62 protein-coding genes and 1 riboswitch (1 of these 63 only partly in view) are annotated in these 53,583 nt (G+C 65.4%); of the genes, 38 read left to right on the top strand and 24 right to left on the bottom strand.

What is annotated here, in order from left to right; genetic code table 11:
* Window positions 1-453, bottom strand: partial view of a homoserine O-acetyltransferase gene (locus tag ACDA63_RS14335; protein ID WP_373663952.1) — the start only. The gene continues 675 nt to the left of window position 1, outside the view; the window shows 453 of its 1,128 coding nt (coding positions 1-453); the start codon lies at window positions 451-453; its stop codon lies beyond the left edge, outside the window.
* Window positions 454-508: 55 nt separating this feature from the next.
* Window positions 509-661, bottom strand: coding sequence for a hypothetical protein (locus tag ACDA63_RS14330; RefSeq protein ID WP_373663951.1), 153 nt, complete (start codon window positions 659-661; stop codon window positions 509-511).
* Here ACDA63_RS14330 and ACDA63_RS14325 point away from each other — a divergent pair.
* The gene (locus ACDA63_RS14325) at window positions 660-1,148 is read left to right on the top strand and encodes a GNAT family N-acetyltransferase (RefSeq protein ID WP_373663950.1); all 489 of its coding nucleotides are present in this window, start codon (window positions 660-662) and stop codon (window positions 1,146-1,148) included. The two genes, ACDA63_RS14330 and ACDA63_RS14325, sit on opposite strands and share 2 nt — an antisense overlap.
* Window positions 1,149-1,262: 114 nt before the next feature.
* A complete protein-coding gene (locus ACDA63_RS14320) occupies window positions 1,263-1,646 on the top strand; it encodes a DoxX family protein (protein WP_373663949.1) in 384 nt (127 codons plus the stop codon).
* 73 nt (window positions 1,647-1,719) lie between these two features.
* Here ACDA63_RS14320 and ACDA63_RS14315 read toward each other — a convergent pair whose 3' ends face one another.
* The 8 genes from ACDA63_RS14315 to gshA all read right to left on the bottom strand — a co-directional run bounded on the left by ACDA63_RS14315 (window position 1,720) and on the right by gshA (window position 9,315).
* A complete protein-coding gene (locus tag ACDA63_RS14315) occupies window positions 1,720-2,445 on the bottom strand; it encodes an N-acetylmuramoyl-L-alanine amidase (protein ID WP_373663948.1) in 726 nt (241 codons plus the stop codon).
* Window positions 2,446-2,465: 20 nt separating this feature from the next.
* The gene (locus ACDA63_RS14310) at window positions 2,466-2,867 is read right to left on the bottom strand and encodes a lysozyme inhibitor LprI family protein (protein ID WP_373663947.1); all 402 of its coding nucleotides are present in this window, start codon (window positions 2,865-2,867) and stop codon (window positions 2,466-2,468) included.
* Between the two features lie 202 nt (window positions 2,868-3,069).
* On the bottom strand, window positions 3,070-4,803 hold the full coding sequence (gene ptsP / locus ACDA63_RS14305) for a phosphoenolpyruvate--protein phosphotransferase (protein ID WP_373663946.1): 1,734 nt from the start codon (window positions 4,801-4,803) through the stop codon (window positions 3,070-3,072).
* 153 nt (window positions 4,804-4,956) lie between these two features.
* Window positions 4,957-5,226, bottom strand: coding sequence for an HPr family phosphocarrier protein (locus ACDA63_RS14300; RefSeq protein ID WP_373663945.1), 270 nt, complete (start codon window positions 5,224-5,226; stop codon window positions 4,957-4,959).
* A complete protein-coding gene (locus ACDA63_RS14295; protein WP_373663944.1) occupies window positions 5,226-5,624 on the bottom strand; it encodes a PTS sugar transporter subunit IIA in 399 nt (132 codons plus the stop codon). Before ACDA63_RS14295 ends, ACDA63_RS14300 begins: the two co-directional genes overlap by 1 nt.
* Window positions 5,625-5,786: 162 nt before the next feature.
* Complete coding sequence (locus ACDA63_RS14290) at window positions 5,787-6,776, bottom strand: M48 family metallopeptidase (protein WP_373663943.1); 990 nt, start codon at window positions 6,774-6,776, stop codon at window positions 5,787-5,789.
* Window positions 6,777-7,075: 299 nt separating this feature from the next.
* Window positions 7,076-8,014, bottom strand: a complete 939-nt coding sequence (gene gshB, locus ACDA63_RS14285; protein ID WP_373663942.1) for a glutathione synthase — start codon at window positions 8,012-8,014, stop codon at window positions 7,076-7,078.
* A complete protein-coding gene (gene gshA / locus ACDA63_RS14280) occupies window positions 8,011-9,315 on the bottom strand; it encodes a glutamate--cysteine ligase (protein ID WP_373663941.1) in 1,305 nt (434 codons plus the stop codon). The genes gshB and gshA overlap by 4 nt, the downstream gene beginning before the upstream one ends.
* 286 nt (window positions 9,316-9,601) lie before the next feature.
* On the opposite strand from gshA, the gene ACDA63_RS14275 reads away from it, so the two are divergent.
* Genes ACDA63_RS14275 through ACDA63_RS14245 form a run of 7 tightly spaced genes read left to right on the top strand, consistent with a single transcriptional unit; the run spans window position 9,602 to window position 14,341 of the window.
* On the top strand, window positions 9,602-10,216 hold the full coding sequence (locus ACDA63_RS14275) for a riboflavin synthase (RefSeq protein WP_373663940.1): 615 nt from the start codon (window positions 9,602-9,604) through the stop codon (window positions 10,214-10,216).
* The gene (gene ribBA, locus ACDA63_RS14270) at window positions 10,213-11,322 is read left to right on the top strand and encodes a bifunctional 3,4-dihydroxy-2-butanone-4-phosphate synthase/GTP cyclohydrolase II (RefSeq protein ID WP_373663939.1); all 1,110 of its coding nucleotides are present in this window, start codon (window positions 10,213-10,215) and stop codon (window positions 11,320-11,322) included. The genes ACDA63_RS14275 and ribBA overlap by 4 nt, the downstream gene beginning before the upstream one ends.
* A gap of 26 nt (window positions 11,323-11,348) precedes the next feature.
* Window positions 11,349-11,819 (top strand): 6,7-dimethyl-8-ribityllumazine synthase, encoded by a 471-nt coding sequence (gene ribH / locus ACDA63_RS14265; RefSeq protein ID WP_373663938.1) that lies wholly within the window; start codon window positions 11,349-11,351, stop codon window positions 11,817-11,819.
* Window positions 11,819-12,292, top strand: a complete 474-nt coding sequence (nusB, locus tag ACDA63_RS14260; RefSeq protein ID WP_373663937.1) for a transcription antitermination factor NusB — start codon at window positions 11,819-11,821, stop codon at window positions 12,290-12,292. The genes ribH and nusB overlap by 1 nt, the downstream gene beginning before the upstream one ends.
* 9 nt (window positions 12,293-12,301) lie before the next feature.
* Window positions 12,302-13,261 carry a thiamine-phosphate kinase gene (gene thiL / locus ACDA63_RS14255; RefSeq protein WP_373663936.1) on the top strand — a complete coding sequence of 320 codons (960 nt, stop codon included), beginning with the start codon at window positions 12,302-12,304 and terminating at the stop codon, window positions 13,259-13,261.
* A gap of 31 nt (window positions 13,262-13,292) precedes the next feature.
* The gene (locus ACDA63_RS14250) at window positions 13,293-13,772 is read left to right on the top strand and encodes a phosphatidylglycerophosphatase A (RefSeq protein WP_373663975.1); all 480 of its coding nucleotides are present in this window, start codon (window positions 13,293-13,295) and stop codon (window positions 13,770-13,772) included.
* Window positions 13,769-14,341 carry an HD domain-containing protein gene (locus ACDA63_RS14245; protein WP_373663935.1) on the top strand — a complete coding sequence of 191 codons (573 nt, stop codon included), beginning with the start codon at window positions 13,769-13,771 and terminating at the stop codon, window positions 14,339-14,341. The genes ACDA63_RS14250 and ACDA63_RS14245 overlap by 4 nt, the downstream gene beginning before the upstream one ends.
* Before the next feature lie 1,121 nt (window positions 14,342-15,462).
* On the opposite strand, the gene ACDA63_RS14240 is transcribed toward ACDA63_RS14245, so the two are convergent.
* From ACDA63_RS14240 to ACDA63_RS14230, 3 genes are read right to left on the bottom strand one after another with little or no spacing between them, the layout of a single operon-like run.
* The gene (locus tag ACDA63_RS14240) at window positions 15,463-16,182 is read right to left on the bottom strand and encodes an anaerobic ribonucleoside-triphosphate reductase activating protein (protein WP_373663934.1); all 720 of its coding nucleotides are present in this window, start codon (window positions 16,180-16,182) and stop codon (window positions 15,463-15,465) included.
* Window positions 16,183-16,194: 12 nt separating this feature from the next.
* Entirely contained in the window at window positions 16,195-16,386 is a 192-nt protein-coding gene (nrdD, locus tag ACDA63_RS14235) for an anaerobic ribonucleoside-triphosphate reductase (protein ID WP_373663933.1), read from the bottom strand.
* Window positions 16,383-18,449 carry a ribonucleoside triphosphate reductase gene (locus ACDA63_RS14230; protein ID WP_373663932.1) on the bottom strand — a complete coding sequence of 689 codons (2,067 nt, stop codon included), beginning with the start codon at window positions 18,447-18,449 and terminating at the stop codon, window positions 16,383-16,385. Before ACDA63_RS14230 ends, nrdD begins: the two co-directional genes overlap by 4 nt.
* A gap of 209 nt (window positions 18,450-18,658) precedes the next feature.
* Between ACDA63_RS14230 and ACDA63_RS14225 the strand changes: the two genes are divergently transcribed.
* Window positions 18,659-19,156 (top strand): CinA family protein, encoded by a 498-nt coding sequence (locus ACDA63_RS14225; RefSeq protein WP_373663931.1) that lies wholly within the window; start codon window positions 18,659-18,661, stop codon window positions 19,154-19,156.
* A 16-nt stretch (window positions 19,157-19,172) separates the two neighbouring features.
* Here ACDA63_RS14225 and ACDA63_RS14220 read toward each other — a convergent pair whose 3' ends face one another.
* From ACDA63_RS14220 to ACDA63_RS14210, 3 genes are all read right to left on the bottom strand, one after another.
* Complete coding sequence (locus ACDA63_RS14220) at window positions 19,173-20,150, bottom strand: Gfo/Idh/MocA family protein (protein WP_373663930.1); 978 nt, start codon at window positions 20,148-20,150, stop codon at window positions 19,173-19,175.
* A gap of 96 nt (window positions 20,151-20,246) precedes the next feature.
* Window positions 20,247-21,308, bottom strand: a complete 1,062-nt coding sequence (locus ACDA63_RS14215) for an NAD(P)-dependent alcohol dehydrogenase (protein ID WP_373663929.1) — start codon at window positions 21,306-21,308, stop codon at window positions 20,247-20,249.
* Window positions 21,309-21,422: 114 nt separating this feature from the next.
* The gene (locus ACDA63_RS14210) at window positions 21,423-23,108 is read right to left on the bottom strand and encodes a 7TM diverse intracellular signaling domain-containing protein (RefSeq protein WP_373663928.1); all 1,686 of its coding nucleotides are present in this window, start codon (window positions 23,106-23,108) and stop codon (window positions 21,423-21,425) included.
* Between the two features lie 207 nt (window positions 23,109-23,315).
* Here ACDA63_RS14210 and ACDA63_RS14205 point away from each other — a divergent pair, with 207 nt between their 5' ends.
* The 3 genes from ACDA63_RS14205 to ACDA63_RS14195 all read left to right on the top strand — a co-directional run bounded on the left by ACDA63_RS14205 (window position 23,316) and on the right by ACDA63_RS14195 (window position 26,118).
* A complete protein-coding gene (locus ACDA63_RS14205) occupies window positions 23,316-24,011 on the top strand; it encodes a hypothetical protein (RefSeq protein ID WP_373663927.1) in 696 nt (231 codons plus the stop codon).
* 117 nt (window positions 24,012-24,128) lie between these two features.
* Entirely contained in the window at window positions 24,129-25,022 is an 894-nt protein-coding gene (locus ACDA63_RS14200; RefSeq protein ID WP_373663926.1) for a flagellin, read from the top strand.
* Window positions 25,023-25,224: 202 nt separating this feature from the next.
* Window positions 25,225-26,118: a hypothetical protein gene (locus ACDA63_RS14195; RefSeq protein WP_373663925.1), complete on the top strand. Its 894-nt coding sequence runs from the start codon at window positions 25,225-25,227 to the stop codon at window positions 26,116-26,118.
* On the opposite strand, the gene ACDA63_RS14190 is transcribed toward ACDA63_RS14195, so the two are convergent.
* The 7 genes from ACDA63_RS14190 to ACDA63_RS14160 are packed head-to-tail and all read right to left on the bottom strand — an operon-like array spanning window position 26,099 to window position 32,387.
* Window positions 26,099-28,192 (bottom strand): flagellar biosynthesis protein FlhA, encoded by a 2,094-nt coding sequence (locus ACDA63_RS14190; RefSeq protein WP_373663924.1) that lies wholly within the window; start codon window positions 28,190-28,192, stop codon window positions 26,099-26,101. The genes ACDA63_RS14195 and ACDA63_RS14190 overlap by 20 nt on opposite strands.
* Window positions 28,189-29,340 carry a flagellar type III secretion system protein FlhB gene (gene flhB / locus ACDA63_RS14185; RefSeq protein WP_373663923.1) on the bottom strand — a complete coding sequence of 384 codons (1,152 nt, stop codon included), beginning with the start codon at window positions 29,338-29,340 and terminating at the stop codon, window positions 28,189-28,191. The genes ACDA63_RS14190 and flhB overlap by 4 nt, the downstream gene beginning before the upstream one ends.
* Window positions 29,341-29,350: 10 nt before the next feature.
* The gene (fliR, locus tag ACDA63_RS14180) at window positions 29,351-30,124 is read right to left on the bottom strand and encodes a flagellar biosynthetic protein FliR (RefSeq protein ID WP_373663922.1); all 774 of its coding nucleotides are present in this window, start codon (window positions 30,122-30,124) and stop codon (window positions 29,351-29,353) included.
* 7 nt (window positions 30,125-30,131) lie between these two features.
* Window positions 30,132-30,404: a flagellar biosynthesis protein FliQ gene (gene fliQ / locus ACDA63_RS14175; protein ID WP_373663921.1), complete on the bottom strand. Its 273-nt coding sequence runs from the start codon at window positions 30,402-30,404 to the stop codon at window positions 30,132-30,134.
* Entirely contained in the window at window positions 30,404-31,162 is a 759-nt protein-coding gene (fliP, locus tag ACDA63_RS14170) for a flagellar type III secretion system pore protein FliP (protein ID WP_373663920.1), read from the bottom strand. The genes fliQ and fliP overlap by 1 nt, the downstream gene beginning before the upstream one ends.
* Window positions 31,159-31,515: a flagellar motor switch protein FliN gene (fliN, locus tag ACDA63_RS14165; protein WP_373663919.1), complete on the bottom strand. Its 357-nt coding sequence runs from the start codon at window positions 31,513-31,515 to the stop codon at window positions 31,159-31,161. The genes fliP and fliN overlap by 4 nt, the downstream gene beginning before the upstream one ends.
* 5 nt (window positions 31,516-31,520) lie before the next feature.
* Window positions 31,521-32,387 (bottom strand): FliM/FliN family flagellar motor switch protein, encoded by an 867-nt coding sequence (locus tag ACDA63_RS14160; protein WP_373663918.1) that lies wholly within the window; start codon window positions 32,385-32,387, stop codon window positions 31,521-31,523.
* Between the two features lie 384 nt (window positions 32,388-32,771).
* A riboswitch (cyclic di-GMP riboswitch) is annotated at window positions 32,772-32,859 on the top strand.
* Window positions 32,860-33,314: 455 nt separating this feature from the next.
* Here ACDA63_RS14160 and ACDA63_RS14155 point away from each other — a divergent pair.
* From ACDA63_RS14155 to ACDA63_RS14075, 17 genes are all read left to right on the top strand, one after another.
* Window positions 33,315-33,653 (top strand): flagellar hook-basal body complex protein FliE, encoded by a 339-nt coding sequence (locus tag ACDA63_RS14155; protein WP_373663917.1) that lies wholly within the window; start codon window positions 33,315-33,317, stop codon window positions 33,651-33,653.
* A gap of 19 nt (window positions 33,654-33,672) precedes the next feature.
* Window positions 33,673-35,367, top strand: a complete 1,695-nt coding sequence (gene fliF, locus ACDA63_RS14150) for a flagellar basal-body MS-ring/collar protein FliF (RefSeq protein ID WP_373663916.1) — start codon at window positions 33,673-33,675, stop codon at window positions 35,365-35,367.
* Window positions 35,364-36,389: a flagellar motor switch protein FliG gene (locus ACDA63_RS14145; RefSeq protein WP_373663915.1), complete on the top strand. Its 1,026-nt coding sequence runs from the start codon at window positions 35,364-35,366 to the stop codon at window positions 36,387-36,389. The genes fliF and ACDA63_RS14145 overlap by 4 nt, the downstream gene beginning before the upstream one ends.
* Entirely contained in the window at window positions 36,386-37,063 is a 678-nt protein-coding gene (fliH, locus tag ACDA63_RS14140; protein WP_373663914.1) for a flagellar assembly protein FliH, read from the top strand. The genes ACDA63_RS14145 and fliH overlap by 4 nt, the downstream gene beginning before the upstream one ends.
* The gene (gene fliI / locus ACDA63_RS14135) at window positions 37,060-38,370 is read left to right on the top strand and encodes a flagellar protein export ATPase FliI (protein ID WP_373663913.1); all 1,311 of its coding nucleotides are present in this window, start codon (window positions 37,060-37,062) and stop codon (window positions 38,368-38,370) included. Before fliH ends, fliI begins: the two co-directional genes overlap by 4 nt.
* A complete protein-coding gene (gene fliJ / locus ACDA63_RS14130; RefSeq protein WP_373663912.1) occupies window positions 38,367-38,813 on the top strand; it encodes a flagellar export protein FliJ in 447 nt (148 codons plus the stop codon). The genes fliI and fliJ overlap by 4 nt, the downstream gene beginning before the upstream one ends.
* Before the next feature lie 84 nt (window positions 38,814-38,897).
* On the top strand, window positions 38,898-40,256 hold the full coding sequence (gene fliD, locus ACDA63_RS14125) for a flagellar filament capping protein FliD (RefSeq protein WP_373663911.1): 1,359 nt from the start codon (window positions 38,898-38,900) through the stop codon (window positions 40,254-40,256).
* A gap of 26 nt (window positions 40,257-40,282) precedes the next feature.
* The gene (gene fliS, locus ACDA63_RS14120) at window positions 40,283-40,669 is read left to right on the top strand and encodes a flagellar export chaperone FliS (RefSeq protein ID WP_373663910.1); all 387 of its coding nucleotides are present in this window, start codon (window positions 40,283-40,285) and stop codon (window positions 40,667-40,669) included.
* Window positions 40,662-40,976 (top strand): hypothetical protein, encoded by a 315-nt coding sequence (locus tag ACDA63_RS14115; protein WP_373663909.1) that lies wholly within the window; start codon window positions 40,662-40,664, stop codon window positions 40,974-40,976. The genes fliS and ACDA63_RS14115 overlap by 8 nt, the downstream gene beginning before the upstream one ends.
* Window positions 40,973-41,995 (top strand): flagellar hook-length control protein FliK, encoded by a 1,023-nt coding sequence (locus ACDA63_RS14110; RefSeq protein WP_373663908.1) that lies wholly within the window; start codon window positions 40,973-40,975, stop codon window positions 41,993-41,995. Before ACDA63_RS14115 ends, ACDA63_RS14110 begins: the two co-directional genes overlap by 4 nt.
* On the top strand, window positions 41,992-42,453 hold the full coding sequence (locus ACDA63_RS14105; RefSeq protein ID WP_373663907.1) for a flagellar basal body-associated FliL family protein: 462 nt from the start codon (window positions 41,992-41,994) through the stop codon (window positions 42,451-42,453). Before ACDA63_RS14110 ends, ACDA63_RS14105 begins: the two co-directional genes overlap by 4 nt.
* Before the next feature lie 4 nt (window positions 42,454-42,457).
* Window positions 42,458-43,153: a FliA/WhiG family RNA polymerase sigma factor gene (locus ACDA63_RS14100; RefSeq protein WP_373663906.1), complete on the top strand. Its 696-nt coding sequence runs from the start codon at window positions 42,458-42,460 to the stop codon at window positions 43,151-43,153.
* Window positions 43,154-43,173: 20 nt separating this feature from the next.
* Window positions 43,174-44,070 carry a flagellar motor stator protein MotA gene (gene motA, locus ACDA63_RS14095; RefSeq protein WP_373663905.1) on the top strand — a complete coding sequence of 299 codons (897 nt, stop codon included), beginning with the start codon at window positions 43,174-43,176 and terminating at the stop codon, window positions 44,068-44,070.
* A 33-nt stretch (window positions 44,071-44,103) separates the two neighbouring features.
* Entirely contained in the window at window positions 44,104-45,090 is a 987-nt protein-coding gene (locus tag ACDA63_RS14090) for a flagellar motor protein MotB (protein WP_373663904.1), read from the top strand.
* 28 nt (window positions 45,091-45,118) lie between these two features.
* Window positions 45,119-45,403, top strand: coding sequence for a flagellar biosynthesis anti-sigma factor FlgM (gene flgM, locus ACDA63_RS14085; protein ID WP_373663903.1), 285 nt, complete (start codon window positions 45,119-45,121; stop codon window positions 45,401-45,403).
* Window positions 45,400-45,831 (top strand): flagellar export chaperone FlgN, encoded by a 432-nt coding sequence (gene flgN, locus ACDA63_RS14080; protein WP_373663902.1) that lies wholly within the window; start codon window positions 45,400-45,402, stop codon window positions 45,829-45,831. Before flgM ends, flgN begins: the two co-directional genes overlap by 4 nt.
* Window positions 45,818-46,549 carry a glycoside hydrolase family 73 protein gene (locus ACDA63_RS14075; protein WP_373663901.1) on the top strand — a complete coding sequence of 244 codons (732 nt, stop codon included), beginning with the start codon at window positions 45,818-45,820 and terminating at the stop codon, window positions 46,547-46,549. The genes flgN and ACDA63_RS14075 overlap by 14 nt, the downstream gene beginning before the upstream one ends.
* Here ACDA63_RS14075 and flgA read toward each other — a convergent pair.
* A complete protein-coding gene (flgA, locus tag ACDA63_RS14070; protein WP_373663900.1) occupies window positions 46,546-47,280 on the bottom strand; it encodes a flagellar basal body P-ring formation chaperone FlgA in 735 nt (244 codons plus the stop codon). The two genes, ACDA63_RS14075 and flgA, sit on opposite strands and share 4 nt — an antisense overlap.
* Here flgA and flgB point away from each other — a divergent pair.
* From flgB to ACDA63_RS14030, 8 genes are read left to right on the top strand one after another with little or no spacing between them, the layout of a single operon-like run.
* The gene (gene flgB, locus ACDA63_RS14065) at window positions 47,279-47,641 is read left to right on the top strand and encodes a flagellar basal body rod protein FlgB (RefSeq protein WP_373663899.1); all 363 of its coding nucleotides are present in this window, start codon (window positions 47,279-47,281) and stop codon (window positions 47,639-47,641) included. The two genes, flgA and flgB, sit on opposite strands and share 2 nt — an antisense overlap.
* 5 nt (window positions 47,642-47,646) lie before the next feature.
* Window positions 47,647-48,066: a flagellar basal body rod protein FlgC gene (flgC, locus tag ACDA63_RS14060; RefSeq protein WP_373663898.1), complete on the top strand. Its 420-nt coding sequence runs from the start codon at window positions 47,647-47,649 to the stop codon at window positions 48,064-48,066.
* Window positions 48,067-48,068: 2 nt separating this feature from the next.
* Window positions 48,069-48,722 (top strand): flagellar hook capping FlgD N-terminal domain-containing protein, encoded by a 654-nt coding sequence (locus ACDA63_RS14055; protein ID WP_373663897.1) that lies wholly within the window; start codon window positions 48,069-48,071, stop codon window positions 48,720-48,722.
* 37 nt (window positions 48,723-48,759) lie between these two features.
* A complete protein-coding gene (locus tag ACDA63_RS14050; protein WP_373663896.1) occupies window positions 48,760-49,947 on the top strand; it encodes a flagellar hook protein FlgE in 1,188 nt (395 codons plus the stop codon).
* On the top strand, window positions 49,947-50,672 hold the full coding sequence (locus ACDA63_RS14045) for a flagellar basal body rod protein FlgF (RefSeq protein ID WP_373663895.1): 726 nt from the start codon (window positions 49,947-49,949) through the stop codon (window positions 50,670-50,672). The genes ACDA63_RS14050 and ACDA63_RS14045 overlap by 1 nt, the downstream gene beginning before the upstream one ends.
* A gap of 29 nt (window positions 50,673-50,701) precedes the next feature.
* On the top strand, window positions 50,702-51,490 hold the full coding sequence (gene flgG / locus ACDA63_RS14040; protein WP_373663894.1) for a flagellar basal-body rod protein FlgG: 789 nt from the start codon (window positions 50,702-50,704) through the stop codon (window positions 51,488-51,490).
* Window position 51,491: 1 nt separating this feature from the next.
* Window positions 51,492-52,181, top strand: coding sequence for a flagellar basal body L-ring protein FlgH (gene flgH / locus ACDA63_RS14035; protein WP_373663893.1), 690 nt, complete (start codon window positions 51,492-51,494; stop codon window positions 52,179-52,181).
* Between the two features lie 11 nt (window positions 52,182-52,192).
* Window positions 52,193-53,299: a flagellar basal body P-ring protein FlgI gene (locus tag ACDA63_RS14030; RefSeq protein WP_373663892.1), complete on the top strand. Its 1,107-nt coding sequence runs from the start codon at window positions 52,193-52,195 to the stop codon at window positions 53,297-53,299.
* Window positions 53,300-53,583: the final 284 nt, after the last annotated feature.

Raw genomic sequence — 53,583 nt, 5'->3', positions numbered from 1 at the left:
GAGGACAGCGGCGAAGCTGTCGATGCCGAGCAGGTCGGCGAGGCGCGCCTGCGAATCGACCCAGTCTTCGACGGTGACGAAGGGGAACTGCGAACCCCAGGGCTTGCCCGTCGCCGGGTTGATGGACATCGGACCTGTGCTGCCGTAGCAGCCGCCGAGATTGTTGACGCCGATGACAAAGAACTTGTCGGTATCCAGCGGTTTGCCGGGGCCGACGAGGTTGTCCCACCAGCCGCGGCTCTTCGGGTCGTCGCCGTAGGTGCCCGCGACGTGATGCGAGCCGGACAGCGCGTGGCAGACGAGTATCGCGTTGGTCTTGGCGGCGTTGAGGCTGCCGTAGGTCTCGTACACGAGATCGTAGGCGGGCAGTACGCCGCCGCTCTTGAGTGCGAGCGCCTCGGAGAAGTGCGCGCGACTCGGCGTGACGTTGCCGATGTTCGTGGGTGATGACATGTTCGCTCGGTACAAAAAGCAGAAAGCCCAGCCGGGCCGGATCAGCGCGACTGGGCTAACAGGAATCGCCCACCCGCTTTAGCCGTATTTGTATGGCGCCCGCAAGCTGAGTCAAATCGGCGCTGAACGCGATTATCGCCCCTGCGCGGCCATTGTCAAAGCGGCTTTGTGAGACCATCTCTTCTTTGTCGATGTCGTCACGATTCATGTCTTCGCTCGTTGTCACCCCGGTCGACCTGTCACACAAGTCGCACGCGCAGGCGCTCATCGCTCTTCTCGATCACTATGCGTCCGGCGAAATGGGCGGGGGCACGCCCCTGTCCGCACACGCGCGCGACGAACTCCCGGCCCGCCTGCTCGCGTGGCCGACGTACGTAGGCTTCATCGCGTGGGACGGCGATGAAGCCGTCGGCCTCATCAATGGTTTCCTCGGCATGTCCACCTTTGCGGCTCGCCCCCTGCTGAACGTGCATGACGTGGTGGTCCGCGAGGACTACCGTGGCCGTGGTGTCGGCAAGGCGTTGCTGGCGGCGGCCGAAGATGCCGCTCGGGCGCGCGATTGCTGCAAGCTGACGCTGGAGGTGTTGCAGAACAACGCCTCCGCCTATGGCCTTTACAGCGCCGTGGGCTATCGGCCGTACGAGCTCGATCCAGCCATGGGGCAGGCGATGTTCATGGAGAAAAAGCTCTATTGAACGTTCCGTCGTTGGAACAATCAATCCCGTTTGGGCGGGTTTATCCCGTTTTCTCTCCCGCGTAGAGTGCGAAGCGTTCGATCCGCGTCGCGGACACAAACTCGGGAGAGAGAAATGAACAACGCAGCCTCGCTCGTCGGACGCATCGGTCTGGCGCTCATTTTCGTGCTGTCCGGTTGGGGCAAGCTGATGAACCCGGCCGCCACCGCCGGCTACATGGAAGCCATGCACGTGCCCACACTGCTGCTGTGGCCGACCATTGCGCTTGAACTGCTGGGCGGCATCGCGTTGATCGTCGGTTTCCAGACGCGCGCCGTTGCATGGTTGCTGGCGATATTTAGCGTACTGGCGGCTGTGCTGTTCCACGCGAACCTGGCGGACCAGGGGCAGCAGATCAACTTCCTGAAGAATCTGGCGATGGCCGGTGGCTTCCTGGTGCTGGCCACTGCGCCGATCAGCGCGTGGTCGCTGGATGCGCGTCGTGCCAGCGCCAAGTAAATCGAGCAGGTGTCTGTGGTGAAGAGCGGGCGGGAGGATACTCCCGCCCGTTTTTCTTTTGGTGAAGTGTCCGTCAGCGCGGCGCCGCCGCGTAGCGCTTGACCGCCGCGACGATGGCCTGCGTGATCCGCGCCTGGTTTTCCGGCGCACTTACATAGGCTTCGTCGTCGGCGTCGACGATGACGCCAACTTCCAGCAACACGGCCGGCATGTCGGTCTTCTTGAGCACCACGAGATCATCGAAGCGATAGATGCCTCGTGCGCGATCGAGCAGTTCGCGGTTTTCGCCCGCGATCGGTTCGGCGTGATGAAGCGCCGGGGCTCGTCCAAGCTTTAGCATTTCGTCGCCCAGCATCCTGGCGAAAGTGCTGGCGCGGTCGAACTGCGGATTCAGTTGCGACACGAAGATCGAATAACCACCCATGGGCTGAATCGTGCGATAGGCGAGCTGTGCGCCCACGCTGGTTTTCTCCAGGTACTTCGGTTGCGCTGAATCGTGGTGGATCGAAAGGAACAGCGCCGCGTGCGCGTCGTTCGCCCTCTGCGCCCGCTCGGTGAGACCGATGCTCTGCCCCGGCGAGCGGGTCATGCGCACGTCGAACCCTTCGGCGCGGAGCGCATCCTGCACCTGCCGGGCCAGCGTGTCGTTGTAACGCACCTCATAGACGCCCCGGGCGCCGAGCGCGCCACCCTGCGCATCCGTATGACCTGGATCGAGCACGATGCGCAACGGCTCGGCAGCGGCGACGTTGCCGAGCATGAACAAAAGGCCCGCCGCCAGCGACAGTGCAACTCGCATCGCGGCGATCGGCCTGCCGATCATTTCCAGGACTTTGCCCCGATCATGTCGTTGCGGCAGGTGCCGGCTTTGCATTCGCGCACGCGATCGCGCAGGTATTCGGCGCGGTCCCGATTGACGCGGTAGTTGCAGTCGACGTCGATGGCCCCTCGTTCCTCGCACGACGCATTACGGTACTTGATCCATTCGAGCTGGGTGCTCTTGAGTTGATCGCGCACCGGGTCCTTGATGAGTCCGCGCAGCTCGTTGTAGGCGCTGTTGAGTTCCTTGTCCGACTCGAGGAACAGCTTCGCAAAGCAGTACGTCTTGTCGTAGCTGGTCTTGTACTTGTCGCATTCGTTCGCGGCACGGGCGGCGAACGATGCGCCCGCCAGAAGGGCGACGGTCAGAACGGGAAGGATGGCGCGCATGAGTTTTTTCACGGAGTGACTCCACTTCGATCGGAATGAACTGACCCGCTGATTAAAGGATGCTTACGCAAGCGCTGCTTGCGGGTGAGGGACGCGCAGTACGCCCGCCGATGCGGCGGGGGGCATCCGGCTACATTGTGTCCGCGCTATCCACGGCGCTCCCTGTCGCCGATCATGTCGCCCGCGCGTTGCCGGCGTGGCGCCGACAACGGTCTCACAGGCGTTCGATCGCTTCGCGGATACGCTCGGGCTCGTCCTGGCGCAGGATGCGCGTCACCTTGGCGGCCACTTCGGCGGCGTCCGCGCGCAGGATCTCCTGCTTGACGTCGAGGATCTGCGACGACTGCATCGAGAACTGCCGCAGCCCCATGCCCAGGAGCAGTCGTGTGTAGGCCGGGTTGCCCGCCATTTCGCCGCACACCGACACCGGCAGTCCGGCGCGCGTGCCAGTCTGGATGGTCTGCGCGATGAGCCGCAGCACCGCCGGGTGCAGCGGATCGAACAGGTGGGCGACGGCTTCATCCGCGCGATCGATGGCCAGCGTGTATTGGATCAGATCGTTGGTGCCGATCGACAGGTACTGCAGGCGCTTGACGAACATTCCAAGCGCCAGCGCGGCAGCGGGCACTTCGATCATGCCGCCGACGGGGATTTTGTCGTCGAACTTGATCTTCTCGGTCTTGAGTTGCGTCTTGGCTACCGCCAGCGCGGCCAGTGCGGATTGGATCTCCTGCGCGTGCGCCAACATCGGAAACAGAATCTGCACCTTGCCATAGGCCGATGCGCGCAAGAGCGCCCGCAACTGCGTCAGGAACATCTGCGGTTCGGACAGGCTGTAGCGGATCGCGCGCAACCCGAGTGCCGGGTTGATCTCGGTACGCGGGCCGCCGCTGTTGAGCGTCTTGTCCGCGCCGATGTCGAGCGTGCGGATCGTCACCGGCTTGCCCGCCATGGCCTTGGCGACCGCGCGGTAGGCTTCGAACTGTTCGTCTTCGTCGGGCAGCTCGTCCCGGTTCATGAACAGGAATTCGGTGCGGAAAAGCCCGACACCGTCGGCTTCGACCTCGCGCGCCTGTGTCACGTCGCGCGGCAACTCGATGTTGGCGTAGAGCGAGACCGCTTCGCCATCGAGCGTGGCGGCGCGCATGGTGCGCAGTCGCTTGAGCTTGGAGCGTTCCAGCTCGCGCTCGCTGCGGCGCAGGCGATATTCCTCCAGCACCCGCTCGTCCGGGTCGACGATCACCACGCCGCGCGCACCGTCGATGATGATGACGTCATCTTCGCGAATGACCGCACGCACGTGGCGAAGGCCGACCACGGCCGGGATACCGAGGCTGCGCGCCACGATGGCGGTGTGCGAAGTCGCCCCGCCGACATCTGTCACGAAGCCGGCGATCTGGTTGTCCTTGAAGTGGATCGTGTCGGCCGGCGACAGATCGTGGGCGACCACGATGGTGCCCAGATCGGTTTCCTTCTTGTCCTTTTCCTTGCGCTTGGGAACTTGGCCGGGATGGCCGAGCAGCACCTTGAGGATGCGCTCCACCACCTGGATCACGTCGGCCTTGCGCTCGCGCAGGTAGGCGTCTTCGATGACGTCGAACTCTTCGAGCAGATGCTCCATCTGCTGCACCAGCGCCCATTCGGCGTTGCAGCGGCGCTCGGCGATCAGCTTGCCGGCGGCTTCGATCAGCAACGGGTCGTCCAGCAGCATGGTGTGCAGGTCGACGAACGCGCTGACCTCGGATTGCGCCGTGGTGGGCGTGGCGCGCAGGGCGCGCAGCTCGGTGCGGACTGCCGCGGCGGCGTCCTTCAGGCGAGCGATTTCGCCTTCCACATGGCGCGGCGCGACGAGGAAATGATTGACTTCAAGAAGCGCGTGCGAGACCAGGTGCGCCTGGCCGATGGCGATTCCTTGAGAAACGGGCAGCCCGTGTATGACGAATGGCATTCTTGCCCCTGAGTGCGGCTGCGGACATGGCAGGGCTCGCCTCTGACGGCCTTGCCGGTTTGTATTGCATCACCCGCGCCTGTGGCGCGGGTTGAAAGATTCTCGCCTGGGTGGGGGCCGCTGGAGCGGCCGCCGGGCGGGCGCAGTCGCGCGCTATTCGCGTTCGCCGAACTTGCTGGCGATGAGTTCCACGATGGCTTTGAGCGCCTCTTCGGCGTCGTCGCCTTCGGTCTCGACGGTCAGGCGGGTGCCCTGCGCCGCAGCCAGCATCATGACGCCCATGATGCTTTTGGCATTGACGCGGCGGCCTTGCCGCTCGAGCCATACATCGCTCTGGAATTGCGTGGCCAGTTGTGTGAGCTTGGCCGATGGCCGTGCGTGCAGGCCCAGTCTATTGGCGATTTCAGCTTCCGCGCGCGGCATTACAGACTTCCCCCCTTCATGTGGAGCACGCCATCGCAGCCTCCGGCGATGGCTTTCTGGATCACGGTTTCAATATCGTGCTTGTCACGATAGGTCAATATGCGAAGCAGCATCGGCAGATTGGCCCCGGCGATGCCTTCCACCCGACCCGGCTGGATCAGCTTCATGGCGATGTTCGATGGGGTAGCGCCGAAGATGTCGGTCAGGACGATCACGCCCTTGCCGCCATCCACCTGCGCCAGCCAGTCACGCGCCGTTGGCAGCAGGTCGAGCGGGTCGTCCTGCGCCGAGACCCCGAGTTGCGCAAGCTGCCGCGGTCGCCTGTTCAACACATGGCAAGCGCACTGGATGAGTGATTCACCCAGCGTTCCATGAGTCAATAGGAAGATGCCAATCATCTTTGCTCTCGAGCTTGCGACGGATCACAAGTGGATTGGTTTCATGCGTGCCCTTCGAGGCATGCAAGGCAGGCTGATTAATGTACCACTTCGCAGGCTATGCCCGGGCGAGGGCTCGACACGTGCTTGTTGCAGAATGCAACCGTCGCGTGCGATTGGCCGTCATTTGCCGCTGAGCGCGGCAATGCGTTCGTTGAAATATTGCTCGGGCCTTTCCATCGGCGGCAGGTAGCCGGGTTTGGGCGGCTGGCGGGACAGCTTCTGCAGGGCGCCGCGCAAGGCGGCGGGATCGATGTCGTTGGCGGCCAGCATGTCCAGCGCGAAACCATCCGCCGCCAGCTCGAACGACAACGGACAATCCGCCTGGAGCAGCCCACGCGCCAGCGCTGCCGCACCCGCATCGAAGTCGGAAAAATAATTGGCGACCGTGCTGGCGATCGGCGTGTGACGCACCGCGCGCTTGAGCGCGTGTCGGTAATACAGATGCCCCAACTCGTGCGAGAGCATTGCCAGGATCTGGCGATCGTCGCCGAGCAGGCTTACCAGTTCGTCGGTCACGATGACCTCGCCACCCGGCAAGGACATCACGGCGGCTCCCGCATCCCCGCCATGGCGAAACAGCAGACGATACGGAGGCGCGCCGGTGGACGATGCGCGTAGACCCGCGAACAGGGTGGTGAGCGTAGCCTGGCGTTCGGGGGCGAGCAGCGACGGACGCAAGGTCTCGGTGTCCAGCATCGCCAGGGTGCGGTCGGAGGCCGAGCGAATCCAGCTTGCCGGAATGCGTTCGGCCACGGCATCGGCGATCGCCGGTATTCCCCAGCGCCAGCCGATTGCGCACAGCAACAGCGCCAGCACGATGAGCGCGGCCGAGACGATCGGCCCCATCCGCCTGACCTTGCGATCCTCGCGGCGTGCGCGCGCCAGCACCTCATCGAAGGCAGTGACGTCATCGACCTCGCACACACTGCCGTCGGGCAAGTGCAGCAGACGCGGAGCGCCCGTGGTTCGATCGCTCAGCCCGATCTGGTCGAGCTCGAGTGCCTCGGCCCGCGTGTCATGCAGCAGCAGCGCGCCATCGACAGCCTCGATGCGCACGGCGCGCGGCGGCCGGCCGCCGCCGTCAAAACGGCGTGCGGCAACGGCCGACATGGTCGGGCTCCTTGGCTGCGCAATCGGGCGACATGATATTTGGGTATGAACCTGAGTGACGTGGCTGTAGCTAAATTAAGCGCGAGCCCCGCGGGGCAGCCTCGAAATGGCCCTTTGGTCTGTACCGATCCACATGATGTGACGATTGCCGCAGCGCACTGCGTCACGAACGGTCTTGACCCTACTGGCAACCCCGTTTTTCGAATGTCAGGAAGGTGCCTTGGCGGAGGGGCGAACTCTTGTGGGAAGCGAGCGGAGCAGGGCGCGCGCCAGGCGCGGCCCACTCCAATGGCATGAAGTCAGCCCTGCTTTTCCAGCGCCTCGATGACGCGTGCGGCGATGTCGAAGCCGGTCTGCTGCGCGATCTCGACCATGCAGGTCGGGCTGGTGACATTGATCTCGGTGAGCCGCCCGCCAATCATGTCGAGGCCGACGATCAGCAAGCCGCGCGCCCATAGCGTCGGCGCCAAGGCTTCGGCCACGGCGCGTTCGGCATCGGTCAGCGGCATCGCAACGCCGCGGCCGCCGGCGGCGAGGTTGCCGCGCGTCTCGCCGGCCATCGGAATGCGCGCCAGCGAATACGGCATGACTTCACCGCCGATCAGCAACACGCGCTTGTCGCCTTCGCTGATGGCAGGCAGATACTGCTGCGCCATGATGGTACGCGTGCCAAAGGCCGTGAGCGTTTCGATGATGGCGTTGCGATTGGGGTCGTCCGCGCGCACGCGGAAGATGCCCGAGCCGCCCATGCCGTCAAGCGGCTTGAGGATGGTGTCGCCCAACTCATCGATGAAAGCCTGGATGTCGCCGGCATGCCGCGCCACCAGTGTGGTCGGCGTGTGCTGCGGGAACTCGACGATCGAGACTTTCTCCGAATGGTCGCGAATGGCGCGCGGATCGTTGTAGACCCGAGCCCCCTGGCGCGAGGCGCGTTCCAGCAGCCAGGTGGCCGCCACGTATTCGGCATCGAAGGGTGGATCCTGACGCATGAGGATCGCGTCGAAGGCGGTCAGGTCGTACTGCTCCGCCGGCCCGGCACGATGCCAGTCATGGTCGTCGTGGGTGATCTGCAGCGCGACCGCGCTGGCGAAGATGCGCCCGTCGCGCGCACCGAGGCTTTCGCGCCCGATGGCAAAGACCTCATGCCCGCGCGCCACCGCGGCACGCATCATCGCGACGGACGAATCCTTGTAGGCCTTGAGGCGGTGCAGCGGATCAACGATGAAGGCGATCTTCACGCGGTGGCTCCTGCTTCCTGCACCTGCGCGGGGGCGGTCTGCTCGATCTCCACCGATGCGGCCAGCAGTGCCAGGCGACCTATCACGCCGTAGGCATAGAAGCGGTTCGGCGGCGAATCCGGCGGCTGCTTGCAGTCCGGCATCGAGCAGGGCGACTGGAAGGCCAGCGGCTCGAAGTGCATGCCCGGCGCGTTGAGGTTCTCATCGCGGCCGCGATCGCTGTTCACACGATAGAAGCCACCCACCACGTAGTGATCGATCATGTAGACCACCGGCTCGGCCACGCCACCACTGACGGTTTCGACCGTGGAGACGCCTTCCTGGATGATCACTTCACTGACCTGCAGGCCTTCTTTGATGACGCTCATCTTGTTGCGCTGGCGTCGGTTCAGGCCGACCACGTCGGCGGCGTCATGCACGGTCATCACGCCCATGCCGTAAGTGCCGGCGTCGGCTTTGACGATCACGAACGGCTTCTCATCCACGCCGTATTCGGCGTACTTCTTGCGGATGCGCGTGAGCAGTCCGTCGACCTGGCTGGCCAGGCATTCCTCGCCGGTGCGTTCGTGGAAATTGATCTCCCCGCAAGTCGCAAAGTACGGGTTGATCAGCCACGGATCGATGCCCAGCATGTCGGCGAACTTGCCGGCCACGAAGTCATAGGCCGCAAAATGCTGCGACTTGCGGCGCGTTGCCCAGCCGGCATGCAGCGGCGGAATCACCCACTGGCCTTCCAGGCCCTTGAGGATTTCCGGCACGCCGGCCGACAGGTCATTGTTGAGCAGAATGGCGCACGGATCGGCGCCCTCCACCCCCAGCCGCTTGCCACGGCGAACCAGCGGTTCGAGCAGCAACGAATCGCCATTGGGCAATTCGATAGGCGTGGGTTCGGTGATCTCCGGCAGCAGCGACCCGATGCGCACGCGCAGGCCGGTGTGGCCCAGGATGCTCGCCAGCCGCGCCACGTTCTGCAGATAGAACATGTTGCGCGTATGGTTTTCGGGAATCAGCAGGATGCTCGCCGCGTTCGGACAGATGCGTTCGATGGCGCTCTGCGCGGCCTGCACACAAAGCGGCAGGAAATCGGCGTTCAGGTTATTGAAGCCACCAGGGAACAGGTTGGTATCGACCGGCGCCAGCTTGTAGCCGCTGTTGCGCAGGTCAACCGATCCGTAGAACGGCGGGACATGCTCGCGCCACTGTGCGCGGAACCACTGCTCGATGGTGGTGGAATTGTCGAGAAAACGCTTTTCCAGGTCCTGCAGCGGGCCCGTCAGCGCGGTCTTAAGATGCGGCACCATGAGCCTACCTCGTGCGGATGTCGACAACGATGCGTCGGGTTTGCGATGTTACACCATGCCGCCGGGCGACCCCTCGCAGGGGGCTGTTGCCAGACCCGCAACGGGCGTGCGCGCGACGGTTCGTGCCCGATGCAAGGCGCGCAAGACTGATTCCCGCGCGCCTGGCCGCGCCGGATGTCGATGACGCGGCCCGCAATGGGCGCGAGAACAGGCCCAAGGGCAGGGCGAGCCGCTTTGTCGTAAAATCACCCGGTTTCCCCCTCATTCCAAGCATTTGACTCTCCACATGTTTTCCGGAATCGTCGCGACCGTCGGTCGCATTGAAACGGTCTCGCCCCTGCAGGACGGCGTCCATCTGACCGTCGACACTGGCGCCTGGGATCTGGCCGATGTCGCCCTGGGCGACTCCGTCGCCTGCAACGGCGTGTGCCTGACGGTCGTGTCCATCGACGGCGCCCGACTCAGCTTCGACGTCTCGCACGAGACGCTCGCGTGCACCGTCGGCCTGACTGCCCCTGGCGAGATCAACCTCGAAAAAGCGCTGCGCCTGGCCGACCGCCTGGGCGGGCACCTGGTCAGCGGGCATGTCGACGGCACGGGTGAAGTCCTGTCCTTCACGCCGGTGGCCGAGAGTCACGAACTCGTCATCCGCGCGCCGCGCGAGCTGGCTCCGTACATCGCGCGCAAAGGGTCGATCACCGTCAACGGCGTGAGCTTGACCGTCAATTGGGTACGGGGTTCCGATTTTTCAATCAACCTCATTCCGCATACCGTCGCCGTCACCACGCTCAAGCATCTGGTGGCCGGTGCGCGCGTCAACCTGGAGGTCGATCTGATCGCCCGCCATGTCGAGCGCATGCTCGAATGGCAGAGAGAATCACAAGAGGAGTCCGCTCGATGAGCGCTTGCACACTCGCCCCCATCCACGAAATCGTCGAGGACATCCGTGCCGGGCGCATGGTCATCCTGATCGACGACGAGGATCGCGAAAACGAAGGCGACGTGGTGGTGGCCGCCGACCACATCACGCCCGAGATGATCAACTTCATGGTCACGCACTGTCGCGGCCTCGTCTGCCTGACGCTCACCGAAGAGCGCTGCCGCCAGCTCGGCCTCGTGCAGATGGCGCGCGACAACCGTAGCCCGTTCTCGACGGCCTTCACGGTATCCATCGAAGCCGCCGAGGGCGTGACCACCGGCATCTCCGCACAGGACCGCGCGCGTACCGTTAAAGCTGCCGTTGCCCGCGGCGCGCGCCCCGCCGACATCGTGCAGCCGGGCCACATCTTCCCGATCACCGCCAAGCCGGGCGGTGTGCTGGTGCGCGCCGGCCACACCGAAGCAGGCTGCGATCTCGCGCGCCTGGCCGGCCTGGAGCCCGCTGCCGTGATCTGCGAAATCCTCAAGGAAGACGGCACCATGGCGCGCCTGCCGGACCTGGTGGAGTTCGCCAAGCTGCACGGCCTCAAGATCGGCGCCATCCGCGACCTCATCCACTACCGCAGCGCGTCCGAATCGCTGGTCGAGCGCGTCGCCGAAAAGACCGTGGCGACCGCGCACGGCGACTTCACGCTTAGCGCATTCGCCGACCGCAGTTCGGGCGAAATCCACCTGGCGCTGTCGCGCGGCGACATCCGACCCGAATCCGAAGCCTTGGTGCGGGTGCACGAGCCGGTCTCGGTGCTCGATTTCCTCGACCCGGACGCTGGCCGCCACACCTTCAGCATCAACGAATCGCTGCGCCGCATCGCCGCGCATGGCAACGGCGCGATCGTGCTGTTGCGCCGGCCCGAAGCGGCCAACGAAATCCTCGCCTCGCTCGGCGTCGAGACCGATCCGGAGCGCCCCGCCAAAAAGTGGGATCCGCGCATCTTCGGTATCGGCGCACAGATCCTGCGCAACCTCGGCGTCGGCAAGATGCGCGTGCTGTCCACGCCGCGCCGCATGCCGAGCATGACGGGCTTCGGGCTGGAAGTGACCGGCTACGACGCCCCCGACAACGAATGACCCTCGATTCGAAGAACTGAACAAACATGAGCCACTTTGCAAACATCGCCGAATTCGAACCCGACCTGAACGGCGCCGGCCTGCGTATCGGCATCGTCGTCGCGCGCTTCAACAGCAACATCGGCGAAGGCCTGCTGTCGGGGGCCGTGGCCGAACTGGCCGAGCGCGGCGTGGTCGATGGCGACATCCGCATTGCCACCGTGCCGGGCGCGCTGGAAATCCCCTTGGTACTGCAAGCCATGGCCAGGAGCGGCAAGTACGACGCGCTGGTCGCGCTCGGCGCCGTCATCCGGGGCGAGACGTACCACTTTGAAATCGTCTCCAACGAAATGGCCGCCGGCATCACCCGCGTGCAACTCGATACCGGCGTGCCGCTGGCCAACGGTGTGCTCACCACCGAAGACGACGACCAGGCCCTCGCGCGCATGAACGTCAAAGGGCGCGAATGCGCCGCCTGTGCCATCGAGATGGCCAACCTGCTCAAGGTACTGCGCTGATGAACGACACCACTCACAAGGACAACAAGAAGTCCTCGCGCCGCATCGCGCGCGAACTGGCGATGCAGGGCCTCTACCAATGGCGCATGAGCGGCAACTCGGTGCCGGTGATCGAAGACCACCTCGCCGCCGAATCCGACGACTGGGCGCGCGCCGATCGTCCGCTGCTCATCACGCTGCTGCGTGGCGCGTCCGACGACGCCGAAGCGCTGGAGGCGGAGTTCCTGCCTTTCCTTGACCGGCCGATCGACGAAATCTCGCCGATCGAGCGCGCCATACTGCTGCTGGCCACCTACGAGTTCGCCCATCGCCTGGAGACGCCGTATCGCGTCGTCATGAACGAAGCGATCGAACTGGCCAAGGAATTTGGCGGCACCGACGGCCATCGCTTCGTCAACGGCGTGCTCGACAAGCTCGCGGCCAAGCTGCGCCGCGTCGAAGTCGAACACGCAGCCAAGCAGCGGGGCCGATAAGCCGCCTTCATGCCCGGCGAATTCGATCTGATCCGGCGGCGCTTCACGCGCAGCGTCACGCATACCGATCTGGGCGTGGGTGACGACGGAGCGCTGTTCACGCCGCGCGCCGGCATGCAGATGGTGGTGTCGACCGACATGCTCGTGTCGGGCACGCACTTCTTCGCCGACGTCGCGCCCGAACTGCTCGGCTGGAAAGCCGCCGCGGTGAATATCTCCGACATGGCTGCGATGGGCGCCGAGCCGCGCTGGATGCTGCTGGCGCTGTCGCTGCCGCACCTGCGCGACGAATGGGTCGCCGCCATGGCCAGCGGGTTTCACGGATGCTGCGCCGGCTTCGGCGTCGACTGGGTTGGCGGCGACACTACGCGCGGCCCGCTCAACCTGTGCCCCACGATCATCGGCGAAGTCCCGCACGGGCAAGCGATCGTGCGCTCCGGCGCGCGGGCCGGCGACGACATATGGGTCTCCGGGGTGCCGGGCCTCGCCGCACTCGGGCTGCGCGCCCTGCGCGACGATCTGCCGCTGGCCGACGACTGGCGCGAGCGCTGTGTCGGCGCGTTGCACAAGCCCACGCCGCGCGTGGCGCTGGGCGTGGGACTGCGCGGGCTGGCGACGGCGGCGTTGGACGTTTCCGACGGTCTGTGCGGCGACCTCATGCACATTCTCGAGCGCTCGAACGTCGCCGCCGTGCTGTCCGATGTCGAATGGCCGCTGCAACCGCTCATCGCGGCGTGTGGCGACGCATTGCTGGCGCGACGAACGTTCCTCGCCGGCGGCGACGATTACGAACTACTCTTTACTGCGCCCGCCCATCGTCGCGCCGAAGTCGAAGCCTTGTCCCTGCGCCTCGCACTGCCGCTGGCACGCATCGGCGCCATCGAAGCCGGCTCGCCCCACATCGAACTGCTGCTGGACGATGGCTCTCGCCTGCCGATGAACACGCGCGGCTTCGACCACTTCTCCTGACACCATGGCCTTCACTACAAAAACCGGCGCCGTGCGGCCCACCGTGCGGCTGGCGCTCTCGCACCCGGCGCATTTCCTCGCGCTCGGCCTGGGCAGCGGTCTGTCGCCCGTCGCGCCCGGCACGATCGCATCCTTCGTCGCCTGGGGCGTGTTCTGCCTGATCGCGCCGCGCTTCACCGATCTTTCCTTCGCGATCTTCCTCGCCGTGTGTTTCTTCGCTGGCGGGTTGATCTGCGACCGCACCGGGCGCGCGCTGGGCGTGGTCGACCACGGGGCCATCGTGTGGGACGAATTCGTCGCCGTGTGGTTGGTGTTGTGGCTGGTGCCCGCGACCTGGCTGTGGCAATTCGCAGGCGTGGTGGTGTTCCGCTTCTTCGACATCGTCAAGCCCTGGCCGATCCGGCAGGCCGACGCACGCTTCAAGAACGGCATGGGCGTCATGCTCGACGATCTGCTCGCCGCCGGTTATTCGCTGGTCGTCCTGGCCATCGCGTGGCGGGTGCTGATGTGAGCGCGCTGCTCGACTTTGTCCTGACGCTCGATCGGCTCAAGAGCGTCGATCGTCGCAACAGCGTGGCCGGCGGGGCGCGTTTCGAAAACACCGCCGAACATAGCTGGCACGCGGCGACGATGGCGCTGGTGTTGCGCGAAGCCTGCGCTTTCCCCGTCGACGCCCACCGCGCCTCGCGCATGCTCCTCCTGCATGACGTGCCGGAGATCGAATGCGGCGACACGTTCCTGTACGACGCGGCACGGGCCGACGCATCGCAATCCGAGGCGCTGGCGCTCGATCGGTTGCTGACCGGTCTGCCGGCCGACGCCGCTGCCGAGATGAAGGCGCTGTGGCACGAATTCACCGACGCAGTCACGCCCGAGGCGCGCTATGCGTATGCCATCGACCGCCTCATGCCGGTGTTGCTCAATATCGCCAACGATGGCGATGTATGGCGTCGGCATGGCGTTTCGCGCGATCGCGTCTTGGCGATGAATCAGCCGGTGGCGGAGGTGTTTCCGTCGTTGTGGCCGATGGTGCGGGCGCGCATTGAGGCGATTTTTGATCGCATCGATGGTGGCGCGTGAAATAGCGGGAAGGGGTTTGTGGCGTACGATATGCGGAGACGCCCTTACGCTCTAGCAGCTACCGTTGCTTTCCTTGGATGAAAGAACCTCTCTCGCTTGGTTCTTTGTAGTTGGAGCTTAGTCCCGACTGCTCAATTGCGTTGGCCGGGAGTCTGCTCGTCTGCTGAGCACGCGTATTCCTGCGTGGGGTTTCGTCTATCAGCGGTGGTCTCGACTGCTCAGGCTGCTGTCCGCTCCAGTAGGCTGGTGATTGTGGCTTCAGAGCTTTTCTTGCTAAGTGCCTCGCCGTTCTTAGGTAGTCCCGACTGTAGATGCCCGACGGCCGGGAGTTCGCCCCGGCGGGCGAGTAACTTCGTGACGTGTTGTGCGTGTACCGCAAAGCGCATGCGACACGCGCAGCGAGGTTTCAGATGTTGCGAGTAGTGCGTAGAGAGGAAAAGTGGAGCGCCATCCGCCTATTCGAACGGGTACGTTGTTCGATCGGCAACGACGTTTGATTGGCGAGAGCGCCAGCACAAACACAAGCACTTAGAAACAGGGGCTTTGGCCTTCCCCCAGAACAACCATGTTGCGTGGTGTGGGCACCCCATTCAGCGTCGCCGAGCAGCACAGGGCGAGAAGGTTGCGGCGTAGCCGTCGGCGAGGACTGTCTGAGCCGACGCAGGAGGCGAGTTCCGCAGCCGCCTTCTCGACCGCGCAGCGCAGGGGATCGGCCGCAGGCCGACGATGCTGTGGGGCCGCTTCTTTGGTGACTTTCTTGTCGGGGACAAGAAAGTTACTCGCCCGCCGGGGCGAACTCCCGGCCAACGTACCCAAGCAGCCGTGACCACGCCAGGACAACCAAGCAGCAAGGAAGAAAGGGCTCTTATCGCTGCCCGCGCAGGTCGCCCATGGCGGATGACGCTTCGCTCTTCCGCCCTACCTCCCTACCGCGACAACAGTTTCTGTCGAGCAACAGGCGACAAAAGCGAACTCCCTGGGCAACGTAATCAACAGTCGAAACCCAACTCGAACAACCAGGCACCAAGCGCTTTTCCCGCCAGCGAACGCCGGCAGCCGAGTCCCACGCGAAACAACGGCGAGCGCCGCGCAGCCTCGCCAAGAGGGCTTCCGCCAACGTCCTAACTCGACGTCCGCAACTCAATCCCAGGCAGGATGCCACGCAACTCTTCGAGCAATGCAGCCGGCATTGACACATGAGTGGTCAACCCCGCCGCATCAGGGTTGGGCGTCGGGCGAAACTCCTGGATCACGAACCTCTCGCAACCCAAGGTCTTCGCACATCGCACCAACAATCGCGCGGTGTCATCGGACACCACCTGTGGGTGATACGTGAGCCGGCATTCGTAGGGCACGCCCGAGCGCGCCACCAGCGTGGCACTGTGATAAGCGTTGTTGCCGCTGCCGGGGGCGCCCGTGAGTGCCGCGTATTCTTCCGGCGAAGTCTTCAGATCCAGCCCCACCCAATCGAGCATGCCGAGCAGGCGCGCGAGGCGATCCGGGTAGGCGCCGCCCGTGTGCAGCCCCACGCGAAAGCCCATCTCCTTCACCCGCGCGATGGCCTCCGGCAGTGCGCGGTCGACGGTGGGTTCGCCGCCCGAGAACACCACGCCGTCCAGCCAGCCGATGCGCTTGGCGAGCTTTGCTTCCACCGCGCTCCAGTGGATCGACGGCGGTACGCTGCGTTCCTGCAGTTCCGGGTTATGGCAATACGTGCAGCGCCACGGACAGCCCTGCAGGAAGACGACGGCCGCGATGGTGCCCGGCCAGTCGACGGTCGAGAAAGGCTGGAAGCCGGCCACGCGCAGACGGTTTTGCCACGGCTGTGCGTGATCGCCCATCTGTTGCCTTCCTCAGGCCTTGCCGCAGCGGCCGGTCTCGCTGAAGTACTGGCGTTCGTAGAACTCGCCCTGCTTGCCGCGATTGAACGACGTCACCGGACGGTGGTAGCCCATCACGCGCGTCCAGATTTCGCAGGGCTGGCGTTCTTCGTCCTTGAGGACGGGGTGCGGCGCGAACCGGGCCGCGCGGCTTTCGTGGATCATGGTGTCTCCTTCGCGATGGCTGCATCGTGTTCGGCCTGCTTCTTCGCCAGCAGTTCGGCGTCGCACTTGGGGCAGAACGGATGTTCGCCGGCGATGTAACCGTGCTTCGGGCAGATCGAGAACGTCGGCGTGATGGTGATGTACGGCACGCGGAATCGCGTGAGCGCACGGCGCACCAGTTCCTTGCACGCTTTCGACGTGGATACCCGCTCGCCCAGATACAGATGCAGCACGGTGCCGCCGGTGTACTTGCTTTGCAGCGCCTCCTGCTGGTCCAGCGCCTCGAACGGGTCCGCCGTGAAGCCGACCGGCAACTGCGTCGAATTGGTGTAGTACGGATACTCGGGCGTGCCGGCCTGGATGATATCGGGCCAGCGCTTCTTGTCCTCGCGCGCAAAGCGGTACGTCGTGCCTTCGGCGGGCGTGGCTTCGAGGTTGTACAGGTGGCCGGTTTCTTCCTGGAATTCGGTCATGCGGCCGCGCACGTGTTCCAGCAGGCGCAGCGCGAAGGCGTGGCCTTCTTCGTCGGTGATGTCGCCGGCATCCAGCGTGAAGTTGCGGATCATCTCGTTGACGCCGTTGATGCCAATGGTCGAGAAGTGATTGCGCAGCGTGCCGAGGTAGCGGCGGGTGTAGGGGAACAGTCCGTCGTCGATCAGACGCTGGATGACCTTGCGCTTGATCTCCAGGCTGTTGCGGGCCAGCTCCAGCAATTCGTCGAGCCGCGCCATCAGGCCCGGTTCATCCCCGCGATACAGATAACCCAGTCGCGCGCAGTTGATCGTCACCACGCCCAGCGATCCGGTCTGCTCGGCGGAGCCAAACAGACCATTGCCGCGCTTGAGCAGTTCGCGCAGATCGAGCTGCAGGCGGCAGCACATCGAGCGCACCATGTTGGGCGACAGCTCGCTGTTGATGAAATTCTGGAAGTACGGCAGCCCGTACTTGGCGGTCATCTCGAAGAGCAGCTCGCAGTTGGGCTGGTCCCAGTCGAAATCCGTCGTGATGTTGTACGTCGGGATCGGGAACGTAAACGCGCGCCCCTTGGCGTCGCCCGTCATCATCACTTCCAGGAAGGCGCGATTGACGAGGTTCATCTCGGCCTGCAGCTCGCCGTAAGTGAACGGCATCTCCTCGCCCGCGATGTACGGCACCTGGTCGCGCAGGTCTTCCGGGCACACCCAATCGAAAGTCAGGTTGGTGAAGGGCGTCTGCGTGCCCCAGCGCGACGGCACGTTCAGGTTGTAGACCAGCTCCTGCATGCATTGGCGCACGCTGGCGTAGTCCATGTTGTCGCGCCGTACGAAGGGCGCCAGATAGGTATCGAACGAACTGAACGCCTGCGCGCCGGCCCATTCGTTCTGCAGCGTGCCGAGGAAGTTCACCATCTGCCCGACGGCGCTGCGCAGATGCTTGGGCGGCGCCGCTTCGACCTTGCCCGGCACGCCGTTGAAGCCTTCGTGCAGCAGCGTGCGCAGCGACCAGCCGGCACAGTAGCCGGAGAGCATGTCCAGATCGTGGATGTGCACGTCGCCGTGCTTGTGCGCTTCACCGACCTCGGGCGGGTAGATGTGGTTGAGCCAGTAGTTGGCCACCACCTTGCCCGAGATGTTGAGGATCATGCCGCCCAGCGAATAACCCTGGTTGGCATTGGCACGCACGCGCCAGTCGCTCTGCGAGAGGTATTCCGAAATCGAACCGATGGCGTCGACCATGGCGCGGGTGTCGCCGCGCAGCTTGGCGTGCTGTTCGCGATAGACGATGTAGGCCCGCGCGGTGCGGAAGAAATCCGCCGCCACCAATGTCTGTTCCACCACGTCCTGGATGCGCTCAATGGGCGGCGCACCGTCGTGGTAGCGGTAGTTGAGCACCCGGCACACCGTATCGGTGAGTGCCGCGGCCTGATCCGGGTCGAACTCGCCGGTGGCGTTGCCGGCCCGGGCGATGGCGGCCTCGATCTTGTTGCGATCAAAGGGCAGGATGCGGCCGTCCCGCTTGCGCACCGAAAGGGGCGACGAAGGGATCGGATCGAACGACGGATATTCAGCCTGGGTACTATTCATGGGGTGCGGGGCCCTTGAGGCGACTAGATGTAGTAGGCCGCCGCAGATGGTCGCGCGCAGGAGAGGTGAATAGTTTGAGTTGGGTCAACTTCTGAGGGCGCGTCGGAATGTGCCGAGCCTGTACGGAAGGGCGGCACCGCGCGCCGTGCAAGACGTGTACAGGCGGTAAGATGCCCCTTCGCGCGTCACGCCAGATACCGGAGAGCCCCATGGAATCCATCCCGCTGGACCGTCTGATCGAGCAGGCTGCCGAGGCCGGCGCCATGTTGCGCGCCCGGGGCTGGCGGATGGCGTCGGCCGAATCGTGCACCGGCGGGCTGGTCAGCGCGCTGATCACCGAAATAGCCGGATCGAGCGACTGGTTCGAGCGCGGCTTCGTCACCTATTCGAACGAAGCCAAGATCGAAATGCTCGACGTGCGCCCGGACACGCTCGCCAAGCACGGCGCGGTCAGCGAGGCGACGGTGCTGGAAATGGTCGCCGGCGCGCTGGCGCGCTCGCGCGCCGACGTGGCGGTGGCGATCTCGGGCATAGCCGGCCCGAGCGGCGGCACGGCGCAGAAACCGGTCGGCACCGTGTGCCTGGCCTGGGGCTCGCGCAGCGCGCCGGGCGTGGCGGTCACTCATCACTACGCGGGCGACCGTCAGGCGGTACGGCGACAGGCCGCCCGCAACGCGCTGCTGGGTCTGTGCGCGCGGGCCGAGTGACCGGCGCGCGCACCGCTCAACGGTAGTAGTCCCCGAGCAACAGATCCATCACGCGCGAAGTACGCGCCGCGCTCTCGCCAGTGCTGGGGCACAGCCCCTGGCCATTGAGCTGGTCGACGATGGTCTGGATCAGCGGCTGGTGGACATGGGCCGGATAGGGGATGACGAATTCCTCCGTGCCGGCTTCGGTGGTCAATAGCACGGGACTGTCGTCGAAGGTCGCATAGCGCAGGCTGCCGCGCGTGCCCACGATCGTCGTCTCGTCGCGCCGGCCGAAACTGTCGAAGCACCACACGCCGCTACCCTGTACGCCGGACTCGAACACGAAGCTGCCCGTCACGATGTCCTCGGCCTTGTACAGACCTGCCTGGTTGCCCCCTTGGCCCGAAGCGTGGGCGATGGGGCCCAGCGCATGGTCGAGGAAGTCGAGCATGTGCGACGCGAGATCGAGAAAATACCCGCCGCCGGCAACGGCCGGATCGATGCGCCAGTTCTGTGCCGGGTCGCGATCGGATTCGGACGCGGGCCGGTGATAGACCACGTTCACAAAGCGCGGCGCGCCGATGGCGCCACCGTCGATCAGCTCCTTGATCTTCACGAAGCGCGCCAGCGCACGGCGATAGTACGCAACGAACAGCGGCACACCCGCGCGACGGCACGCGTCGACCATGTCCACGCACTCGGCGTGGTTCATGGCCATCGGCTTTTCAACGTAGACCGGCTTGCCCACGGCAGCGCACATCAAGGTGTAGTCCTTGTGCGGCGCCGGCGGCGTGGCGACGTAGACGGCATCGACCTCGGGATCGGCGATGAGCGCTTCGGCGTTGTCGTACCAGCGCGGCACGCCATGGCGCCGCGCGTAGTCGGCAGCCAGCTCGCCATTGCGGCGCATGACGGCCACCAGCGAGGAATGCTCCGCCTTCTGGAAGCCTGGGCCACTCTTTACTTCGGTGACGTCCCCGCAACCGATGATGCCCCAGCGGATCGTCTTCATGGCCTGGTCCTCGTACAAAAAAGAAGGGCGACAGTATCGCAGACGCGGGCTGCCTGGGCATGACTGCCACACGCAGCCCGATGGGCGGAAAGCTGCCTACGCCGCCTTGCGAAGCGAGGCGATGTCGATCACGAAGCGGTACTTCACATCGCTACGCAGCATCCGTTCGTAGGCGCCGTTGATGTCCTGGATATCGATCATCTCGATGTCGCAACCGATGCCGTGTTCTGCGCAGAAGTCGAGCATCTCCTGCGTCTCGGCGATGCCGCCGATGGCCGACCCGCTGACCGTGCGCCGCCCGCCGATGACGTACGCTGCGTTGGCCGGCGGATTGAGGGGACCGAGCAGCCCCACCAGCACCAGCGCACCGTCGCGTCGCAGCGTCAGCAGGTACGGGTTGATGTCGTGTTCGTGCGGTACGGTATCGAGGATGAAATCGAAGTGGCTCGCCACCGCCTTCATCTGCGCATCGTCCGTCGACAGCACCACGTGGTCGGCACCCAGCCGGCGCGCGTCGGCCTCCTTGCCGGGGGAGCGCGTGAACAGCGTCACTTCGGCGCCGAGCGCCTTGGCGAACTTGATGCCCATATGCCCGAGTCCGCCCAGGCCGACCACGGCCACGCGGCTGCCCGCGCCGACCTTCCAATGACGCAGCGGCGACCACGTCGTGATGCCGGCGCACAGCAGGGGCGCGGCAGTCTTCAGATCGACGCCGTCCGGCATGCGCAGCACGAACTTGTCGGACACCACGATGCGTTCCGAATAGCCGCCGAAGGTCGGCAGGCCGTCGTGACGATCGGTGTCGTTGTAGGTCCACGTGGCGTGCTCTTCGCAATATTGTTCGAGCCCTTCCGCGCACGACGCGCAGTGCTGGCATGAATCGACCATGCAGCCCACGCCGACGAAATCGCCCGCCTTGAAAGTGCTGACCTTGCTGCCGACGCGCGCCACGCGGCCGACGATCTCATGGCCCGGCACCATCGGGTACAGGCTGTTGTGCCATTCGTTGCGCGCCTGGTGGATGTCGGAGTGACATACGCCGCAGTAGAGGATTTCGATCTCCACGTCATTGGCGCGCATGTCGCGGCGGTTGAAAGAGTAAGGCGCCAGGGCCGAGGTGGCCGATGCGGCGGCATAGCCGCGAACGTTCAGGGGCATGCGAATCTCCTTGGATTGAGGTGCTTTCCGAAGCCACGCCATTGTCCGGCAGCGCCGCTTGGCGCGCGTGCCTGTTCCTGCACAAGACTTGCCTGATCCTGTCGGATTGTCTGTTCAGGCAGAGCGCGCGCGCGCCTGCCGGCGTTCGCCCTTGCGCAAGTACATGCGCGTATCGGCCAGCGTCATCAGCACGCCGGTCGTGGCGGCTTCGCCCGCGCGCGCAAAGCCGTAGCTCAAGCCGGCTTGCGGGCAGGTGCGCTGCACGATTTCGCGTTCGGCCTCGACCAGGGCCGCTTCGATGCTGGCGACATGCGCCTGCCGCGTCAGCACGGCGAATTCGTCGCCGCCCAGGCGGAAAACCCTGCCAAGCGGCGCCACGCGCTCGTTCAGGAACTGCGCCAGGTTGCGCAGCAACCGGTCGCCCACCGTGTGGCCGAAGTGATCGTTGACGTGCTTGAGGCCGTCCATGTCGATCAGTGCCATCACGTGCTCCTCTTCGCCGGCTTCCTGGCCGAGCACGACATGGTGGCGCAGGTAGTCGTCGAACGCGTGGCGGTTGCCCACTCCTGTCAGCCCGTCGGTCGTCGCCAGCCTCAGTGCCGCGTCGAGCCGCGCGACGTATTCATCCTTCTGGCGCGCCAGCAGCCGGTATCGATCGGCCAGCGCGAAAGCCAGCAGCACCCCGTCGGCGGTGCCGCCGATGAGAGTCATCAGTTCGTTGTCCACCAGCTCGGGCGCCAGCCCCAGGTTGGCGGGCAGGATCAGCAACGCCGGCACGATCAGCGCGACGAAAGCGAGGACGAAATACCGCGCCGGCAGATAGCCCGCCCGCAGACACGCGATCCCGCTGGCCAGCGCCAGCGCCAGCCATATCGAAATGACGATCGTAGCGAGCGTGTGCGCGTACGACAGCGCCACGAAGCAACTGGGCAGCAGCACCAGCGGCAGCACCAGATTGATGCGGCTCCAGCGGGCCAGTCGTGGCGAATACTCGGCCAGATTCAGGAAGCGCAGGTAGAACAGCGTGTTCAGCACCGGCAGCAGGAAGAACGGCACATAGATCCAGTGCAGCCCCTGCGTGCCGAATACGTCGCGCGGCACGTTGAAGACGAACGCCCAGCCTGCGGCATAGGCGAGCAGGTAGGCGGCGTAGTACAACTGCGCGCGGTCGCGCATCGCCAAGAACACGAACAGATTGAACACGGCGAGTGCCAGCAGCGCGCCGAAGCAGCCCAGCGCGATCACGTTGCGCAGCAGGACGTGTTCGCCGTAAGTGGCCTGCGGCCACAACTTGAACGACGGATAAGCGCGGAAGTAGGGGCTGTCGAAATTCACCAGCACGCGATAGGCGCCGGCTTGCGCAAAGGCCACGGGCTGGCCGTAATGCAACGTGTACGTGCGCGGCGCGTCGTAGCCGGTGTGAATCGTCTGCACCTTGCCGTCCGGCCCGAACACCCAGGCATCGATGGAAGCCACCAGCGTGTTGCCGACGTCGAAAACCCAGTCATGCTGTTCGCCCGCCACGTAGACATCCGTGTACAACCAGTAGCGTCCGCCGAGCATGCTTGGCCGTGCGACGGGCCTCGCCTGCCGAAGCCAGGCATCGATGTCCCCGGCTTTTGCCGGAGGTGGCGCTTCGGACACGAAATAATGGCCGCGCAGGCCGATGTCCACGGGTCCGGCGCCCGACAGTTGTGCTGCCGCGTGGGCGCGAGCCGTTGTGGCCAGAACGAGCGCAAGGCAGGTCAGCGCGATGCACGCGCCGTTGCGCAGGTATTCAGCAAAAGTGATACGACGCATGCCATCCGGGGCCGAAGCCCTCGTCCTCCGATCATTGCGTGCTCTGTCCCCGGCGGTTTGTTCCGCTCTCCAGGGTTTTTGCGGCGCCGTGGCGCCTGAACCTGCCGCCGCCATTCTGCCCGTGTCCTGCGGGGCAGACCAGCGCACCTCCGGGCTGGGAGCGCAGCTTGCTGGGACTGGCATAAAACGTCTGACGGGAGCCCTGTCGTGAACGTACTGGTGGTCGACATCGGAGGCAGTTTCGTCAAGGTCTGCCACATGCCCAGCGGCGAGGTCCGCCGCTTCGAGTCCGGCCCGCATCTGACGCCGCAGGCGCTCATGGCGGGCGTGGCCGAATGCCGTGCGGGCTGGGACTATGACGTCGTCTCGATCGGCTATCCGGGGCGCGTCGGGCCGGGCGGTCCGTGCGACGAGCCCGGCAATCTGTCCGGTGGCTGGGTCGGCTTCGACTTCGAGGCCGCCTTCGAGCGCCCGGTCAAGGTCGCCAACGATGCCGTACTGCAAGCGCTGGGCGGCTACGAAGGCGGCAAGATGCTGTTCCTCGGACTGGGCACAGGGCTTGGCGCCGCGCTGGTCGACGACGGCCTGGTGCTGCCGCTCGAACTGGGCGAGCTGCCCTGCGACGGCGACATCCTGTTCAACCGCATCGGCCAGGCCGCGCTCGACGAAAACGGGCGCGACGCATGGCTGCACCTTGTGCGGCGTTGGGTGGAGTGCTTCCGGCTGGCCCTCCTCGCCGACTATGTTCTGCTCGGCGGCGGCAATGCCGCACTCGTCGATCCGTTGCCTGACAGGACCCGCCGCGGCGGCAACGAAGACGCCTTCGCCGGCGGCGTGCGCCTGTGGGAGGAAGGCGTGGCCCATCGCGCGATGTCCACCTCGCGTCTCTGGTCGGTGCTCTAGCCGAACCGCATTTCCCCAGCGAAAGATTTAAGTGCCCCCGGCATGGTGTCGCCCTGTGCAGTAGAGGGCGCTGAAACCGGTGCTCCGACTGTCCGAATTCCAATCAGGAGTATTGTCATGCTGAGTCTTCACACCAATGCCGCAGCGCTGACCTCGCAGAACGCGGTCGGCTCTGTCCAGAAGCAACTGTCCACCTCGATGACCCGCCTGGGCACGGGCTATCGCATCAACTCGGCGATGGACGACGCCGCCGGCCTGCAGATCGCCACCCGCCTGAACTCGCAAACGCGCGGCATGGCCGTTGCAATGCGCAACACGCAGAACGGCATCTCGATGATGCAGACCGCTGAAGGCGCCTTCAACGAAGTCTCCGACATCCTGCTGCGCATGAAGGATCTGGCGACCGAAGCCGCGTCCGATTCCTCCAGCTCGGACGACAAGAAATCCATGCAATCGGAATACGATGCGCTGGGCGAAGAACTGGCCAACATCGTCAAGAACACCTCCTTCGGCGGCGCCAACCTGTTCTCCGACGGCACCAAGGTTGACGGCACGGGCGGCAAGCTGTCCGCAGCCATGACGTTCCAGATCGGCGCGGCCAAGTCCGAAACCATGTCGGTGGACGTGAACGCCGCCCTGGCAACGCTGGCCGGCACCAAGCTGAGCGGCCTGAGCACGCACTATGCGGCCGCCGCGGTGACCACGGTCGGTACCGAAATCACCACCACCACGAGTGCCAACACCAAGATCGACGACATCTCCAAGGCACTGGACGACGTCGGTTCGCTGCGCGCTTCGCTGGGTGCTGCGTCCAACCGTCTGGACCATGTCTACAACAACCTGTCGAACATGAGCACCAACACCACCCAGGCACGTAGCCGCATCATGGACGTGGATTACGCGTCCGAGACGGCCAACATGACCTCCAAGCAACTGCTCATGCAAGCCAGCACCTCGATGCTCAAGCAAAGCAGCAGCATGTCGCAGCTCGTGCTGTCGCTGATGCAGTAATGCACTCAGCATGAACGGCGCTTCGCCCTTGCGGGCGGGGCGTTTGTCGACCGGGCCAGCCGCTGCATGGGCTGGCCTTTCTTTTGCGTAGGGCGCGGGCGGGAAGACGGGGGAGCGTATGGCGCTGGACAGGGTTTCGGCGGTGGTGCACATGCCACCCGCGCAGTCGCGCGCGCAGCGGGCGCAATCGCACGGATTATCCGTGGGAGAAACCCTGCGGCTGGCGCTGACCGAAGCCGACGGCGCCGATCTGCTGGTCTCCGCCGACAACGGCCGCGCGCTGCGTCTCACCGGGCTCGCCCAGTACGGCGAAGGGCTCAAGGAAGGAGACGTACTGCTGGTGCGCGTACTCGCCACCGATCCGCTCGAACTCGAACTCTTTGGTACCACGCGCACGCAAGTCGCCGCGGCCGCTACGAGCCGACGCATGCCGCTCACCGATCAGGACGCCATGCGACTCGACCAGACCGCGCTGCGTCGCATCACATGGCGCGAACCCAGCGCCGCGGCATTGGCCGCCACGTGGCGCGCGCTGGTGCATGGTCGCTGGCGCAGCGACGCCGTGGGCCTGTCGCCGGACGGGCCTGCTTATGGCGCACGCATGCTGAGCCCCGTGAGCGAGCCGGGCGTGGCCCTGCCCGACGATATCGAGCGCTGGTCATTCCCGCTCTACGCATGGGGCGGGCAGCCCATGCTGTTGCGTCTGGTGCAATCCGATCCCGAAGACGACGGCCGACCGGCTGCGCGCCGTGCGCGCATGCTGGCGATCCGCGCCGAATGTAGGCTGCCGGGCGTGGGCTCCGTCATGCTCCACGTACAGTGGGTGAGCGGCGGCATCCAGTTGAGCATCGCCGCCGAACGCGCCGATGCCGTCGCCGTCGTGCGAGAACGGCTCTCGCACATTGCCGCCGCCCTGGCGCGCATCGATCTGCGGCTGTTCCGCTGCAGCATCGCGCAGGGGCAATTGCCCGCGCCGACGGCGCCGCGCTTTGCACTCATGCCGCGCAGCGCACCGGCAGCCGTGGCGCCCGCGCTCTACCGCGCGGCGGCCGAAGTGCTGCTCGTGCTGGCTGATCTCAACCCAGCGAGCCGATGATGCTCACTTCGCGCTGCTCGGGGATCTCGTTGTACGAGAGCACCGCGAGACCCGGCGCGAAGAGTCGCGCGTAGCGCGCCAGCAGCGGGCGGATTTGCGGCATCACCACCAGCAGCGGCGCAGCACCTTGCTGCTTCATCTGCTCGCGCACCAGCGGCATGTGCGATTGCAGTTGCGACAGCAGGTTGGGATCAATGGGGTAGTTGTCGAGCGCCGTCTTGCCGCCTTGTCGCGCCTGGTTGAGCGCGCCCAGCAGCATGTTCTCCAGTTCGCCGCTCAGATTGAACGCACGCATGTCGCCCGTCTGCCCGACCAGCGCGGCGACAATCTGCCGCCGCACCGTGCAGCGCACTTCGGCCGCCAGCAGGATCGGGTCCTTGGTGTTCTCGGCGCTGTCGAGCAGAGTGGTCGCAATCGGCACGATATCGCGTAGCGACACCTGCTCGGTGAGCAATGCGCGAAACACCTTCAGCAACTGGCTCGACGTGAGCGCTTTTTCCAGCGCCGCCGACAACTTGGGCGCCTGCGCGGCCAGCCGTTCGAGCAGCGCGGGTACGTCTTCGTGGCGGATGAGTTCGGGCAGGTTGTCGCGCACGAGCTTCGACACGTGGGTGGCGACCACGCTGGGCGCGTCCACCACTTGATACCCCATGCCCAGGGCATGCCCTTTCTGGTCCGGCGCGATCCAGGTCACCGGCATGCCATAAGCCGGCTCCACGCCGGGAATGCCATCCAGTTCGCCGTAGACCTGCGGCGAGGGAATCGCCATCAGGTGGTCAGCAAACACCTCGGCCTGCGCGATGATCGTGCCCGACAGCAACACTGAATACTGCGAAGGTTTGAGCCCCAGATCGTCACGCACGCCGATGGCCGGCAGTACCAGCCCCATGCTCTCGCTCAGACTCTGGCGGATGCCCTTGATGCGCCGCGTGAGCGGTGCGCCCTGTGCCGGGTCGATCAGACCGACGAGCTTGTAGCCCAGCGTTACCGACAGCGGTTCGACGAATGGAAGACTGCGCCATTCGAGGTCCGGCACTTCTTCGGTGAGCAGCGCGGCGGGGACGGCCGCGAGGTCGGCGTCCTCCGGTGCGGCCGCCTGTCGTTGCGCCATGCGCCAGCCGACGAACGCCACCACGGCTGCAAAACCGAGGAAGGTGAACCACGGCATGCCGGGGATCGCGGCCAGCACTGTCATCAGTGCGGCCACGCCGTACAGCACGCTCGGCGAGGCGAGCAGTTGCGTGCCGACTTGCTGTTCGAAGTCCTTCGACTCGCTGCCTACGCGCGTGACGATGATGGCGGCGGAGGCCGACAGCAGCAGTGCGGGGATCTGCGCGACCAGTCCGTCGCCAATGGTCAGCAAGGCATAAAGGCGGAACGACTCGGCCAGGGACAGGTCGTGCATCAGCGCGCCAATGGCCACGCCGCCCACCATGTTGATGATGAGAATCAGGATGCCGGCGACGGCGTCGCCCCGGACAAACTTCGATGCACCATCCATGGCGCCGTAGAAGTCGGCCTCGGCGGCGACTTCACGGCGCCGCAGTTGCGCGCGCTCCTGATTGATGAGGCCGGCGTTCAGGTCGGCGTCGATGGCCATCTGCTTGCCCGGCAGCGCGTCGAGCGTGAAGCGCGCCGACACCTCCGAGATCCGCTCCGCTCCCTTGGTCACCACGATGAAGTTGATGATCATGAGGATCACGAACACCACCAGGCCGACCACGAAGTTGCCGCCGATCACCACGTGGCCGAAGGCTTCGATCACGCGGCCGGCCGCACTGGTGCCCTCATGCCCGTGCAGCAGCACCACGCGTGTGGACGCCACGTTGAGCGTCAGGCGCATCAGCGTCGTGGCGAGGATCACGGTCGGGAACACCGAGAAGTCCAGCGGACGTTTGCTGTTCACGCTCACCAGGATCACCAGCAGCGCCAGCACGATGTTGAACGTGAACAACATGTCCAGCAGCACGGGCGGCAACGGCAGGATCACCATCGCGAGGATGGCCATCACGAACAGGGGCGCGGCCACGCGGTGGCGGCGCAATTCATCGATCAGTCGGCGCAGGGCATTCATGATTCTTGTCGGGCGTGGGCGTCGAGAAAGGCGCGCGGAATCGGCAGCGCGTCCGGCAGCAGCGGCGCACGTTCGCGGCGGCCGCCACGGAACGCCTGCAACTGCAATACATAGCCCAGTACCAGCGCAACGGCGCGATACAGGGCGGCGGGGATCTTCTGGTTCACCTGGCTGGTGTTGTAGATGGCGCGTGCCAGCGGCGGCAGCGGCACGACTTCGACATTCGATTCGCGTGCGACTTCGCGGATGTAGAGCGCCATCTCATCGACACCTTTGGCGATGACGAACGGTGCGTCGGCGCGGTCGGCGTCGTACTTGAGCGCCACGGCGTAGTGCTCGGGGTTGACGATCACCACATCGGCGCCGGGCACCGTCTTGCGTACGCCCCGGCGGGCCATCTGCAACTGCAACTGGCGGATGCGCTGGCGCACTTCGGGGCGGCCTTCGGTGCTCTTGTATTCCTCTTTCATCTCGCGCTTGGTCATGCGTTGTTCGCGCAGGTAGATGAAGCGCTGCACCGGCAGATCGATGAGCGCGAAGATCACGAACACCGTGCAGAGCGCGAGGATGCCGTCGAGCATCAAGCCCGCGCCATACATGATGGCCTGGTCGAGCGGCTGCGCCTGCAGGGCGATGAAATCCGGCAACGTGCTGCTGGACACATGCCACAGCACGAGCCCCAACGCGACCGCCTTGGCGATCGACGCCGCCACGCTCGCCACGTGCTTCGGTTGCGTGAGGCGCTGCACGTAGGCCAGCGGATTCATGCGCGAGAACTTCGGCATCAGGTGCGATCCTGCAAACACCCAGCCGCCGGGATAGAGCGCGCCCAGCGAGATGGCCAGCGGCACCACGAACAGCGGCAGCATCATCTTTGCCATCAACAGCATGGCGGTGGTGAAAGCGCTCGACCACAGATTCTCGGGCGTCCCGTCACCGTCGAGTGCCGCAAAGCCAGCGCCGAACAGTTCGCGAAAGTCCTCCAGGTAACCCGGCATGAGCAGCACGATCAGCTTGATGCAGACGAGAATGCCGATCGCCGTGGCGACATCGCGCGAACGAGGCACCTGCCCCTGCTCGCGTGACTTGCGCAGTTTCTGCGCCGAGGGCTTTTCGGTCTTGTCTTCGCTACTGCTGTGCTCGGCCATGGCTTACACGTCAGATGCCAAAGTCGCGCCGCAGCATGTCGAGCACGCGCGCCGTCATGCGGATGTAATGCGCCGGCACGGTATGCACGATCTGCGCAAGCATCAGCAGGCTGAACACCGTTACCAGCGAGAAGCCCAGCGAGAACAGATTGAGCGTGGGCGCTACGCGATTGAGAAAACCGAACCCCATCTGCACGACGAGTGTCGAGAACACGATGGGAATGGCCAGCAGCAACGCGGCCGAAAACACCCAGGCCACGTTGAGCGCGAGCTTGTGCAGGGCGAGCAATTCAAAGCCGCGCCCCACTGGCCACGCGCGGAAACTCTCGCCCAGCACGCGCACCAGCACGATGTGTCCGTCGATGGAGAAGAACACGATGATGCACAGAATGTAGAGCATGCTCGACACCACGTCGGAGGACGCTCCGTTCATGGGGTCGTTCATCACCGCCATCGCCAGCCCCATCTGCGAGGACACCAGATACCCGAGCACCATGACGATCGCCATGGTCAGGTGGAACGCCAGCCCGATCACCAGCCCCACCACGACCTGTTCGCCGGTGGCGGCCACGCCCTGCAACGAGAACGGGTCGATGTGCACCGCTGGCTGCGCCACCGGCAACATCACCACCGCGAGTGCCAGCGAGAGCAGCACGCGCACCGTCACCGGCGCCATGTTGTCGCCGATCACCGGGGCGGCGCTGAACATCGCCAGCGTGCGGCAGAACGGCCACCACAGCGCATGCAGCAATGCCAGCAGTTGGCCGAAGACCGGTTCGACCATGGCGCGTCTATCCGACCAGCGCGGCGGCGCGCTGGAAGATCGCCACGCAGAAGTCCATGACGTAGCCGCTTGCCCAGCGCCCGGCGAGCGTGATCGCCAGCAGTGTCACCATCAGGCGCGGCAGAAAGCTCAAGGTCTGTTCGTTGATCTGCGTGGCCGCCTGGAACAGGCTCACCAACAGACCGACGACAAGGCCGGGCACGATCAGCACGGCAACCAGCACCATCACCATGTGCAAGGCATCGCTCATCAGCTCGACCGCGACTTCGGGCGTGAGCATCAGAACGCCCTCACGCTGGTGACCAGCGTATTGACCGTCAGCGTCCAGCCGTCGACCAGCACGAACAGCAACAGCTTGAGCGGCAGCGATATGACCAGCGGCGACAGCATCATCATGCCCATCGCCATCAGCACCGATGACACCACCAGATCGATGACGAGGAAGGGGATGAACAACATGCAGCCGATCTGGAAGGCGGTCTTCAGCTCGCTCAGCACGAAGGCGGCGAGCTTCACGGTGAAGGCGTGATCCTGCGGGCGGGCGATGTCCTTTTCGCCAGCCAGTTGCGAAATCTGGGCCAGTGCGCTCTTGCTCGTCTGCGCCAGCATGAAGCGCGACAGCGGAGCTTCGGCGATCTTCAACGCTTCCTGCAGGGTGATCTTGTCTTCGTCGTACGGCACGAAAGCATTGGCCCAGATGGTCTCGCCGATGGGGCGCATGACCAGCAGGGTGAGAATCAGCGCCACGCCGGTGACGATGCGGTTGGGCAGACCCGTCTGCAGGCCCAGCGCCTGCCGCAGCAATGACAGCACGATCACGAAGCGCGTGAAACTCGTCATCATCAGCACCATCACGGGCAGCAGCCCGAGCAGCGTCATGATGACGAGAATCTGTGTCTTGACCGTCAGTTCGGTCGTCGCGCCCTGCGTGGTGCTGCCGAGCACGGCCAGCGTGTCGGCATGGGCCGCCAGCGGCAGGGCCAGTAGCAATGCAGTGCCGGCGAGTGACACCAGCCGTGTGGTCTTCACCGCTGTCACGCGCCCAGCGTGCCCAGGTCGAGGTCGGTCAGTTCCACCACCTTGAGTCCGTAGTTCTCGCCCGACACCACCACTTCGGCGCGACCGATGGGCGTGCCGTTGACCTTGATGACCAGCGGTTCGCCAGCCAACGTGTCGAGTTCCACCACGCTGTCCTGCTCGATGTTCATCACGTCCTGCAACGACACGCGCGCCGCGCCGACTTCGAGCGTCAGCGTGACAGGAATCTTGCGCATCATCTGCGTGAGCGAACGCGGCGCACGGGCGGGCTCGGCCGTCACCGTTTCACCGGCAACGGGCTCGGCCAGATCGGCCAGCAGGCTACTCAGTTCGGAGTTATCGATCGGGTCCATGGGGGTTACTCCACATCTTCAAAAGCGGTTAGGCACAGCTTGCCTTTGTGCTCGGCCACGCGTGCGGTGAACAGGCGCGCGTCGTCGACCAGCACGTCGGTCACACCCATGCTGACAGGGATGACGTCGCCCACGCGGGCGTCGAGCAGCACGCCCAGGGGGACTTCCTTCTCGAGCAGGCGGCCGACCAGTGTCAGCGACAGACGCGTGGCAAGCGGCGCGGCAGGCGCGCGGCCCGTTGCCGGGCGCAGGGGCGACAGGCGCGAGAGCAGACGTTGCATCCACGCGTCGTCGAGCACAAACCACAGGCAGCCTTCGACGCCGCGCGTCGGTTCGGCCACCTGGGCCCGCACGCACCACGTGCCGGCGGCGGGCGGACTGCCCGCGCCTTCGGTGAACTCATGCACGCAGGTCTCGGCGCTGCCGGTCTCGGGCAGCCATTCGATGCGTTCGGCCAGCGCACTGACGAACTGTCGTCCGAGCATGCCGGCCAGCCGTTCTTCGGTCGCCGTCTCGGGAACGGGCGCCGCACCCTGGGTGGATGCGCCGCTGCCATCGCGCGCGCCGTAGCGGTAGTCGAGCACACACAGCAGTACCTGCCGCTCGATGGCAAAGCCGATACGGCCGGTGGCGTCCGAGTACTGCAGCCAGCGGCAGCGCGGGGGCACCATGTCGAGCCGGCCGATGGTCACGTCGTTCAACTCGAACGACGCGCGGTATCGGCGGTTCAGGCCGGTGCGGAAAACCTCTGCCAGGTCCTCGCGCAACGGACCGACGAACCTGTGCAGCAGATGCACCGGGCGGCCCAGCGTGCGCGCATCGAGTACGCGGACATCAGCCGGGGCTCGAGGGGAAGGGCGGTGGATTTGCATGGAGATTCAACGGGCATCGCCCGCGTTCTGAATACGGAAAATAAATCGCCAGTCGCGGCGTCACGCTGCTTAATCGTCGCGGACATTTACAAACTTTAGCGTTCGATAAAAATAAAATTAATCCGACTGGGGCATTCAAACGGATATTCAACCTGATATTCGCAGGGCGCGACGATGAATATGCGGGTGTGTTTCGATAGCGGGGCCGATGATGTCAGACATCTAAGATGTTTGATGTATGTCAAAAGATAGGCTTCGAACGAAATGGCGAACTCCTCCCAATAGTTGGGTAGCGGAGGATGCTGCAAAGCAATATAAATACGATGTTTCTGACAAAAACTCAGAAACTCCTTGGATATCTGACAGATTCGTGCCTATACTCCGGCCAAATTTGGGCACACCCGCACGAAAGGCGGGGTCGCAAAGCCTCCGGTCTACCGCCTGAAAAGGCCACGATAGCGGGGTTGCCAGACTGAACCCCTGTCAAGGGTTCAACCGGTGGCTGATGGCGCTGGATCGCCGTGCGCTCCTGTCTCCACCGGGTCTTGCAAGTCGCTAAACTCGCGACCTCGACCTTCCTTTGTGCCGCCCTGGCACGATTTGCTGCATTGCAAGAAAGGAAGGCTCCATGCTGTACCCCCTCTTCCCGTAACCCTCACGGTCCTTCGGCCAGGCGTTTGCGCGTCGATTTTTTGCGCGATTTGTCAGGCAGGGCGATCCGAAAAATCCCTTTGACTATTTAATTCGCCGTTATTCAAACGGTAAGGGGATTTATTTGCCGATCGTTTCGTGAAATTGGTTGCTGGAATATGTCGGAGCCATGACGAAAATGGACAAATCGAATATCCCTCATAACCCCCGCATGAGTGCGTGCATATATTTGCCCCGGCTGTCGCACGCATTGGCTGCGGGTGATTGGAGAGCGTGATGGCAAGCGAAATGAGCGCACTCATCGGGGCCGATCTTGCGCAATTGCGCAACCTGGCCTCCCAGTTGCAGGCACCTCTGGCCAACCCCTTGTCCGCGGAAGGCAATGACGGCGCGGCGATGAGCTTTGCCGACAGCTTCAAGCAGGCCGTCATGGGCGTGAACGAGAAGGACCGCGTGGCCGGCGAGCGCATGGCCGATGTCGACGCCGGCCGCAGCGACGATCTGGTCGGTGCCATGCTCGCCAGTCAGGACGCCTCCCTGTCGTTCTCGATGCTCATGCAGGTGCGCAACAAGGTCGTTGGCGCCGTGGATGAGCTGATCAAGCTGCAACTCTGAGCGACCCAGGGACGCCCTCGTGATCGCCGCACTCAAACCTGCCTTTGCCCGCCTGCGTGGAACCTCGCCCAAGGTGCCGGCAGGGCTGTTCAAGAACCTGCTGCCGCTGGTGGTGCTTGCCATTGGCATCACCGCGCTGGTGCTCATGTTTGCCTGGCGCGACCAGGCCAACTACAAGCCGGTGTTCGGCGGCCGCGAGAAGGTCTCCGTCACCGACGTGGTGGCAGCACTCGACGCGCAGGGCATTCCGTATCGCCTGCATCCGGACACTGGCCAGGTGCTGGTGCCAGAAAGCAAGCTCGGGCGCGTACGCATGCTTTTGGCATCGCGCGGCGTTGTGGCCAAACTGCCTGAAGGGCTGGAGCTGATGGATCGCAACGATCCTCTGGGGACCAGCCAGTTTGTGCAGGACGTACGTTTCCGCCGCGGGCTCGAAGGTGAACTCTCGCAGAGCATTTCCTCGCTGGAGGCGGTCGAGTCGGCGCGCGTGCATCTGTCCATCGCGCGTTCCACGTCGTTTGTCGTGAGCGACGGCGAGAAGAGTTCCGCGTCGGTCGTGCTCATGCTCAAGGCCGGCCGCACGCTGGCGCCGGAGCAGATCGCCGCCATCATCAACCTCGTGGCCAACAGCGTCGCCAGCCTCGACGCCAAGCGCGTTACCGTCGTCGACCAGACCGGCGCCTTCCTGTCGTCGCGCGTCGATCTGACCGACGGCTACGAAGGCGGTCAGGTGTCGGATGCCTCGCGCCACTACCAGGACGAGACCCGCCGCAACATCGCCGAACTGCTCGCGCCGGTGCTGGGCGCGGACAACTACAAGGCCAGCGTCACCGCCGACGTCGACTACGACCGCGTGAATGAGACGGTCGAGCGCTACGGTGAAGCGCCGAAAATTACCAACGAAGCGATGCGCAACGAATCCGGCCGCGACCCGCTTGCCATCGGCGTGCCGGGTTCGCTGTCCAATCGTCCCGTGCAGGTTGCCGCCGCGCAGGAAGGGCAGTCCGAAGCAACCACCGCGCAGAAGAACGCCACCACGCGTCAGTACGCCTACGACCGCACCATCACGCAGACGCAGCGCAGCCGTGGCCGGTTGAAAAAGCTCTCCGTCGCCGTGGTGCTCAATGGTGCCGCCGCGCCTGACCACCGCGCGTGGTCGCCGGCTGCCATTGCCAATGTCGACAAGGTGCTGCGCAGCGGCTTGGGTATCGACGAGACGCGCGGCGACACGCTGGTCGTGTCGTCGATGGACTTCCCCGGCCGCCCGGCAGATGTGCCGTGGTGGCAGCAGCGTGACAACGTCATCGAGATGGCGACGTGGGCGGCCTACGCGCTGGCCACGCTGCTGGCATTTCTGTTCATCTTCCGTCCGGTGTTCCGGCTGGCTCAGAACGCTGTCGCGCCGCCGGTGGCGAAAACGCGCGAGATCGTCGACCTCGGCGACCCGGCGATCGAACCCGGTGCCGCCATGCCGACGTCGGCCGCCGCCTTGTCGTCCGCCGACGCACCGGCACTCGGCGCGCCGGTCGCGCAGGGCGGCATGTCAGTGGTGCCTCTGCTGGCCGATTACGATCTGCCGCCGCCGGGCTCGCCTGTCGACGTGATGGTCGAGCACCTGCGCACGCTGGCCGCGAAGGAACCCGAGCGCGTGGCCGAAGTCGTGCGCCAGTGGGTGCAAAAGAAAGAACGTAGCGAACCGGGAGCGCGCGCATGAGCACCAATCTGCCCGACACCATCGTCCCCGGCGCCACGTTGAGCCCGGTCGAGCAGGCCGCCATCGTGCTGTTGTCGATGGGCGAAGAGCCCGCCGCCGCCGTGCTGCGTTGTCTGTCGCGCGAAGAACTGCTGGGCGTGACGCAGGTGATGTCGCGCATGAGCGGCATCAAGGTCGACGCCGTCAAGGGCTCGCTGCAACGCTTCTTTGACGACTACCGCGAGCAGAGCGGCGTGCATGGCGCGTCGCGCACGTACCTCAAGCGCTCGCTCGATCTGGCGCTCGGCGCGGACATTGCCAACAGTGTGCTCAACACCATCTACGGCGACGCCATCCGTCCCAAGATGGCGCGCCTGCAATGGGCCTCGCCCAAGTGGCTGGCCGAACGCATTGCGCATGAACACGTGCGCATGCAGGCGGTGTTCCTAGCGTTCCTGCCTTCAGCGCTGGCCGGTGAAGTGATCGACGCGCTGCCGGCGGACAGCCGTGATCTGGTTTTGCTCAACGTCGCGCGCCTTAACGAAATCGACCGCGACCTGCTGGTGGAACTCGACGAAGTCGTCAGCCGCTGCCTCGACAGTCTCGGCCTGCAGAGCGCCAGCGTCGAAGGTGTGCGCCAGGCCGCCGAGATCATCAACCGCCTGCCGGGCAATCGTCAGCAGATGGTCGAACTGCTGCGCGCGCACGACGCCGAAGTGGTGTCGCGCATCGAAGTCAGCATGTACGACTTTTTCATCCTCTCGCGTCAGAGCGAAGCGGTCATCACGCGCCTCATCGACGAGATTCCGCTGGAGCAGTGGGCCATCGCGCTCAAGGGTGCCGAGCCCGTGGTGCGCGACACCATCATGCAGGCCATGCCGCGTCGTCAGGCACAGAGCTTCGAAGACCTCATGCGTCGCGGCGGGCCGGTACCGCGCAGCCGCGTCGAACAAGTGCGCGAAGAGATCATGGCGCAGGTCAAGGAGCTGGCCGACGCCGGCGAAATCGAAGTGCAGCTCTTCGCCGAGGCGACGGTGGAATGAGAAACATGCGCCCGCATCGCTTCCCGCCGTTGTCGCAAGTGTCCGCCGGTCTGTCGCCCGCCGCGCAGGCGCACCTGCAGCTCACGCAGGCCGACGCCTTCAAGGACGGCATGGATCGAGGCTACCGCGAGGGCTATGACATCGGTATCGAGGCCGGGCGCGAAACCGGCACTGCGCAGGGGCGCGAAGAAGGCCGCCGCGCGGGTGTTGCCGATGCACGCCGCGAAGTGTTGGAGCGATTCGATGCGCTCGCCGCTCCGCTGGACGCCGCGCTGATCGCGCTGCGCCAGTTGCAGAGCGACTACCAGTCGGCGCTGCGCAAGGAAGTGGTCGAACTCGTCGCCAAGGTCGCGCGGCAGGTCATCCGTAGCGAGCTCGCATTGCAACCGGTGCAGCTCCTGTCGCTGGTGGACGAAACGCTCGCCACCATGCCGCCCGCGCCCGAAGGCGTCGAGGTGTACCTCAACCCCGAAGAATGCGAGCGCATCCGCGAACTCGCGCCCGATCGCGCCGAGCGCTGGACGCTCATCGCCGATCCGCGTCTCGAAGCGGGCGAATGCCGCGTCAAGGCGGGTGGCCGCGAAGCCGACGCTGGCTGCCGGCAGCGGCTGGCCGCGTGCATGGAACAGGTCAGCGCACAACTGTTGCAGGCAGAAGAAGAGGCCGCGCCATGATCGGTGCCGCACTGCGCCGGCTGGAAATCGACGAGGTTCCCGTCGCCACCCACACGGGGCGGCTGGTGGGCGCGTCAGGCCTGCTGCTGGAAAGCACCGGCTGTGCTTTCCGCACCGGGCAGCGCTGCCGAATCGAAACCGCGCAGGGCGACTGGATCGCTGCGCAGGTGGTGGGGTTCCGCAACGAGGTCTCATACCTCATGCCGTTCAAGCGCACCGACGGGCTGGCGACCGGCGCGCGCGTGCTGCCGATGCCTGACCAGGGCGGACTGATGATCGGCCCTTCGTGGCTGGGGCGCATCGTTAACGGATTGGGTGAGCCGCTCGACGGACTGGAACGCCTTGGCGGCGAACACCCGTTGTCGCTGCAACCGCCGCGCGTGAATCCGCTGCGCAAGCAACCGGTGCGCGAAACGCTCGACGTGGGCGTGCGCGCCATCAATGGGCTGCTCACGCTCGGACGCGGGCAGCGCGTCGGGCTGATGGCCGGCAGCGGCGTCGGCAAGAGCGTGCTGCTCGGCCTCATCACGCGCCAGACCGTGGCCGACGTGGTGGTGGTCGGGCTGATCGGCGAGCGCGGCCGCGAAGTGCGCGAGTTCATCGATATGTCATTGGGCCCGGCCGGTCTCGCCCGTGCTGTTGTCGTCACTGCCCCGGCGGATGAGTCGCCGCTGATGCGCTTGCGCGCGACTGAGTTGTGCCATGCCATCGCCGCGCATTTCCGCGATCAGGGACTGCACGTGCTGTTGCTGGTCGACTCGCTCACGCGTTACGCCATGGCGCGGCGCGAGGTCGCTTTGGCGCTGGGCGAGCCGCCTGCCACGCGCGGTTATCCGCCGTCGGTGTTCAGCGTGCTGCCGCAACTGGTGGAAAGCGCCGGCAATGGCGAGCACGCACAGGGCAGCATGAGCGCCATCTACACCGTGCTGGCCGAAGGCGACGACCAGCAGGACCCGGTGGTCGACACGGCGCGCGCCATTCTCGACGGGCACATCGTGCTGTCGCGTGCGTTGGCCGATCGCGGCCACTACCCGGCCATCGACATTGCGCAATCGATCAGCCGTTGCATGCCATTGGTGACGAGCAAACCGCACCAGGCCGCTGCGCGCGAGATCAAGGCGCTGGCCGCGCGCCACGCGCAGGTGCGCGAACTGTTGCCGCTGGGCGCCTACGTGCCCGGCGCAGACCCGGCCACTGATCGCGCCGTGTCCTTGTATCCGCAGATCGAAGCCTTCCTGCATCAGGGCACGCATGAAGCCGCACCGCTGGTGCAGAGCGTGGCGCAACTGGAGGCGCTGGCCGCATGAGCAAGACCGCCCCGTTCCAATCGCTGAGCACCGTCGTCGATCTGCGCGAGCGCGAAAAGGATCGCCTCGTCGGCGAACTGGCGCGCGTGCAGAACCTGTCGGAGCGCCATCGCAAGACGCTCACACGCCTCGAAGGCCTCTACCAGAGCGCGGGCGCCAGTGGCGCGCCCAAGGTCGCGCATCTATCGGCGCTGTCGCTCAACTGCGGCGAGTACAAGCAGGCGGTGATGCGCATGGCCGACGCCCAGCGCGAACAACTGGCCGTGCAGGAAGCCGAAGTCCAGCAGGCCCGTCAGGCGCTCACGAAGGCGGTCCACAAGCACGAAGCGCTGGGGCAGGTGCTGGCGCGCAAGCAGGCCGATCTGGCACGCGAAGTCTCGCAGCAGGAACAAAAGCGCCAGGACGATCTGGCCACCCAGGCATGGCTACGGGGGCAGGCATGAACGCGCCGCTTCAGGCCACGGGCAATCCGGTCGCCCTGTACACGGGCATTCCCGAAATTCCCGTATCCACCCCAGGAGTCCGCAATGGCTGATTTCGATCCCGCCACGATGGCGTCGTCGCTGGCGACGGCGTACACGCAGTCCGCACAGGACCTGCTCACCGCCCAATCCAAGGCCGCGCAGGCCACGTCCACCGCGCTGACCAAGTTGCAGTCGGCGCTGTCGACGTTCGCTTCGGCGCTGTCTTCGCTGTCGGCCAAGAAGGGCCTGACGCAGTATTCGGCCACGCTCAGCAGCAGCGTCGGCACAGCCATCGCCAGCGCGACCGCCACGCCGGGCAACTACAGCTTTTTCGTCGAACAGGTCGCCACCGCGCATCAAGTGGCGTTTGAAGACCTGCCCGCCGTGCCGGTCTCGATGGGCGGCCCGATCGCCGTCAAGCTCAATGACGGTTCCACCATCAATCTGAACCTCGTCGCGGCCGATGCCGACGGCGACGGCACCATTTCGCAGGCCGAGATCGCGCGCGCCATCAATCAGTCGTCGGACAACAAGGGCAAGGTCACGGCGATGGTCATGACCGTCGGCGACAAGACCCAGCTCGTGCTGTCTTCGACCAGCACGGGCGAAGCCGGGACCCTCTCGCTGGATGTCAGCGGCCTGCCCGCCGGCAGCCTGAAGGACGCGCTGTCCGCGCCGAAGACGCTCACCGCCGCCAAGGACGCCGTGGTGTGGCTGGGCGACCAGGGCACCGGCACGCGTATCCAGCAGGCCAGCAACGCGCTGACCGCCATTCCCGGCGTGACGGTGAACTTCACGCGTGCGCAGAGCACGGGCGATTCGCCCGTCACCCTGTCGATCGCCAGCGACGACAGCGGCACGGCCAGCAACGTGCGGGCTTTTGTCGACGCTTACAACACGCTGGAAAAGGCGCTCGATGACCTGACCAGCACGGGCGACGCCAGCAATGGTGTGTCGGCGGCGGCTTTCGCGTCGGATTCCGGCGTGCGCGCTATGCGCAACAAATTGAGTGCGCTACTGCGCCAGGACTTCGGTGGTGTGCGCCTGCTCGACTACGGCGTGAGCGTGTCGCGCGACGGCAGCCTGTCGCTCGACAGCACCAAGCTTGCCAAGGCGGTGGCCGCCAACCCCGATGGGCTGAGCAAGATCTTCGGCAGCACCAGCACCGCCAATCGCAGCGGCCTGCTCGGTGCGCTCGACGCCTATGCCGATCTGTGGACCGACACCAGCAGCGGTCAGATCAAACGCCGGCAAGAGACGCTCGCCAAACAGCAGACATCCATCACCAGCCGCCAGACGCGACTGGACGACCGCTTCAACGCCGCCTACACGCGCTACCTGGCGCAGTTCACGCAGTTGCAGACGTTGCAGCAGCAGATGAGCCAGACCACCAGCATTTTTGATTCGATCAGTACGAGCTGATCACCAGTACGAACGAGAGGCCCGCTTTGAACCACGACGCCTACCAGAGCTATCACGCAGTCGATCTCGGCGCGCGCACCGCGCAGGCTTCGCCTGTGCAGTTGGTGCTGATCCTCATGGACGGCCTGCTCGACGAGCTGGCCCGCGCCCGCGCGCACATCGAGGCGCGTCGCTACGAGATGAAGGCGGCGAGCCTGGACCGCGCCATCGAAATGCTCAACGGCTTGTCGAGCGCGCTCGATTTCGAATCCGGCGGCGAGGTCGTGGCCAATCTGGCCGACCTCTACGACTACTGTGCGGAGCGCCTGTACCAGGCGGGCGTGCAGCTCGACGTCACGCGCATCGACGAAGTGATCGGGCTGCTCGCCACGCTGCGTGAAGGCTGGCAGGGGATGCAGGCGCGCCATGGCTAGAAGCTCGCAGGTACTGAACCTTGCTTATCAGCTGGGCCAAGCCGCCGTCGAGCGCGACTGGGACGGTGTGGCGCGGGTGGATGGCGAGATCGCCGCCGCGCTGCCGCGCATGGTGGCGCAGGGCGCGTGGACGGCCAATGAAGCGAAAGCGCTTGCCACGCTGCGCGAGACGCATCGCATCGTGCTCGAACAATGCGAGCGCGAAGCCGCCGATCTCGACGCGCGCATGGTCAGCCTGTGCGCGCACAAGGACGGCTGGATCGCCTACGCCATGGACGACGAGAACGACGCGGAAGGGCGCGCATGAGCACGTTGATTCTCTCGTTGCCGACGCCGGGTGCGGCATTGATCGGCACGCTGCGCGCGGTCGGCGCCAACGCCACGGACACCGCGTTGCCTGCAAACGCAGCGGATTTTTTCGTCGCAGCACTCGAAGCGGTGCTCGACAACGTCGCAGAAGACGCACAGCCGCAGCAGGCTGCTACGCCCGCGCAGCAGGCCGTGCCGGCGAACACGCACAAGCGCGACGACGACTCCGCCGCGCTGGAGCGCGAGCCGGAACCGGCGGATGTGTTGCCATCGATCCCTCCCTCGATGCAGCAGCCGGTTGCCGTCATGCCTGTGGCGACGGCATCCACCACGCCCGCCGTACCGGTCGCCACGGAAGCGTCCCTTCCCGACGCGGCCCTGTCGGTGGCAGACGCTATCGCCGCGCCGCAGACAAAGACCACGCTGACCGCACCGATCGTCAAGCCGGTCGCCGCCGATAACGCGCAGTCCACAGCGAGCACTTCAGTGGCCCCGGTGCGCGACGCCTTGATCGCATTGGCACCAGCGGATGTCGGCAGCAACGCCACGCCGGATGCCCTCGTGCGCTTGCCCAATGGCGAGCCGACGCAATGGCGTCAGCCGCTTCAGCAAGCCTTGGGCGAGCGTCTGCAACTGTCCAGCAGCCGTCACAGCGACAGCGCCGTGATCCGCCTCGACCCGCCGCAGATGGGGCGGATCGAGATCGCGATCCGTCACGAGGCCGGTGCGTTGCGCGTCAGCCTGACCGCCACGCATGCCGAGGTGGTGCGCCAGTTGCAAGGCGTGGGCGAGAGCCTGCGTCATGACCTCTCGCAACGCCATGCTGGGGAAGTGAGCGTGCAGGTGGCCGACGCCGCCGGCGCGCGGCTCGCCCAGGGCGACGCCGATGGCCGCCAACGCCAGCGCGGCTCGCAGGGCGAAGGCAACGATGCGGCCCCGACGCGCGCGTTCGCCGACGATGAATACGACGAGCGCCATGCTTTCGGCATGTCGCCAGAGGAGGAGCGCTCGGCATGAAGCGTCACTGGAAACTGATCGTGCTGGTGTTGTGCATCGGGCTGGCCATGGCGGCCGCGGGTGCGGGCGGCGCGTGGTGGTTGTTGCGCCCCAAGGCACCCGAGACGAAGACCGCCAAGCCGGTCGAGATGGACCACACCGAGTACAAGTACATCAATCTCGAAAAGGTCATCGTCATGTTGCGTGGCAAGGAAGGCGAGCCCATGTCGCACTACCTGGCTGTCGACCTGGTTTTCAAGACCGCCCTCAAGAACGAGAAGATGACGCGCGAACATCTGCCGCTGCTGCGCGCCGTGGCCGTGAAGGCACTGTCTGGCTACACCATGGACAAGGCGGGGCAGATGACGGTCGAGCAGTTCGCGCAGGACATCAACCGCGCCTTCAGCGCCAGCTACGCCGCCGAGCGCACGACCAAGCCGTTCACCGAAGCCATGATCGGCAAGCTGATCATCGAGTGACGCCATGGACATGCACAGTGGTTACGCAGAACTGCACAGTGCCGCTGTCGAACAGCAGCATGTGCTGGCCTACGTGCCATTGGTCAAGCGCATCGTGCGCCAGCTCGCTTCGCAGACGGGCGGCGCCATCGATCGCGAGGACATGGAGCAGATCGGCCTGCTCGGTCTGCTCGATTGCCTGCGCCGCTACGGCACGCCCGACGACAAGTTCGGCGCCTACGCGGCACTGCGCGTGCGCGGCGCGATCCTCGACGAACTGCGCCGGCAGGACTGGCGCCCGCGCAGCGTGCGACAAGAGAGCCATCGCCTGCGCGACGCCGCGCGCGATCTCGAACGCCGCCTGGGGCACGAACCTTCCGAGGCCGAACTGATGCAGCACCTCGCGCTCACGCCCGAGGCCTATCAAGCCTATGTGATGGCGGAGAACGCCGAACAACTGGCGAGCTTCGACGAGCTGATGCAGGAGATGGGCAGCCTGCCTTCGGATGCGCCCTCGCCGGAGGCGCAACTGATCCGCCGTCGCAGCATCGAGCAGGCGCTGCTGGCACTGGATGAACGCGAACAACGCGTCGTCCAGCTCTATTACGAATTCGATCTGAGCCTGAAAGAAATCGCCGCGGTGCTGGACCTGACCGAAGCGCGTATCTGCCAGATCAACAAGGGTGCGTTGCGCAAGATGCGCGACAGCCTGAAGCACTGAACGGAAAGCGACACGATCCCATGCAACAAATCATCGGCATCGCAGTGGTACTGGCCACCGTGTTCGGCGGCTTCCTCCTGTCGGGGGGCGCCATGCACGTGATCTGGCAGCCGGTCGAACTGCTCATCATCGGTGGCGCCGGGCTGGGGGCGGTGGTGCTGGGCAACCCCCGCCACGTGCTGGCGGAGATGTGGCTGCAGCTCAAGCACATCGTGGTGGTGCGCCGCCACGGGCAGGAATTCCAGCGCCAGTTGCTGCTGGTGATGTACGAACTGTTGCAGACGGCAGCAGGCGGGCTCAAGGCGCTGGATGCCCACGTCGAGGAGCCGCACGAGAGCCCGCTGTTCCGCAACTATCCGCTGATCCTGGCCGAGCCGAAGCTGCTCAACTTCATCGTCGACAACTTCCGCCTGATGGCGATGGGCAAGATCAACGCGCATGAGCTGGAAGGCGTTCTCGATCAGGAACTGGAAACCATCCACGTCGAACTGGAGCAGCCCTCCAAGTCGCTGCACAAGATTGCCGAAGCCATGCCCGGCTTCGGCATTCTGGCCGCCGTGCTGGGCATCGTGATGGCGATGAACACCGTGGGCGAGGGCGCCAATTCGGCCGAGATCGCCGAGCGCGTGGCCGCCGCCATGGTCGGTACCTTCATCGGCATCTTCTTCTGCTACGGCCTGCTCGATCCGATCTCGAACATGATGAAGCAGGTCGTCAAGCAAGAGCTTTCCGCACTCGAATGCGTCAAGGTCGTGCTGGTGACGCACGTGGCCGGCAAGCCGCCGCTGCTCGCCATCGACGCCGGCCGTCGCCTGGTGCAACTGAACATCAAACCCAGCTTCGCCGAGCTGGAAGCGTGGATCAACGAACTGGCTGAGGAAGCCATGGCCCGCCGCGCAGGAGAGGCCCGTGCGTGATCGTCGCATCGACCCCTACGCCGAGGTGCTGGCATGAACGCCAAGGCCGACAAGCACACGCAGGCGGTGGTCAAGCGCGTCTCGCGCCGGCACGACGGCGACGAGCACAGCGGTGCGTGGAAGGTGGCGTTTGCCGACTTCTGTCTGGCCCTGATGTGCCTGTTCCTCGTTCTGTGGGTGATGGCGGCGCGCAGCAAGGAATCGATCGAAGAGGTCAAGCGCGTGGCCGAAGGCAGCCTGCTCGATGAAGGCGTGGGGCGGCGCATGGAAACCGTCGGCGGCCCGCGCGGCAGCCTGATCGAACGCCAACCGATTCCCTCGCAGGGCGACACGCGCATGCCCAAGCGGCAAGTCACCAACGGCGACCTGGAGCACGCCGACGACAGCCCGCGCCTGTCCAAGCGCCGCTACGACACGCCGGAAGACATGAAGGAGCTGGCGGCCGTGGTGGAACGCCTGACCGCCAAGGCCGGCATGGCCGGCAATCTGTTTACCGAGATCACGCCGCAAGGGCTGCGCGTAATGCTGCACGACACCGAACAGCAAGGCATGTTTGCGCGCGGTTCCGCCATGCCGAGCGATCGCTTTCGCGCGCTGCTGCGCAAGATGGGGCCGCTGTTCTCCCAGATTGAAAACCAGATGCTGATCCTGGGCCACACCGACGCGCTGCAATACGCAGACCAGGGGCATTCGGCTTATTCCAACTGGACGCTGTCCGGCCAGCGTGCGATGTCCGCGCGCCTGCAGATGCTCGACGGCGGATTGCGCCCGGACAGCATTCTGCAAGTGGTCGGCATGGCAGACCGCGCGCCGCTGGATGCGCACGACCCGCGTGCGCCGATCAATCGGCGCATCGAACTGATGATCCTGGGCCCCGAGCAGGCGCGCAATCTGGCCGCCATGTTCGGCATGCCCGTAGACGCCGCTCCGCTCATCGATGGCGTGGTCACCTCGTTGCCGCACAACGAGGCCGTCGACATGCTGCGCGGCGCAGGCGCGGCCAGCACGGAGCGTCGCTGACATGCGTACTCAATCGAGAGGCAATCGAATGAAGATCAACGGCACTCCGAGCACTTCCGGCGTTGGCGGCACCGCGCCAGTCGCAGCCAGCGAACAGAGCACCACCGATGTGCGCGCCACGCCGCAGGCCAACGCCGACGTGCCCCTGCAATCGGCCGCACTCGCGCCCGCCAAAGAAGCGCTGGCCGCGTTGCCCGATGTCGACCAGGCGCGCGTGGCCGCGCTGCGCGATGCGCTCGCCAAGGGCGAGCTGCCGTTCGACGCCTCACGCCTGGCGGGGCTCATCGACCGTTACCACGGGAGCCGCTCATGAACGCCCAACAGGCGATGCTGTCGCTGGCGCAGGGCATCCAGCTCGACGTGGCGGACTACGACCGCTTGCACGGATTGCTGGAACAGCAGTTCGCGGCAGCGTTGCGCCATGACGTCGCACGCTTGCCGCAATTGGCCGAAGACATCGGCGCGCTGTGCACGGTGCTCGATGCCCGTCGCACTGAACGTGTCACGCTGGTGAATGCCATCGTCGGGATGGAAGTGCCGGAAGCGCAGCGCGTGGCGGCCGTCTTCGCGCGCCTGCCCGAGCGTTATCGCACGGCGGCCGAAACGTTGTGGCAGAACCTGCAGGCGCGCGTGCTTGCCTGCAAGGCGCTCAACCTGCGCAACGGCAATCTGCTGATGGACCAGTACGAAGTCATGCAGCGCGTGCTCGGTGGAGAAAGCGACACCTATGCGCCTCGCTGAACTCCCCGCATTCGCGCCCAACGCCGCCTTTCGCGAGGCGGTGCGCGACACCGCGTTGCCGATGCAGGGCAGTGGCGGTTTCGCCGGCCTGTACCAACAGGTCGCGGGTGAGGTTGCCGACTTCATCGCCCACGGCAGCGGCGAAGGCAGTTCGGCGGGCGCCGCGCTGAGCGCGGAAGGTCGCGCATGGCAGGCACGGCTTGCCGCGCCGGTCGACGTCAGCACGGCGACCTCCGGCGAGGACGGCGTTACCACCGACGCGCAGCGCCAATTCCTGAGCCGCATCGCGCCCTGGGCGAAAGATGCAGGACGCGCGCTGGGCGTGTCGCCCGATGTGCTGTCGGCGCAGGCCGCGCTCGAATCGGGTTGGGGCCAGCGCCCCTTGCGCGCCGCCGACGGCAGCGACAGCCACAACCTGTTCGGCGTGAAGGCCACGGGGGCGTGGCAGGGTGACGTGGTGAGTGCGGTGACGACGGAAGTCGAAGGCGATGGCGCGGTCAAGAAGACCGAAGCCTTCCGTCGGTACAACGATGAGGGCGCGAGCTTCCGCGACCTCGTCCAGCTATTGCAGGGCGCACCGCGTTACCACGCTGCGCTCAATACCGGCTCGGACGCGCACGCGTATGGGCAGGCGCTCATGCGTGGCGGCTACGCCACCGACCCGGCGTATGCCGACAAGCTCGTGCGCATCGCGACGCGCATCCGGGCGGAGGACTAAGGCGTGGTGGCGATCGTGGCCGGTTCGACTTCGTTAGTGCCCGTGACGCGTGCGCGGATCACCTTGCCGGTGGCCGCGTTGCGCACGCTGATGATTTCGCCGAGCCGTCCGTTGCCCTCGGCCTGCCCGGCCGTGGTCACGACGATGCCGCTGTTGCGCGCCACGATGCTGACATCGGCGCCGCGCCGTACCAGCACCGCTTCGGCCACCGCGCGGCGGTCGACGATCTGCCCGGCCCGCAATGCGCGGCGGCTGGCCTGCCCGTTGAGTTCGGCCGGGTCGGAAAAGACGTCGTCGAACGTGCCGGTCAGCTCGCGGCGTTCCAGTGCAAGGTCGTTCGGCTGGATGGCACGCCCGCTGGGAATGCTGCCTGCCGCCACGACGACGCGCGCATTGACGCGCGCCCGCACGGTGTACGTCTCGGCCCAGTTGCCGTCCGGGCAATGCGCAATGGCACGCATGCGCGCTGGCGTGCGGCGGTCGGCCAGCGTGATCTCGAATGGCTTGGCGCAGGCCCGCGGCGTGCGCGCCGCACTGACGACCTCGAACGTGAATTGCGGCTCGACCAGCCCCGCGCGCTGCGCGTCGGCCATGAGTTGCGTGCGCGCCGCGCGCTCGACTTCCGTCATGGCGTCGGCGCGGGCCGGCTGGGCGCACAGGACGGCTGTCACGGTGGCGGCGCAGGCCAGTAATTGTGTGGTTGTGAACTTCGATGTGAAAGGCATACGCATGAGTATCAATTTCGACAAGGCGCTCGGGCTGCACGCAGACGCGCTCCGCTTGCGTGCCGAGCGCACGAAGGTTCTGGCATCCAACATCGCCAATGAAAGCACTCCGGGTTATCAGGCGCGCGACATCGATTTTGCCAGCAGCCTGCAGTCTGCGCTCGCCGATGACGGCGGTCTGGCGCTCGACACCGGCGCGCCCGACATGCAGTACCGCGTGCCCAACCTGGCGCGCAGTGACGGTAACACCGTGGAGCTCGGTGTGGAACAGGCAGCGTTCTCGCAGAACGCTTCGGATTTCCAGACCAGCCTCACCTTCATCAACATGAAACTCAAGGGCCTCGCCCGCGTCATCGAAGGGCAGTAAGCATCATGTCATTCAGGGATATCGCACACATCGCGGGTACTGCCATGACGGCGCAAAGCCTGCGCTTGAACACGGTGGCGAGCAACCTCGCCAACGCGCAGACGGCGGCCGGACGGGAAGAGGACACCTACCACGCGCGCAAGCCGGTGTTCGCCACGCTCTTCAAGGGCGGTTTCGACGATCAGGTGGCCGGCGCCAGCGTGCAGGTGCTGGACGTGGTGCAGAGCACCGAGCCGCTGCGGCGCGTGCACGAGCCGGACAATCCGGTCGCCAACGAAGAAGGAATGGTCTTCTACCCCAACGTGAATACGGTGGCGGAGATGACCGACATGATGGAAGCGTCGCGCGCCTTCGAGACCAACGTCGAGGTGCTGGGCCGCGTCAAATCGATGCAGCAGTCGCTGCTGCGCATGGGAGAGAGCTGATCATGAGCGCTGTCATCAACGACACCACGCAGAACACCACGAGCACGAGCGGCACGTCGGCGGTCGCCAGCAATGGCGATTCGGTATCGAACCTGTTTACCACGCTGCTCGTGGCGCAGATCCGCAACCAGAACCCGCTCGACCCGGCAGACCCCAGCGAATTCGTCAGCCAGCTCACGCAGTTGTCGCAGACCGAAGCGCTGCAGAAGCTCGTCAGCCAGGGCACCAACAGCGCCGCCGCGCTGGAAAGCATGCAGGTGATGGCGCTGGGCGCGCAGGTCGGCTCGCAGGTGTCGGTGCGTACCGGTTCGGTCAGCGTGAGCGACGCCGCCATCTCCGGCCGCTTTACGCTCGATGCCAGCAGCGCCGAGACGGCCGTGGTGCTGACCGATGCCGCAGGCAAGACGTATCGCCTGGAACTGGGCACGCGTGCGGCGGGCGAGGTGAGCTTCACGCTCGATCCGGCCAAGCTCGGCCTGCCCAAGGGCACGTATTCCATCGCCGTGTCGACCGACAACGGGGCGACGCCGGGCGTCGACATCGACGGCACGCTGCAGAGCGTCAAGCTCTCATCCACCGATGGCGTGGTGCTCAACGTGAGCAACGTTGGCAACGTGTCTTCCACCGTCGTGACTGCATTCAACGGCCGCGCGTAAGGCCGCCACCGAATATCGCCATCGCAAGGAATCCATCATGAGCTTCGAAGTCGCCCTGTCCGGTATCAACGCCATCAACTCGCAGCTGGACACCATCAGCAATAACATCGCCAACTCTGGCACCTACGGCTTCAAGTACAGCCGCTCGAACTTCGCCGCGATGTACGCCGGCACACAGGCAACCGGCGCCGAAGTGTCGTCGGTCACGCAGAGCATCGATATCGGTGGCGGCGTGCTGACCACCGGCCGCAGCATGGACGCCTCGATCCAGGGGCGCGGCTTTTTCGTGACCAAGTCCAGCTCGGGCGAGTCGTTCTACAGCCGCGTGGGGATCTTCTCCACCGACAAGGACGGCTACGTGGTCGACAGCTTCGGCCGCAAGGTGCAGGGTTACGCCGCCGTTGCCGGCAGCACGGCGCTGGGCGCATTGGGCGACATGAAGGTGTCGACCGGGCAGATTCCCGCGCAGGCCAGCGCCAAGCTGCAATACGTGGCCAACATGTCGGCCGACTGGAAGGTGCCGACCGTCGCCACCTTCGACAAGAACGACCCGCAGTCTTTCAACAGCTCGATGGTGTCGGTGGTGTACGACTCGCTCGGCGCGCAGCACAGCGTGACGCAGTATTTCGTCAAGACGAATACCGGCGAAGTGACCGTGCATTACACGTTCGACGGCACGGACCTCGCCTCCACCAACACGCTGACCTTCGACACCGCCGGCCAGCTCACCTCGCCGACGGCAGCGGTCAACGTGCCGCTGGGCACGCCGGCTGGTGCCACCGCGATGGCGCTGGACATCGACTACTCTGGCACCACCCAGTTCGCCGGAGAGGCAACCAACACCACCAACGCGGCGGACGGTTATGCATCCGGCACGATGATCGGTGTGCAGATCACGGACGACGGCTCGGTGATGGCGCAATACAGCAACGGCCTCAAGCAACGCGTGGGCACGCTGGCGCTGGCGACGTTCCCGGACGAAGGCGCGCTCACCCAGGTCAGCGATACGAGCTGGGTGGCGTCCAATGCGTCGGGCACGCCGCTGTACTTCACGCCGGGCAGCGGCATGGCCGGCAAGCTCACGCCGGGGTCGCTGGAGCAATCGAACGTGGACATGACCGAACAACTGGTCGACCTGATGTCCGCACAGCGTAACTATCAGGCCAACACCAAGGTCATCTCGACGCAGAACGAGATGATGCAGACGCTCATGCAGGCGCTGTAATGGACGCCCTGATCTACACCATCATGAGCGGCGCCGAGCGTGGGCTGCGCGCCCAGCAGGTGCACGCCAACAATCTGGCCAACCTCGAAACGGGCGGCTTTCGCGCCGACCTCGAACTGGCAACCAGCCAGGCCGTGCCGGGCTACGGTTACGACACGCGCCACATGAGCCAGCTTTCGGCCAATGCGATGTCGGGCCGTGAAGGTGCCGTGCGCGAAACCGGCAACGACCTGGACGTGGCCATCGACGGCAACGGCATGCTCGCCGTGCAGTGGCAGGACGGCGAAGCCTACACGCGCGCCGGACATCTGGTGGTCGATGCCGACGGCACGCTCACGGTGAACGGGCGCGCGGTGATGGGCGACGGCGGCCCGATCAGCCTGCCGGCGTACACGCGTGTGTCGATCGCGCAGGACGGCACCATCTCGGTCCAGCAACCGGGTCAGCTCGAATTGCAGGAAGTCGACCGACTCAAGCTCGTGCGCGCGGACGCGCCCAACCTCACCAAGAACGAAGCCGGCCTGACGGTGGCGCGCGACGGCAACACCCTCGCCGCCGATGACACCGTTACCGTGCGCGCCGGTTATCTCGAAGGCAGCAACGTGTCGGCCGTCGAAGAGATGGTGGCCACGATGAGCCTGAACCGCGATTTCGAAATCCAGATGCGCCTCTACAAATCGGCCGACTCGATGGCCGACGCAGGCAATCGGCTGATCCGCGAATAACGCGCACGCCCAACTGAAAGGAACGCAAGATGAATCCCGCACTGTGGATCAGCAAGACCGGCGTGCAAGCGCAAGACGCCAAGCTGCAAGCCATCGCCAACAACCTCGCCAACGTGAACACGGTCGGCTTCAAGCGCGACCGCGTGGTGTTCGAGGACATGTTCTACCAGGTCGAAAAACAACCTGGGGCACAGCAGGACGACGCCACGACGTCGCCGACCGGTGTGCAACTGGGCAATGGCACGCGTCTGGTGGGCACGCAGAAGATCTTTACCACCGGCAGTCTGCAGACGACCGGCCAGTCGATGGATGTGGCGATCGTCGGCAACGGCTTCTTGCAGGTGCAGCTCGCCAATGGCGATGCGGCCTATACGCGCGCGGGCCAATTGCAGGTCAACCAGGACGGTCGTCTCGTTACTGCGCAGGGCCAACCGCTGGTGCCGGAAATCACCGTGCCGGCCACGGCCACCGCACTGACCATCGCTGAGAACGGCATGGTGTCCGCCACCGTGGCGGGTGCGACGCAGCCGACTGAACTGGGCCAGCTCACGCTGGTGAATTTCATCAATCCGGCCGGCTTGCTCGCACTCGGCGACAACCTGTACCAAGAGACAACCGCCAGCGGTGCGCCCACCGAAGGCAACCCCGGCGAGGACGGTCTGGGCAAGCTGAAGCAGGGCGCGCTTGAAGGTTCCAACGTGCAGGTGGTCGAAGAAATGGTCGACATGATCGCCGCACAGCGCACCTACGAGATGAACACCAAGGTGCTCTCCGCTGCCGACAACATGATGCAGTACCTCGCGCAGGCGGTGCGCTGAGATGAGCCGCCCGTACGCCGCTGCGCGCGCCATGGGCTTCGCCTTTGCTGCGATGCTCGTAGTGCTGGGTGCGGGCTGCGCCACGTACCCGCCCGAGTTGCCGCCGCTCGACGATGGCTCGCGTCTGGATCTGCCTGCGGCGCAGGCACGACAGGGCTCGCGCGGCGGTGTGTTCGCGGCCGACACACCGTGGTCATTGACTTCCGACAGCCGCGCCTTCCGACCGGGAGACCTGCTGACCGTGCTGTTGCAGGAAACCACGCAGGCGAGCAAGTCGGCCGACAGCAAGCTCGGCAAGAGCACGGGCGTGTCCATCGCGCCGTCGGTGCTGTTCGGCAAGACGCAGGCCAAGACCGAAGTGGGCATCGATGCCTCGCGCGACTTTTCGGGCACGGCATCGAGCACGCAGCGCAATACCCTGCAAGGCGCGATCACCGTGGTGGTGCACGAGGTGCTGCCCAATGGCCTGCTGCGCGTGACGGGCGAGAAGAGCCTGTACCTGAACCAGGGCGAAGAACTGGTGCGCCTGTCCGGTTACGTGCGTGCCTCCGATATCGACAATGACAATCGCGTGTCGTCGCTGCGTATCGCCAATGCGCGCATTGCGTATTCCGGCCGGGGTGCGGCGCAGGACGCCAACGACGCGGGCTGGCTGGTGCGCTTTTTCAATAGCCCGTTGATGCCTTTCTGAGAGAACGAAACATGATTGCCCTGCGTTCCCTGTGCCTTGCCGCCGTACTGGCATTCGGCGCCCACGCGGCCACCGCCGCGCAAGTGCTGCGCCAATTGGTGAGCGTGGAAGGCGTGCGCGAAAACCAGTTGCTCGGATACGGGCTCGTCGTCGGCCTGCAAGGCAGTGGCGACAGCACGCAGGTGAAATTTTCCGGTCAGTCGGTGACCAACATGCTCAAGCAGTTTGGGGTGAAGCTGCCCGAGCGCACCGATCCGAAACTCAAGAACGTCGCCACCGTCATGGTCAGCGCGGTGTTCCCGCCCGGCTACCGCAAGGGACAGATGGTGGACGTCACTGTCTCGTCGTTGGGCGACGCCAAGAGTCTGCGCGGGGGCATGCTGCTGCTCACGCAACTGCGCGCGGCGGATGGCGAAATCTACGCGCTGGCGCAGGGGCAACTCGTCGTCGGTGGCCTGGCCGCGCAAGGGCAGAGCGGGTCGAGCGTGACGGTGAATACGCCGACCTCCGGTCGCATTCCGAACGGCGCGACCATCGAGCGCGAGATCGAAACCGACTTCGATACCTTGCCGACGGTGCGCCTGAGCTTGAAGCGCCCGCACTTTCAGACCGCCACGAATATCGTGCAGGCGATCAACCGCCGCTACGGCCAACAACTGGCCAGCACGCGCGACGCCACCAGCGTGGACGTGATCGCGCCGGCCAATCCGACCGAGCGCGTGGCTTTCGTCGCCGCGCTCGAGTCGCTCAACGTCGACGTCGGCGTGGATCGTCCGAAGGTGGTGTTCAATTCGCGCACCGGCACGGTGGTGATCGCGGAAGGCGTGCGCGTGCGTCCGGCGGCGATATCGCACGGGGCGCTGAAAGTGGTGATTTCGGAAAGCCCGCAGGTGAGCCAGCCGCAGCCGTTCGGCCGTGGCACCACGGCCGTTACGCCGCAATCGCGCGTGGCGGTGGAGCAGGGCAACGGACGTATGTTCAAGTGGCCTGAGGGCGTGAGCCTGCAGGCGATCATCGATACGGTGAACAGTACCGGGGCGACGCCGGACGACATCATGGCGATCTTGCAGGCGCTGGATCAGGCGGGGGCGATCGATGGGGAGTTGATTGTCATATGACGCGCTGGACGTGGGGTCGGGTTTTGGGGGGATGCTTGGTCTTTCGGAGTTGGTCTCGACTGCTGATGCTCGACGGCCGGGAGTTCGTCCCGGCGGCCGAGTCACTTTCTTGTTCTCGACAAGAAAGTAACCAAAGAAACGACCCCAACATCGCCGCCGGCCTGCGGCTGGTCCCCTGCGCTACTCGTCAAGTCAGGCGGCTGCGGAACTCGTCGCTACGCTCCTCAGACAGTCCTCGCCGACCCGCTGCGCGGGCGACCTGACTTGCCTGCGTTGCTCGGCGG

The organism is Uliginosibacterium sp. sgz301328 (genome assembly GCF_041807905.1).
Classification (GTDB): Bacteria; Pseudomonadota; Gammaproteobacteria; order Burkholderiales; family Rhodocyclaceae; genus JBGVSA01.
The sequence above is the reverse complement of the archived record's forward strand: the minus strand, read 5'-3'. Positions and strand labels throughout refer to the sequence as shown.

Excerpts from the sequence above, each read along its gene's own strand:
- ACDA63_RS14325 (WP_373663950.1), top strand. The coding sequence starts at position 660 with ATGTCTTCGCTCGTTGTCACCCCGGTCGACCTGTCACACAAGTCGCAC.
- ACDA63_RS14330 (WP_373663951.1), bottom strand. The coding sequence starts at position 661 with ATGAATCGTGACGACATCGACAAAGAAGAGATGGTCTCACAAAGCCGC.
- ACDA63_RS14320 (WP_373663949.1), top strand. The coding sequence starts at position 1,263 with ATGAACAACGCAGCCTCGCTCGTCGGACGCATCGGTCTGGCGCTCATT.
- ACDA63_RS14315 (WP_373663948.1), bottom strand. The coding sequence starts at position 2,445 with ATGCGAGTTGCACTGTCGCTGGCGGCGGGCCTTTTGTTCATGCTCGGC.
- ptsP (WP_373663946.1), bottom strand. The coding sequence starts at position 4,803 with ATGCCATTCGTCATACACGGGCTGCCCGTTTCTCAAGGAATCGCCATC.
- ACDA63_RS14300 (WP_373663945.1), bottom strand. The coding sequence starts at position 5,226 with ATGCCGCGCGCGGAAGCTGAAATCGCCAATAGACTGGGCCTGCACGCA.
- ACDA63_RS14295 (WP_373663944.1), bottom strand. The coding sequence starts at position 5,624 with ATGATTGGCATCTTCCTATTGACTCATGGAACGCTGGGTGAATCACTC.
- ACDA63_RS14290 (WP_373663943.1), bottom strand. The coding sequence starts at position 6,776 with ATGTCGGCCGTTGCCGCACGCCGTTTTGACGGCGGCGGCCGGCCGCCG.
- gshA (WP_373663941.1), bottom strand. The coding sequence starts at position 9,315 with ATGGTGCCGCATCTTAAGACCGCGCTGACGGGCCCGCTGCAGGACCTG.
- ACDA63_RS14275 (WP_373663940.1), top strand. The coding sequence starts at position 9,602 with ATGTTTTCCGGAATCGTCGCGACCGTCGGTCGCATTGAAACGGTCTCG.
- ribBA (WP_373663939.1), top strand. The coding sequence starts at position 10,213 with ATGAGCGCTTGCACACTCGCCCCCATCCACGAAATCGTCGAGGACATC.
- ribH (WP_373663938.1), top strand. The coding sequence starts at position 11,349 with ATGAGCCACTTTGCAAACATCGCCGAATTCGAACCCGACCTGAACGGC.
- nusB (WP_373663937.1), top strand. The coding sequence starts at position 11,819 with ATGAACGACACCACTCACAAGGACAACAAGAAGTCCTCGCGCCGCATC.
- thiL (WP_373663936.1), top strand. The coding sequence starts at position 12,302 with ATGCCCGGCGAATTCGATCTGATCCGGCGGCGCTTCACGCGCAGCGTC.
- ACDA63_RS14240 (WP_373663934.1), bottom strand. The coding sequence starts at position 16,182 with ATGGGCGATCACGCACAGCCGTGGCAAAACCGTCTGCGCGTGGCCGGC.
- nrdD (WP_373663933.1), bottom strand. The coding sequence starts at position 16,386 with ATGATCCACGAAAGCCGCGCGGCCCGGTTCGCGCCGCACCCCGTCCTC.
- ACDA63_RS14230 (WP_373663932.1), bottom strand. The coding sequence starts at position 18,449 with ATGAATAGTACCCAGGCTGAATATCCGTCGTTCGATCCGATCCCTTCG.
- ACDA63_RS14225 (WP_373663931.1), top strand. The coding sequence starts at position 18,659 with ATGGAATCCATCCCGCTGGACCGTCTGATCGAGCAGGCTGCCGAGGCC.
- ACDA63_RS14220 (WP_373663930.1), bottom strand. The coding sequence starts at position 20,150 with ATGAAGACGATCCGCTGGGGCATCATCGGTTGCGGGGACGTCACCGAA.
- ACDA63_RS14215 (WP_373663929.1), bottom strand. The coding sequence starts at position 21,308 with ATGCCCCTGAACGTTCGCGGCTATGCCGCCGCATCGGCCACCTCGGCC.
- ACDA63_RS14210 (WP_373663928.1), bottom strand. The coding sequence starts at position 23,108 with ATGCGTCGTATCACTTTTGCTGAATACCTGCGCAACGGCGCGTGCATC.
- ACDA63_RS14200 (WP_373663926.1), top strand. The coding sequence starts at position 24,129 with ATGCTGAGTCTTCACACCAATGCCGCAGCGCTGACCTCGCAGAACGCG.
- ACDA63_RS14190 (WP_373663924.1), bottom strand. The coding sequence starts at position 28,192 with ATGAATGCCCTGCGCCGACTGATCGATGAATTGCGCCGCCACCGCGTG.
- flhB (WP_373663923.1), bottom strand. The coding sequence starts at position 29,340 with ATGGCCGAGCACAGCAGTAGCGAAGACAAGACCGAAAAGCCCTCGGCG.
- fliR (WP_373663922.1), bottom strand. The coding sequence starts at position 30,124 with ATGGTCGAACCGGTCTTCGGCCAACTGCTGGCATTGCTGCATGCGCTG.
- fliQ (WP_373663921.1), bottom strand. The coding sequence starts at position 30,404 with ATGCTCACGCCCGAAGTCGCGGTCGAGCTGATGAGCGATGCCTTGCAC.
- fliN (WP_373663919.1), bottom strand. The coding sequence starts at position 31,515 with ATGGACCCGATCGATAACTCCGAACTGAGTAGCCTGCTGGCCGATCTG.
- ACDA63_RS14160 (WP_373663918.1), bottom strand. The coding sequence starts at position 32,387 with ATGCAAATCCACCGCCCTTCCCCTCGAGCCCCGGCTGATGTCCGCGTA.
- ACDA63_RS14155 (WP_373663917.1), top strand. The coding sequence starts at position 33,315 with ATGGCAAGCGAAATGAGCGCACTCATCGGGGCCGATCTTGCGCAATTG.
- ACDA63_RS14145 (WP_373663915.1), top strand. The coding sequence starts at position 35,364 with ATGAGCACCAATCTGCCCGACACCATCGTCCCCGGCGCCACGTTGAGC.
- fliH (WP_373663914.1), top strand. The coding sequence starts at position 36,386 with ATGAGAAACATGCGCCCGCATCGCTTCCCGCCGTTGTCGCAAGTGTCC.
- fliI (WP_373663913.1), top strand. The coding sequence starts at position 37,060 with ATGATCGGTGCCGCACTGCGCCGGCTGGAAATCGACGAGGTTCCCGTC.
- fliJ (WP_373663912.1), top strand. The coding sequence starts at position 38,367 with ATGAGCAAGACCGCCCCGTTCCAATCGCTGAGCACCGTCGTCGATCTG.
- fliD (WP_373663911.1), top strand. The coding sequence starts at position 38,898 with ATGGCTGATTTCGATCCCGCCACGATGGCGTCGTCGCTGGCGACGGCG.
- ACDA63_RS14115 (WP_373663909.1), top strand. The coding sequence starts at position 40,662 with ATGGCTAGAAGCTCGCAGGTACTGAACCTTGCTTATCAGCTGGGCCAA.
- ACDA63_RS14110 (WP_373663908.1), top strand. The coding sequence starts at position 40,973 with ATGAGCACGTTGATTCTCTCGTTGCCGACGCCGGGTGCGGCATTGATC.
- ACDA63_RS14105 (WP_373663907.1), top strand. The coding sequence starts at position 41,992 with ATGAAGCGTCACTGGAAACTGATCGTGCTGGTGTTGTGCATCGGGCTG.
- ACDA63_RS14100 (WP_373663906.1), top strand. The coding sequence starts at position 42,458 with ATGGACATGCACAGTGGTTACGCAGAACTGCACAGTGCCGCTGTCGAA.
- motA (WP_373663905.1), top strand. The coding sequence starts at position 43,174 with ATGCAACAAATCATCGGCATCGCAGTGGTACTGGCCACCGTGTTCGGC.
- ACDA63_RS14090 (WP_373663904.1), top strand. The coding sequence starts at position 44,104 with ATGAACGCCAAGGCCGACAAGCACACGCAGGCGGTGGTCAAGCGCGTC.
- flgM (WP_373663903.1), top strand. The coding sequence starts at position 45,119 with ATGAAGATCAACGGCACTCCGAGCACTTCCGGCGTTGGCGGCACCGCG.
- flgN (WP_373663902.1), top strand. The coding sequence starts at position 45,400 with ATGAACGCCCAACAGGCGATGCTGTCGCTGGCGCAGGGCATCCAGCTC.
- ACDA63_RS14075 (WP_373663901.1), top strand. The coding sequence starts at position 45,818 with ATGCGCCTCGCTGAACTCCCCGCATTCGCGCCCAACGCCGCCTTTCGC.
- flgB (WP_373663899.1), top strand. The coding sequence starts at position 47,279 with ATGAGTATCAATTTCGACAAGGCGCTCGGGCTGCACGCAGACGCGCTC.
- flgA (WP_373663900.1), bottom strand. The coding sequence starts at position 47,280 with ATGCGTATGCCTTTCACATCGAAGTTCACAACCACACAATTACTGGCC.
- flgC (WP_373663898.1), top strand. The coding sequence starts at position 47,647 with ATGTCATTCAGGGATATCGCACACATCGCGGGTACTGCCATGACGGCG.
- ACDA63_RS14055 (WP_373663897.1), top strand. The coding sequence starts at position 48,069 with ATGAGCGCTGTCATCAACGACACCACGCAGAACACCACGAGCACGAGC.
- ACDA63_RS14050 (WP_373663896.1), top strand. The coding sequence starts at position 48,760 with ATGAGCTTCGAAGTCGCCCTGTCCGGTATCAACGCCATCAACTCGCAG.
- ACDA63_RS14045 (WP_373663895.1), top strand. The coding sequence starts at position 49,947 with ATGGACGCCCTGATCTACACCATCATGAGCGGCGCCGAGCGTGGGCTG.
- flgG (WP_373663894.1), top strand. The coding sequence starts at position 50,702 with ATGAATCCCGCACTGTGGATCAGCAAGACCGGCGTGCAAGCGCAAGAC.
- flgH (WP_373663893.1), top strand. The coding sequence starts at position 51,492 with ATGAGCCGCCCGTACGCCGCTGCGCGCGCCATGGGCTTCGCCTTTGCT.
- ACDA63_RS14030 (WP_373663892.1), top strand. The coding sequence starts at position 52,193 with ATGATTGCCCTGCGTTCCCTGTGCCTTGCCGCCGTACTGGCATTCGGC.